At 75.0% G+C, this 56,272-nt stretch carries 50 protein-coding genes and 1 pseudogene (1 of these 51 running past the window's edge); 19 read left to right on the top strand and 32 right to left on the bottom strand.

Features of this window, described 5'->3' with window-relative positions; translation table 11 throughout:
- Positions 1–174: 174 nt before the first annotated feature.
- A complete protein-coding gene (locus ACFVVX_RS24500) occupies positions 175–939 on the top strand; it encodes an alpha/beta hydrolase (protein WP_387948739.1) in 765 nt (254 codons plus the stop codon).
- Here ACFVVX_RS24500 and ACFVVX_RS24505 read toward each other — a convergent pair.
- The 3 genes from ACFVVX_RS24505 to ACFVVX_RS24515 all read right to left on the bottom strand — a co-directional run bounded on the left by ACFVVX_RS24505 (position 903) and on the right by ACFVVX_RS24515 (position 2,949).
- Complete coding sequence (locus tag ACFVVX_RS24505; protein WP_387948740.1) at positions 903–1,148, bottom strand: hypothetical protein; 246 nt, start codon at positions 1,146–1,148, stop codon at positions 903–905. The genes ACFVVX_RS24500 and ACFVVX_RS24505 overlap by 37 nt on opposite strands.
- 14 nt (positions 1,149–1,162) lie before the next feature.
- Positions 1,163–1,702 (bottom strand): universal stress protein, encoded by a 540-nt coding sequence (locus tag ACFVVX_RS24510; protein WP_387948741.1) that lies wholly within the window; start codon positions 1,700–1,702, stop codon positions 1,163–1,165.
- A 248-nt stretch (positions 1,703–1,950) separates the two neighbouring features.
- Entirely contained in the window at positions 1,951–2,949 is a 999-nt protein-coding gene (locus ACFVVX_RS24515) for an asparaginase (RefSeq protein WP_387948742.1), read from the bottom strand.
- Positions 2,950–3,087: 138 nt separating this feature from the next.
- Between ACFVVX_RS24515 and ACFVVX_RS24520 the strand changes: the two genes are divergently transcribed.
- From ACFVVX_RS24520 to ACFVVX_RS24535, 4 genes are all read left to right on the top strand, one after another.
- Positions 3,088–3,561 (top strand): Lrp/AsnC family transcriptional regulator, encoded by a 474-nt coding sequence (locus ACFVVX_RS24520; RefSeq protein WP_387948743.1) that lies wholly within the window; start codon positions 3,088–3,090, stop codon positions 3,559–3,561.
- 273 nt (positions 3,562–3,834) lie between these two features.
- Positions 3,835–5,052 carry a thiopeptide maturation pyridine synthase gene (locus ACFVVX_RS24525; RefSeq protein ID WP_387948744.1) on the top strand — a complete coding sequence of 406 codons (1,218 nt, stop codon included), beginning with the start codon at positions 3,835–3,837 and terminating at the stop codon, positions 5,050–5,052.
- Positions 5,049–5,792: a TfuA-like protein gene (locus ACFVVX_RS24530; protein ID WP_387948745.1), complete on the top strand. Its 744-nt coding sequence runs from the start codon at positions 5,049–5,051 to the stop codon at positions 5,790–5,792. Before ACFVVX_RS24525 ends, ACFVVX_RS24530 begins: the two co-directional genes overlap by 4 nt.
- 271 nt (positions 5,793–6,063) lie before the next feature.
- Positions 6,064–9,156: a BTAD domain-containing putative transcriptional regulator gene (locus tag ACFVVX_RS24535; RefSeq protein ID WP_387948746.1), complete on the top strand. Its 3,093-nt coding sequence runs from the start codon at positions 6,064–6,066 to the stop codon at positions 9,154–9,156.
- 85 nt (positions 9,157–9,241) lie between these two features.
- Here the strand turns inward: ACFVVX_RS24535 and ACFVVX_RS24540 are convergent, their stop codons facing one another.
- The 11 genes from ACFVVX_RS24540 to ACFVVX_RS24590 form a co-directional block, all read right to left on the bottom strand.
- Positions 9,242–9,457, bottom strand: a complete 216-nt coding sequence (locus ACFVVX_RS24540) for a hypothetical protein (protein WP_387948747.1) — start codon at positions 9,455–9,457, stop codon at positions 9,242–9,244.
- A 182-nt stretch (positions 9,458–9,639) separates the two neighbouring features.
- A complete protein-coding gene (locus ACFVVX_RS24545; protein WP_387948748.1) occupies positions 9,640–10,266 on the bottom strand; it encodes a hypothetical protein in 627 nt (208 codons plus the stop codon).
- A gap of 111 nt (positions 10,267–10,377) precedes the next feature.
- The gene (locus ACFVVX_RS24550; protein WP_387948749.1) at positions 10,378–11,721 is read right to left on the bottom strand and encodes an aldehyde dehydrogenase family protein; all 1,344 of its coding nucleotides are present in this window, start codon (positions 11,719–11,721) and stop codon (positions 10,378–10,380) included.
- Complete coding sequence (locus tag ACFVVX_RS24555; RefSeq protein WP_387948750.1) at positions 11,718–12,302, bottom strand: TetR/AcrR family transcriptional regulator; 585 nt, start codon at positions 12,300–12,302, stop codon at positions 11,718–11,720. Before ACFVVX_RS24555 ends, ACFVVX_RS24550 begins: the two co-directional genes overlap by 4 nt.
- A gap of 3 nt (positions 12,303–12,305) precedes the next feature.
- Positions 12,306–13,004, bottom strand: coding sequence for a type 1 glutamine amidotransferase domain-containing protein (locus tag ACFVVX_RS24560; protein ID WP_387948751.1), 699 nt, complete (start codon positions 13,002–13,004; stop codon positions 12,306–12,308).
- Between the two features lie 248 nt (positions 13,005–13,252).
- Positions 13,253–15,547 carry a hypothetical protein gene (locus tag ACFVVX_RS24565; protein WP_387948752.1) on the bottom strand — a complete coding sequence of 765 codons (2,295 nt, stop codon included), beginning with the start codon at positions 15,545–15,547 and terminating at the stop codon, positions 13,253–13,255.
- Between the two features lie 128 nt (positions 15,548–15,675).
- Positions 15,676–16,623: a hypothetical protein gene (locus ACFVVX_RS24570; RefSeq protein WP_387948753.1), complete on the bottom strand. Its 948-nt coding sequence runs from the start codon at positions 16,621–16,623 to the stop codon at positions 15,676–15,678.
- A gap of 91 nt (positions 16,624–16,714) precedes the next feature.
- Positions 16,715–18,109: a nitrate/nitrite transporter gene (locus tag ACFVVX_RS24575; protein ID WP_387948754.1), complete on the bottom strand. Its 1,395-nt coding sequence runs from the start codon at positions 18,107–18,109 to the stop codon at positions 16,715–16,717.
- Entirely contained in the window at positions 18,106–18,525 is a 420-nt protein-coding gene (gene nirD, locus ACFVVX_RS24580; protein WP_387948755.1) for a nitrite reductase small subunit NirD, read from the bottom strand. The genes ACFVVX_RS24575 and nirD overlap by 4 nt, the downstream gene beginning before the upstream one ends.
- A complete protein-coding gene (nirB, locus tag ACFVVX_RS24585; RefSeq protein WP_387948756.1) occupies positions 18,522–21,191 on the bottom strand; it encodes a nitrite reductase large subunit NirB in 2,670 nt (889 codons plus the stop codon). Before nirB ends, nirD begins: the two co-directional genes overlap by 4 nt.
- A gap of 142 nt (positions 21,192–21,333) precedes the next feature.
- A complete protein-coding gene (locus tag ACFVVX_RS24590; protein WP_387948757.1) occupies positions 21,334–21,468 on the bottom strand; it encodes a hypothetical protein in 135 nt (44 codons plus the stop codon).
- A 138-nt stretch (positions 21,469–21,606) separates the two neighbouring features.
- Between ACFVVX_RS24590 and ACFVVX_RS24595 the strand changes: the two genes are divergently transcribed.
- Complete coding sequence (locus ACFVVX_RS24595) at positions 21,607–22,728, top strand: uroporphyrinogen-III synthase (RefSeq protein ID WP_387948758.1); 1,122 nt, start codon at positions 21,607–21,609, stop codon at positions 22,726–22,728.
- Positions 22,728–23,456: a sirohydrochlorin chelatase gene (locus ACFVVX_RS24600; protein WP_387948759.1), complete on the top strand. Its 729-nt coding sequence runs from the start codon at positions 22,728–22,730 to the stop codon at positions 23,454–23,456. Before ACFVVX_RS24595 ends, ACFVVX_RS24600 begins: the two co-directional genes overlap by 1 nt.
- Positions 23,457–23,563: 107 nt before the next feature.
- Here the strand turns inward: ACFVVX_RS24600 and ACFVVX_RS24605 are convergent, their stop codons facing one another.
- A complete protein-coding gene (locus ACFVVX_RS24605) occupies positions 23,564–24,511 on the bottom strand; it encodes a LysR family transcriptional regulator (protein WP_387948760.1) in 948 nt (315 codons plus the stop codon).
- A gap of 758 nt (positions 24,512–25,269) precedes the next feature.
- Here ACFVVX_RS24605 and ACFVVX_RS24610 point away from each other — a divergent pair.
- Complete coding sequence (locus ACFVVX_RS24610; RefSeq protein ID WP_387948761.1) at positions 25,270–26,547, top strand: family 16 glycosylhydrolase; 1,278 nt, start codon at positions 25,270–25,272, stop codon at positions 26,545–26,547.
- A gap of 279 nt (positions 26,548–26,826) precedes the next feature.
- Here the strand turns inward: ACFVVX_RS24610 and ACFVVX_RS24615 are convergent, their stop codons facing one another.
- The 5 genes from ACFVVX_RS24615 to ACFVVX_RS24635 form a co-directional block, all read right to left on the bottom strand.
- Complete coding sequence (locus ACFVVX_RS24615; protein ID WP_387948762.1) at positions 26,827–27,258, bottom strand: hypothetical protein; 432 nt, start codon at positions 27,256–27,258, stop codon at positions 26,827–26,829.
- Positions 27,255–28,025, bottom strand: a complete 771-nt coding sequence (locus tag ACFVVX_RS24620) for a class I SAM-dependent methyltransferase (protein ID WP_387948763.1) — start codon at positions 28,023–28,025, stop codon at positions 27,255–27,257. The genes ACFVVX_RS24615 and ACFVVX_RS24620 overlap by 4 nt, the downstream gene beginning before the upstream one ends.
- On the bottom strand, positions 28,022–28,801 hold the full coding sequence (locus tag ACFVVX_RS24625) for a DUF2071 domain-containing protein (RefSeq protein ID WP_387948764.1): 780 nt from the start codon (positions 28,799–28,801) through the stop codon (positions 28,022–28,024). Before ACFVVX_RS24625 ends, ACFVVX_RS24620 begins: the two co-directional genes overlap by 4 nt.
- On the bottom strand, positions 28,798–29,802 hold the full coding sequence (locus ACFVVX_RS24630; protein WP_387948765.1) for a DUF3419 family protein: 1,005 nt from the start codon (positions 29,800–29,802) through the stop codon (positions 28,798–28,800). Before ACFVVX_RS24630 ends, ACFVVX_RS24625 begins: the two co-directional genes overlap by 4 nt.
- Positions 29,803–29,918: 116 nt before the next feature.
- Entirely contained in the window at positions 29,919–30,323 is a 405-nt protein-coding gene (locus tag ACFVVX_RS24635) for a DoxX-like family protein (RefSeq protein WP_387948766.1), read from the bottom strand.
- A gap of 502 nt (positions 30,324–30,825) precedes the next feature.
- Between ACFVVX_RS24635 and ACFVVX_RS24640 the strand changes: the two are divergent.
- Both ACFVVX_RS24640 and ACFVVX_RS24645 read left to right on the top strand, forming a co-directional pair.
- Positions 30,826–31,181: pseudogene (locus tag ACFVVX_RS24640) on the top strand (site-specific integrase); the annotation flags it as partial.
- A 121-nt stretch (positions 31,182–31,302) separates the two neighbouring features.
- The gene (locus ACFVVX_RS24645) at positions 31,303–32,208 is read left to right on the top strand and encodes an alpha/beta fold hydrolase (RefSeq protein WP_387948767.1); all 906 of its coding nucleotides are present in this window, start codon (positions 31,303–31,305) and stop codon (positions 32,206–32,208) included.
- Positions 32,209–32,269: 61 nt separating this feature from the next.
- Here ACFVVX_RS24645 and ACFVVX_RS24650 read toward each other — a convergent pair whose 3' ends face one another.
- The 3 genes from ACFVVX_RS24650 to ACFVVX_RS24660 form a co-directional block, all read right to left on the bottom strand.
- Positions 32,270–32,425: a hypothetical protein gene (locus tag ACFVVX_RS24650; RefSeq protein ID WP_387948845.1), complete on the bottom strand. Its 156-nt coding sequence runs from the start codon at positions 32,423–32,425 to the stop codon at positions 32,270–32,272.
- 161 nt (positions 32,426–32,586) lie between these two features.
- Positions 32,587–33,300, bottom strand: a complete 714-nt coding sequence (locus ACFVVX_RS24655) for a carbon-nitrogen hydrolase family protein (RefSeq protein WP_387948768.1) — start codon at positions 33,298–33,300, stop codon at positions 32,587–32,589.
- Positions 33,301–33,451: 151 nt separating this feature from the next.
- Positions 33,452–34,465, bottom strand: a complete 1,014-nt coding sequence (locus tag ACFVVX_RS24660; protein ID WP_387948769.1) for a MerR family transcriptional regulator — start codon at positions 34,463–34,465, stop codon at positions 33,452–33,454.
- 64 nt (positions 34,466–34,529) lie between these two features.
- On the opposite strand from ACFVVX_RS24660, the gene ACFVVX_RS24665 reads away from it, so the two are divergent.
- The gene (locus tag ACFVVX_RS24665; protein ID WP_387948770.1) at positions 34,530–35,291 is read left to right on the top strand and encodes a maleylpyruvate isomerase family mycothiol-dependent enzyme; all 762 of its coding nucleotides are present in this window, start codon (positions 34,530–34,532) and stop codon (positions 35,289–35,291) included.
- Positions 35,292–35,343: 52 nt separating this feature from the next.
- Here ACFVVX_RS24665 and ACFVVX_RS24670 read toward each other — a convergent pair whose 3' ends face one another.
- Complete coding sequence (locus tag ACFVVX_RS24670; RefSeq protein ID WP_387948771.1) at positions 35,344–36,405, bottom strand: NAD(P)-dependent oxidoreductase; 1,062 nt, start codon at positions 36,403–36,405, stop codon at positions 35,344–35,346.
- A gap of 236 nt (positions 36,406–36,641) precedes the next feature.
- On the opposite strand from ACFVVX_RS24670, the gene ACFVVX_RS24675 reads away from it, so the two are divergent.
- From ACFVVX_RS24675 to ACFVVX_RS24695, 5 genes are all read left to right on the top strand, one after another.
- Positions 36,642–38,246, top strand: a complete 1,605-nt coding sequence (locus ACFVVX_RS24675; RefSeq protein ID WP_387948772.1) for a carboxyl transferase domain-containing protein — start codon at positions 36,642–36,644, stop codon at positions 38,244–38,246.
- A gap of 580 nt (positions 38,247–38,826) precedes the next feature.
- Complete coding sequence (locus ACFVVX_RS24680) at positions 38,827–39,201, top strand: transglycosylase SLT domain-containing protein (RefSeq protein ID WP_387948773.1); 375 nt, start codon at positions 38,827–38,829, stop codon at positions 39,199–39,201.
- 316 nt (positions 39,202–39,517) lie between these two features.
- Positions 39,518–40,759, top strand: a complete 1,242-nt coding sequence (locus ACFVVX_RS24685) for an ROK family protein (protein ID WP_387948774.1) — start codon at positions 39,518–39,520, stop codon at positions 40,757–40,759.
- Between the two features lie 137 nt (positions 40,760–40,896).
- On the top strand, positions 40,897–41,934 hold the full coding sequence (locus ACFVVX_RS24690) for a hydroxyacid dehydrogenase (protein ID WP_387948775.1): 1,038 nt from the start codon (positions 40,897–40,899) through the stop codon (positions 41,932–41,934).
- A gap of 2 nt (positions 41,935–41,936) precedes the next feature.
- Complete coding sequence (locus ACFVVX_RS24695; protein WP_387948776.1) at positions 41,937–43,298, top strand: sulfatase; 1,362 nt, start codon at positions 41,937–41,939, stop codon at positions 43,296–43,298.
- 65 nt (positions 43,299–43,363) lie between these two features.
- On the opposite strand, the gene ACFVVX_RS24700 is transcribed toward ACFVVX_RS24695, so the two are convergent.
- On the bottom strand, positions 43,364–43,813 hold the full coding sequence (locus tag ACFVVX_RS24700; protein WP_387948777.1) for an HD domain-containing protein: 450 nt from the start codon (positions 43,811–43,813) through the stop codon (positions 43,364–43,366).
- A gap of 92 nt (positions 43,814–43,905) precedes the next feature.
- On the opposite strand from ACFVVX_RS24700, the gene ACFVVX_RS24705 reads away from it, so the two are divergent.
- Positions 43,906–44,826 carry an AEC family transporter gene (locus tag ACFVVX_RS24705; protein WP_387948778.1) on the top strand — a complete coding sequence of 307 codons (921 nt, stop codon included), beginning with the start codon at positions 43,906–43,908 and terminating at the stop codon, positions 44,824–44,826.
- 101 nt (positions 44,827–44,927) lie between these two features.
- Positions 44,928–45,281 carry a hypothetical protein gene (locus tag ACFVVX_RS24710; RefSeq protein ID WP_387948779.1) on the top strand — a complete coding sequence of 118 codons (354 nt, stop codon included), beginning with the start codon at positions 44,928–44,930 and terminating at the stop codon, positions 45,279–45,281.
- A 104-nt stretch (positions 45,282–45,385) separates the two neighbouring features.
- Here ACFVVX_RS24710 and ACFVVX_RS24715 read toward each other — a convergent pair whose 3' ends face one another.
- From ACFVVX_RS24715 to ACFVVX_RS24745, 7 genes are all read right to left on the bottom strand, one after another.
- Entirely contained in the window at positions 45,386–47,491 is a 2,106-nt protein-coding gene (locus ACFVVX_RS24715; protein ID WP_387948780.1) for a PQQ-binding-like beta-propeller repeat protein, read from the bottom strand.
- A 166-nt stretch (positions 47,492–47,657) separates the two neighbouring features.
- Positions 47,658–49,598 carry a dipeptide ABC transporter ATP-binding protein gene (locus tag ACFVVX_RS24720; protein ID WP_387948781.1) on the bottom strand — a complete coding sequence of 647 codons (1,941 nt, stop codon included), beginning with the start codon at positions 49,596–49,598 and terminating at the stop codon, positions 47,658–47,660.
- Positions 49,595–50,440 (bottom strand): ABC transporter permease, encoded by an 846-nt coding sequence (locus ACFVVX_RS24725; RefSeq protein WP_387948782.1) that lies wholly within the window; start codon positions 50,438–50,440, stop codon positions 49,595–49,597. Before ACFVVX_RS24725 ends, ACFVVX_RS24720 begins: the two co-directional genes overlap by 4 nt.
- Positions 50,437–51,396 carry an ABC transporter permease gene (locus tag ACFVVX_RS24730; RefSeq protein WP_387948783.1) on the bottom strand — a complete coding sequence of 320 codons (960 nt, stop codon included), beginning with the start codon at positions 51,394–51,396 and terminating at the stop codon, positions 50,437–50,439. The genes ACFVVX_RS24725 and ACFVVX_RS24730 overlap by 4 nt, the downstream gene beginning before the upstream one ends.
- 117 nt (positions 51,397–51,513) lie before the next feature.
- Complete coding sequence (locus ACFVVX_RS24735; protein ID WP_387948784.1) at positions 51,514–53,082, bottom strand: ABC transporter substrate-binding protein; 1,569 nt, start codon at positions 53,080–53,082, stop codon at positions 51,514–51,516.
- Positions 53,083–53,130: 48 nt separating this feature from the next.
- Positions 53,131–54,078: a polysaccharide lyase gene (locus tag ACFVVX_RS24740; RefSeq protein WP_387948785.1), complete on the bottom strand. Its 948-nt coding sequence runs from the start codon at positions 54,076–54,078 to the stop codon at positions 53,131–53,133.
- Positions 54,079–54,139: 61 nt separating this feature from the next.
- Positions 54,140–55,708: a DUF3604 domain-containing protein gene (locus tag ACFVVX_RS24745; RefSeq protein WP_387948786.1), complete on the bottom strand. Its 1,569-nt coding sequence runs from the start codon at positions 55,706–55,708 to the stop codon at positions 54,140–54,142.
- 334 nt (positions 55,709–56,042) lie between these two features.
- Between ACFVVX_RS24745 and ACFVVX_RS24750 the strand changes: the two genes are divergently transcribed.
- Positions 56,043–56,272, top strand: partial view of a hypothetical protein gene (locus ACFVVX_RS24750; protein ID WP_387948787.1) — the 5' portion only. The gene runs 793 nt beyond the window's last position; only the first 230 of its 1,023 coding nucleotides appear in the window; its start codon is at positions 56,043–56,045; its stop codon lies off the right edge, out of view.

Raw genomic sequence — 56,272 nt, forward strand, 5'->3', positions numbered from 1 at the left:
CACCGGACCTCATCCGACCATGGAGCGCCAGGCCCGGATCGAACGGACTCTTCCTACTGAAAGTAGGACGTGCTCCAGTAGCACCTCTGACGCCTGTCCGAGAGATCATTGCCTCTCGACGGGAAGAACACTACCAGGCCGGAAACCCCCGCCCGAACCCGAGGAGAACAGCGCATGACGATCGCTCACCCCGCCCCGCCCGAGGCCGTCCCGTACACCGCGGACGGGCGGTTGATGGACGTGCACCGGCCGGACTCCGCCACCGGGCCGGTGCCGGTGGTGCTGCTCTGGCACGGCCGCGGGCCCGACGAGCGGGACGTGATGCGGCCGTTGGCGCGCGAGGTGGCCGCGGCGGGGCTGCTGGTGCTCGTGCCCGACTGGCGCTCCGACAGCGCGGACGGCGGCCGGGAGCACCTGCTGGCCTCGCTCGACCACGCCCGCCGCACGGCGGCCGCGTACGGCGGCGACGTGGAGCGGTTCGTGCTGGCCGGCTGGTCGATGGGCGGCCGGGAGGCCGTCGCGGTGGCCACCCACCCGACGACGGTGGACGGTTGGCGTCCGACGGCCGCGGTGGGGATCGCCTCCAGCTACCACTCCCCCGCCGTGACCACGGGCGCGGCCCCGCTGGAGGTGCTGGCCGCCGGGCCGTCCCCGGTGCCGGTGTGGCTGGTGCACGGCACGGCCGACGACGTGCTGGACGCCGACCGGACCAGGGAGTTGAGCGCCGCCCTGGTCGAGCAGGGGTCGTCGGTGGTCCTGGAGGAACCGGCGACGGACCACGCCGGGGTGGTGCTCACCGAGTACGACCCGGCGGCGAACCGGTGCCTGCCGGCGCGGGCGGAGCACGCGGTGCAGGGCGGGCTGGCCACCGCCCGGGTGCTGGCGGCGGCCGCCGGTGTCGCCTACCTGCCGTGCGGGGGTGGCAGCACCGGCGTGTGAACGAGGACCCGCCGCCGGCCCGGGTGGCTCGGCGGGCGGCGCAGGGCCGTGGCCAGGGCCGTCGCGAAGGCCGTCAGGAGGGCGGCCAGCAGGGCCACCTCGACGGGCATCGCGACGGGCATCCGGTCGCGGTCGCGCACGTGGTCGGGTGCCTGGTCGGGTGCCTGGTCGGGTGCCTGGTCGGGCAGGCGATCCGGGTGGGACGGCATGGCGTGACGCCTCCTCAGTGGCCGATCGGCAGCAGTCGGACGTGGTGGCGTTCCAGCGCTTCGAGCTCCCGCTGGAGCGGCGGCTTGGGCACGGCGAGGACCGGGCAGTCCGCGTGGCGGACGCAGTACGCGGTGACGGACGGGCGCAGCACCCGGGCGAGCGCGCCCCGGCGGCCGGCGCCGAGGACGAGCACGTCGCCGGGCCGGTCGGCGACCTGGACCAGCGCCTGGCCGGTCTCGCCGCGGACGGCCTGGCTGTGCAGCGGCACACCGGCGCGGGCACCGCCGAAGGCCTCGTCCAGCGCCTGGCGCAGCCGGGCGGCGGCCGCGTCGCGGCAGGCGCTGAGCAGGGGCGGGCACGGGGAGCGGCGGTAGCCGAACTCGCCGCCGACCGGGGTCCAGCAGTGCACGGCGAGGACCTCGGCGTCGATGCGGCGGGCCTCGGCGACGGCGTGGTGCAGGGCGGCGAGGCTGCCGAGCGAGCCGCTGACGCCGACGACGATGCGGGGCTGCCCCGGCTGGAAGGCTTGTTCGTCGGCGTGGATGTCTGCCATGGCCCGGTCCCGTCCCTCTGGCGTGCGGTGGAGTGCTGCTGGTTCCAGCAAACCCGGGGCGGGGAGGGCGGGAGCCCTCGTTGACGGGGCTCTGACGCGTTCGCCGCCGATCCGTACGCCGCTCTGACGCGCCCGAGCCGACGTGCCCGCCGCGGCGGGGCTGCTTCGTACACGGGAACGGGGGTCCGCCCGGGTGCGCGTCCGCCCCGCGCGGCGGGGCCGGCGGGGCGGATCGGGCGGGTCCGTGGTCAGTGGGCGGGCGTCGACTCCGGGGCGGCGAGGGCGTGCCGGAGGACGCGCCGGCGCTCCCGGGGGTCGGGGGTGGCGAGCGCCGCGGCCAGCACGGCCATCCGGGCCTGGCCCGCGCGCAGCGTGCCGGTGGGCAGGGCGCCGGCGGCGACCAGGTCGACCGCGCCGCCCTCGGTGTAGATCTCGGCCACCGGGCCGGACGGCACCCGGGTGGTCAGGGCGACCAGGACGCCCTGGCCGATCGCCTCGGTGACGGCCTCGACGAACTGCGGGGTCGCGTTGCCGGCCCCGGTGCCGACCAGCACGATGCCCTGCGCCCCGGCGGCGACGGCCGCGCGCATCAGCAGCGGATCGGCGTCGATGTGGTGCATCACCATGTCGACGCGGACCGGCGCCTGCGGCAGCGGGGGCAGCGGCAGGGCGGTCGGCCGGGCCGGTTCGGCGCGCCTGGTGACCTTGGTGAAGCCGATGTCCCCGACCGGCGTGCCGGAGAGGTCCCCGAAGGCGTCCAGGTCGAGGGTCTCGGTCTTGACGGTGCCGCGGGCGGCGTGCACCACGCCGTTGAAGACGATCAGGGTGCCGAGTCCGGAGACCGTCGACGCCGTCACCAGGGCGTCCCGCAGGTTGCCGGGCCCGTCGCCCTCGGCCGCGTCGTGGGGCAGCTGGGCGCCGGTGAACACCACCGGGCGCGGGTCGCCGTGGTGCAGGTCCACCAGGAACGCGGACTCCTCCAGGGTGTCCGTGCCGTGGGTGACGACCACGCCCGCGACCTCGGGGTCGGCGAGCTCCCGGTGCACCGCGTGCAGCAGGGTCAGCTGGTGCTCCGTGGTGAGCCGGGGGCTGTTGACGTTGAAGAGGTCGACCACCTTCACGTCCACGCCGTGCGGGACGGCGGCGGTGGCCAGGACCTCCTGGCCAGGGGTGTCGGCGGCGTAGCCGGTTCCCTGCCAGCGGCTGGCGATGGTGCCGCCGGTGGTGATCAGGACGACCCGTTTCACGGCGTGCCGTCTCCCTTCGGGATCGGTGGGGGCTTCAGGATGGTTCGGCAATATCCTCGCAAGGATAGGAAAATATGCGCGCACGGCGATCGCCAATTCCCGCTTGATCAGGCCTGCACCGTGGTGGATTCTTGCGCCATGGACGAGATTGACCGACAGATCTTGCGCGAGCTCCAGCAGGACGGCCGCCTGAGCAACCAGGAGCTGGCCCAGCGGGTGGGTCTGACCGCCTCGCCGTGCATGCGCCGGGTGCGGCAACTGGAGCAGGACGGGGTGATCGAGGGCTACCGGGCGGTGGTCAACCCCGAGGCCGTCGGGCGCGGCTTCGAGGTCCTGGTCTCGGTCGAGGTCCGGCGCGAACGGGAGGCGGTGGAGGCCTTCGAGGAGGCCCTGCAGGACATCCCCGACGTGGTCGAGGCGTACCGGCTGTTCGGCAGCCCCGGCTGCCTGCTGCGGATCGCGGTGGCGGACCTGCAGGCCTACGAGCGGCTCTGGATCGAGCGGCTGACCTCGCTGACCGGGGTGACCGAGGTGAACTCGCAGATCATCATGAAGCGGATCAAGGAGCCGCGCGGGCTCCCGGTGGGCCGGACGCCGGGCCGCCCCGGGTAGGCCCTGTCCGGCCTGGGGCTGCTCCGGCTGCGAAGCGGACGCGGGTGCGCGGATCCCGCCGGCGGAGGACCGCGGGAGCCGTAGAGCGGATGGTGATCGGCCGTAGATGTCGGCCGATGAAGCTTTCGGCAGGCGGCACACCACGGCGGTGCGCCCGACCCGAAGGAGTCGGACGACTCCGACCGGCCGCCCGCCGACCGCTGACGCACGGCACCGCCGGCGGGCGGGCCGTCGCCGTGCACCCGGCGGCCGGCCCAGCACCGAGGAGACCCCATGACCAGCACCACGGCGACGACGGCCGCCCGGTGGCGCAGCATCCAGGTCCGCTACTACGCCGAGGACAAGGACGACCTCGTCCTCGACGCCGTCCGCCCCCTCTTCCGCCGCTTCGCCGGGGAGATCGGCCGCCCGTACCTCACCCGGCACTGGCGGCGCGGGCCGCACCTGCGGCTCGACTTCACCGCCACCGAGGAGGACTGGCAGGGCACCGTGCTGCCCGGCGCGCAGCTCGGGCTCGCCGAGTACCTGCTCGGCTCCCCCTCCACCGCCGTCCTCGACCAGCGGGCGCACTTCGCCGCGCACCAGCGAATGGCGCGGGCGCAGGACGAGCAGGGGCCGCTGTTCCCCTGGCATCCGGACAACAGCCTGCAGACCGAGCCGCACGACGACCGGTCGCACGTCCTCGGCAGCCGGCAGCTCGCCGACCTGCTCGACGACGCGTACGCGGCGAGCTGCGAGCAGCTGTTCACCATGCTGGAGCGGGTGCGCGGCGGACACGACAGCCGCAGGGGCATCGCGCTGGACCTGATGTTCGCGTTCGCCCGGGTGAGCGGCCAGGTGAGCGGCCAGGCGAGAGCCCGGGCGGGCGCGCCGCCCGCCGGCCGCGGGTTCGGCTCCTACCGCGCCCACACCGAGCGCTTTCTGACCCACTGCCGGAACCCGTCCGCGGTCCGGGCCGCGCTGGACGTGGAGTACCGGGCCCGCCGGCCCGCGCTGGAACGCCGGCTGACCGCCGTCCTGGAGACCCTGGACGGCGACGGACAGGTGCCCTTCGTGCGGTGGTGGGCGCGACACACCGCCGAGGTCGAGGCCGCCGCCGAACCACTGCTGGAATCGGGGCGGATCTCCCTGGACCGCGGCGGGGCACCACCGGCGGAGCCGCCGCAGGGGCAGCCGCCGGCGGGCGGTCCGGCCGCCGCCGTGGACCTGCTGCTGCTCGACCCGGCCCACCCGCAGGAGGTGCTCGCCGGCGTCCGGCACCAGAGCCACCGGATCGCGGCCAACGTGCTCTGCTCCCACCTCGACCGGCTGGGCATCGGGCCGAGGCAGCGCTTCGTGCTCTGCCATCTGGCCGCCAGCACCGCCGAGGACCTCTTCGGGATCCCCGCGCCGGTGCGGGGCCGCGCCTGCGCCGCCCCGCACCCCGCCCCGCGTCCCGTCCGGGCCCGGTCCGCCCCGGCCGGGCCCCTTCCGGCGAAGGAGCTCCGATGACCACCTACGTCTTCGTCGGGCCCACCCTGCCCGCCGCGCGGGTCGCGGCCCTCGCCCCGGGCTCCGTCGTGCGCCCGCCCGTCGCCCACGGCGACCTCTTCCGGCTCGGCCTCGGGCCCGGGGACACCGCCATCGTCGTCGACGGCCACCACGACCACGCGACGGCCGTCCGGCACCGGGAGGTCCTCGCCGCGCTGGCCGCCGGGGTCCGGGTGGTGGGCTGCGCCGGCCTGGGTGCGCTGTGGGCCGCCGAGCTGCGCCCGTTCGGCATGATCGGACACGGCGAGGTCTTCCGGATGTACCGCGACGGCGTCATCCACGCGGACGACGAGGTCGCGGTCGCGCACGGCGACGGGCCCGACTACCGGCGGACCAGCGAGCCGCTGGTGAACATCCGGCACACGCTCGGCGCCGCCGTCGCGGCCGACGTGCTGACGGCCCCGCAGGCCGCCGCGCTGCTCGACGCCGCGCGCGCCCTGCCGTACCACCGCCGGAGCTGGCGCGCCGTCGAACGCACCTGTGGCGGCGCCGACTTGCGGGGGCTGCGGGAGTTCCTGACCGCCCGGCCGGAGCACGCCGACCGCAAGGCGGCGGACGCCTCCGACACGCTCGCCCGGCTCACCCTGCTGGACCGGATGGTGCCGCCCGCACCGCCCGTCGCCGCCGACCGCGCCACCGCCCACCGCGCCACCCCCGCCCCCGCCCCCACCCCCACCCGGCGGACGCCCTCGGAGTCCTGAGCGCGCCGCCCCACGACGTGGGGCGGGCCCACCCCCGGCCCGCCCCACTCCCGCCCTCCCCGTCTCCCCCGGCCCTTCGCGCCTCCCGCTCCGTCAGGCCGCCGCCGCGCGCCAGACGAGGCGCGCCACCGACGCCCCCGCCGTCACACCGGTCGTCCGTGTGCCCACCCCATACCGGGTATCCATGGCTAGGATGATCCACCTGTCACCATCGGGAGGGGATCGTGACCGCCGGACTACGGCCGGTCACGACGGGGAAAGGGAACGCGGCATGGAGGGGGTGGTGCGGTTCTCGGTGCTCGGCGCCATGCGGATCGACCTGGGCGGGAGCGACGTCCCGGCGGGACCGCCGCAGCAGCAGGCCATGATCGCCGCGCTGCTGCTGCGCTCGGGGCGCTCGGCATCACTGCACGAACTGGTCAGCACGGTCTGGGGCGACCACGCCCCCGACTCGGCCGTGACCAGTCTGCGCACCTACGTCTGGCGGCTGCGGCAGCGGCTGGAAGCCGAGTGCTCCACCCCCCGGATCCTGCTCTCCACCGGCTCCGGCTACCGCCTGGCGGTCGCCCCCGCCGACGTGGACGCCTACCGCGCCGAGGAGCTCGGGTCCGAGGCGGCCCGGGCCCGCGCGGCCGGCCGGCACGAGGACTGCACCCGGCTGCTCACCGAGGCCGTCGCCCTGTGGCGGGGCGAGCCGCTGGCCAACGTCCCCGGCCCGTTCGCCGCACAGCAGCGCGGGCGGCTCGCCGAACTGCGGCTGATGCTGCTGGAGGAGCGGTTCGACCACGACCTGCTGCTCGGCCGGCACGCCGCGACCGTCCCGGACCTGACGGCGTTCACCTGCGAGCACCCGCTGCGCGAACGCCCGTACGGCTTCCTGATGGAGGCGCTCTACCGGTGCGGGCGGCAGGCCGAGGCGCTCGCCGTCTTCGCCCGGGCCCGGCGGCTGCTCGCCGAGGAGCTCGGGGTCGAGCCGGGGCCGGAGCTGCGCGACCTGCACCAGCGCGTGCTGGCCAACGACCTTCCGGTCCGCGAGCTGCCACCGCCCAGCGCGCCGGACTCCCCTGCGCAACCGCCCGCCGCAGCTGCCACCGCCGCTGCCACTGCGGTCGCCGACCCGCCGCCGGCGCCCCCGACCGTCCCGGCCGCCACCCCGGCCGCCGCCCTTCCCGCGGCGCCGCGCCCGGCCCAGCTCCCGCCCGACACCTCCGACTTCAGCGGTCGCGACGAGGCGGTCGCCCGGCTCTGCCAGGCCCTGCCCGGCCAGGACGACGGCGCCCTGACCGTCGCCTCGGTCAGCGGTATGGGCGGGATCGGAAAGAGCACCCTGGCCCTGCGGGTGGCCCACCGGATCAAGGAGCGCTACCCGGGCGGCCAGCTCTACGCCGACCTGCGCGGCACCGGCGCCGACGCGGCCGACCCCGGCGCGGTGCTGGGGAGCTTCCTGGCGGCGCTGGGCGTGCCCGGCCAGGAGATCCCCCGGGCCCTGGAGGACCGGACCAGGCTCTTCCGCACCGTGCTCGACGGCCGCAGTGTCCTGCTGCTGCTCGACGACGCCCGGGACGACTCCCAGGTCAGGCCGCTGCTGCCGGGATCCGCCGCCTGTGCGGTGGTGGTCACCAGCCGGGGCCGACTGGCCGGACTTCCCGCCACCGCCCACGTCCACCTGGGCGTCTTCGAGACCGACGAGGCCCTGGGGCTGCTCCGGCGGGTGATCGGCGCGGAGCGCGTCGACGCCGAACCCGACGCCGCCCGCGAACTGGTCACCGCCTGCGCCAATCTGCCGCTCGCCGTACGGATCGTGGCCGCCCGGCTCGCGGCCCGGCCCGGCTGGACGGTGGCGAGCCTGGTCGACCGCCTCGGTGACGAACGGCGCCGGCTGGCCGAACTGCAGGCCGGCGAGCTCGCCGTGGCCGCCGTGTTCGAGCTGGGCTACCGACAGTTGACGATCCGTCAGGCCTGGGCCTTCCGGGCGCTCGCACCGGTCGCCGGGCCGGGCATCGGCCTCGGCGCGGCCGCCGCCGCGCTCGGCCTCGGCCAGGAGGAGGCCGAGCCGCTGCTGGAGTCCCTGGTGGACGCCGCGCTGCTGGAGTCACCCTCGGCCGGCCGCTACCGCTACCACCAGCTGGTGCGGTCCTTCGCCCGCCACCTGCCCGCGCCGACGGCCGACGGCCCGACACCCGACGGCCCGGCACAGAACGGCCCGATGCAGGACGGCCCCGCGCAGGAGGACCCGGAGCAGGTGCGCCGCCGGCTGCTCGACCACCTTCTCGGCGCGGCCGGTTCGGCCTTCCAGCAGATGGTCCCGGGCGACCCGGTGCACACCACGCTCGCCTCCGGCGACCCGCAGGGCCCGCGCTTCACCGATCTCGCCGCCGCCCGCGCCTGGGTGACCGAGGAGTTCGACGGCGCCGTCCACGTCATCCAACTCGCCGTCCAGGAAGGGACGGCCGCGCCGTCACTGCTCGACGGCGCGGCCGACCTGCTCATCGCGCTCAGCCCGTTCGGCCGCGACATCCCGTACGGCCAACTGGCCGCCTCCGCCGAGGCGGTGGCCGAACGGGCGGAGGGCCTCGGGGCCGACCGCGCGGCCGGACGCGCCCTGTTCGTCTGCGGCAACGCCGCCCTGCAGACCACCCGGCTGGCGGCCGCCGACGCCTACACCCGGCGCGCGGCCGAGGCCTGCCGCCGGGCCGGCGACACCGTCATCCTGCGCCAGACCTTCAACGACCTCGGCGTGATCGCCCAGTTCGAGCAGCGGTACGCGGACGCCGTGCACTGCTTCGACCAGGCCCTGGCACTCGCCCGCCGGACCGGCCACCGCTCCGGCGAACTCACCGCGATGCTGAACGCCGCGATGGCACGGTTGCGCAGCGGCCGCGCCGAGGAGGCGGTGGCCGCCTGCGACGAAGCCCTGGTGACGCTGCGTCAGGTCTCCGACCGGCACGGCACCGCGCACGCGCTCTGCGTGCGGGGCCTGGCGCTGCACGAGTCGGGGCGGTACCAGGAGGCGCTGGACGGCTACCGGGAGTGCCTCGCGCTCTGCGACACCTGGCACATCCCCGGCCAGGCGGCCCAGGCCCGCTACCGCGCCGCCGCCACCCTGCACGCGCTGGGCCGGCTCGGCCCGGCCCGGGAGGAGGCCCGGCGGGCCCTGGCCCACTACCGCGAAACCTCCGGCAGCGACCGGGACCACGGCCACGCCCTGCTGGTCCTCGCGCAGATCGAGCTCGACCTCGGCCGCACCGAGGAGGGCCGGGCCCACGCCTCGCAGGCCCAGGCCGTGTTCACCGGCATCGGGCTGCCGGACGCCGCCCGCGCCGAGGCGGTCGCCGCCCGCGCGGGGCGGGCCTCCGCGGGCTGAACCCGGCGGGCCGGGGCCGGACAGGACGCGTCAGGACTGGACGGGTCAGGGCTGGGCGGGTCAGGGCGGGGCGGGTCAGGGCGGATCAGGCCTTGGTGTTCCACTCGGACGTCCCGCTCGGCGGCTGCATCCCGTCGTGCTCGGCGGCGAGCGCGCCGACGGTCCCGTTCCCGTTCCGGCCTGCGCCGGTGTCGGCCCCCGGGGAGGTGGCGGCCGCTCCGAGGACGGCCAGCACCACGGCCGCGAAGGCCGGCAGCAGGATCGGTGTACGGCGGCGGAGGGACTGTGCAGGTCGCTTCATGAGATGACTCCCGGTCGTCCTTGGGCGGTCTGGAGGAGGTGCTCGGACGCCATCCTCACTCCCGGAGATCTACATCTCATCTACACGCCCTGTCCCACCCGTCCCCTGAGCCCCACGGGTGCGGGCAGCGTCCGGACGGGCGGGCGGAGTCGGGTCACCCGGGCGGCGGGGCGGCGCGCTCCCTACGCCAGCCCCGCGAACAGGCCGGCGTGCCGGGCGGCCGAGAGGGCGTGTCCGGCGCAGCGTTCGAAGTAGACGCTCAGCAGCGCCGCGTCCACGGCGTCCGTCCGCTCGACCGAGGACGTCCCGGCGAGCAGCTGCCCGTACAGCAGGCGCTGCCGGTGGCCGATCTCGTTGAGGCCGCCGTGCAGATCGGCGAGCACCCCGGGTTCGGGTTGCGCCAGTGCCTCGCCGGCCATGGCGACCATGGCGAGCGCGAGCGCGCTCATGCCCTGCAGGGGCAGCCGCACGGCGTCCGGCAGCGGCCCGTTCGCCTCGCGGGTCCGCGCCAGCTCGGCCACCCGTGCGGCGAGCTCGGCCAGTTGCCGGGCCTCGCAGCCGACGTGGACCTCGGAGACCACCTCCCTGAGGTAGACCGAGGTGTCGCGGCGCTCGGCGAGCAGGGTCGCGGAGTCCTTCTCGACCTCCCCGCGCAGCGGCCGGAGCGCGTCCTCGACGGCGGCCAGCTCCCGGGCGATGACGGTGGTGTCGGCGCCGAGCGCCGCCTCGGAGGCGTGGCCCAGCGCGTTGCGCGCCAGCCCGAGCAGTGCGACCAGCCGGCCGGCGATTGCGGAGTCGGTGTGCGCCATCGGTGGGCTCCCGTCTGCGGCGTGCCCCCTTCCATGGAAGCACCCCACCCCGCCCCACCGCCTCCGGCGGCGCCCGCCGCACGCGGGGCGGGCGCCGGGGCCGGGCTCCGGTCAGCCGAGCGGGACGTCCAGGAGCGCCTTGCGGTGGCTGAAGGTCGCGATCGAGTGGCGGCCGTGGTAGGCACCCACTCCGCTCTCGCCGACGCCGCCGAACGGCAGCTCGGGCACCCGCAGGTGGGCCATCGGCAGACCGAATCCGAGCCCGCCCGAGGAGGTCTCCTCGCGCAGCCGGCGCCGCGTGGTCTCGTTGCCGGTGAAGCCGTAGAGCGCCAGCGGCTTGTCCCGGTCGTTGATGAAGGCGATGGCCTCGTCCAGGTCGGCGACCTCCACGATCGGCAGGACCGGGCCGAAGATCTCCTCCCGCATGACCGGGGCGTCCGGCGCGACCTCGGCGAGGACGGTCGGCGCGATGTAGCGGTCGGCGCGGTCGTGGCCGCCGCCGGTGACGGTCCGGCCGGAGCCGAGCAGCGCGGCGAGCCGGTCGAAGTGCCGCTCGTTGACGATGCGCCCGTACCCCGGGGACCGCTGCGGGTCCGCGCCGAAGCGCCGCTCCACGGCCCGGGCGAGGGCGCCCTCCAGCCGCCGGGCGGTGGCCGGGTCGGTGAGCACGTAGTCGGGGGCGACGCAGGTCTGGCCGGCGTTGGCGAACTTGGTGGCGGCCAGGCGCTCGGCGGTGGCGTCGATGTCCGCGTCCCGGTCGACGAAGACCGGCGACTTGCCGCCCAGCTCCAGGGTGACGGGGGTCAGGTGCTCGGCCGCGGCCCGCATGACGATCCGGCCGACCGTGCCGTTGCCGGTGTAGAAGATGTGGTCCCAGCGCTCGGCCAGCAGGGCGGTGGTCTCCGGCACGCCGCCCTCGACGACGGCGACGGCCTCCTTGTCCAGGTACGCGGGGATGAGCCGGGCGAGCAGCGCCGAGGTGGCGGGCGCGAGCTCGCTGGGCTTGACGACGACGGTGTTGCCCGCGGCGAGCGCGCCGGCCAGCGGGACGAGCAGCAGCTGCGCCGGGTAGTTCCAGGGGGCGATCACCAGCACGGTGCCCAGCGGGTCGAAGCGCGTACCGGCGGTGGCGGCCGGGCCGAAGACCGCGGTGACGTCCACCTGCTCCGGGGTCAGCCACTCCTCCAGGTGGGCGAGGGTGTGGTCGATCTCCCGGATCGGCAGGTCGATCTCGGCCGCGGACGCCTCGGCCCGCGGCTTGCCCAGGTCCTGGTGGAGGGCGGCGGCGAGGCCCTCGCCGTTCTCGGCGATCAGGGCGCGCAGCCGGTTCAGCTGCTCGACGCGCCAGGCGAGCGGCTTGGTGCGGCCGCTGCGGAAGGCCGCCCGGAGCCGGGCGACGAGCTCGGTGGGCTGCTCCGCGGTGGCGGGCTGTTCGACGGTGGCGGGGGTGCTCAAGAGGTGCCTCGCAGGTGCGGTGGGTGGTGGTGGCGGGCGGCGCCGGACGGCAGCAGGCCGGTCAGCAGCGCGGCGACGGCGGGCTCGAAGAGCTCTGCCGCGTCGGGGCGGCCCTCCAGTCCGACGACCAGGGCGATGCAGATGTCGGCGGCCCGGGCCGGGTCCGGTGTGCCGGCGGCGGCGAACTGCCCGGCCAGCAGGGTGCGGAGGTCGGCGGTGAAGTCGCGGCAGATGTCGCCGAACAGCCGGGCCCGGGCGTCGAGGAGTTCGGCGGTGTGCGGCGAGTCGCCGCCCAGGTCCAGGACCAGCCGCAGCTTGGCGGCCAGCACGCCCCGGATCCGGTCGCCGGGAGGCGCCCCGGCCGCGGCCGCCTGCCGGGCCCGGTCGAGGGCCTGCGTGTGCAGGCGCTCGGCCAGGCGGCGGAAGGCGTCGTCCTTGTTGCGGACGTACAGGTACACGGCCGAGCGGGAGATGCCCGCCTCCGTGGCGATGTCGTCGACGGTGGTGCGCCGCACCCCGTACCTGGTCAGGCAGGTGTAGGCGGCGTCCAGGACGTCGGACAGCCGGTCGGCGGCGGGCACCTGTCAGCCCAGTCGGCCGAGGAGTTCGGCGGCCAGGGGGGTGGAGGAGGCGGGGTTCTGGCCGGTGACGAGGTTGCCGTCGGTGACGACGTGGGGGGCCCAGGGGGCGCCCTCCTGGAAGTCGGCGCCGAGCTGGACGAGGCGGTCCTGGAGGAGCCACTTGGCCTGGTCGGCGAGGCCGGCCTGGGTCTCCTCGGCGTTGGTGAAGCCGGTCAGGCGCCGGCCGGCGAAGGGGGAGGTGCCGTCGGGGCGGACGGCGGCGAGCAGGGCGGCGGGGCCGTGGCAGACCACGCCCAGCGGCTTGCCGGACTCCAGGGCGGCGATGAGCAGCCGTCCGGAGTCGGCGTCGACGGCCAGGTCCTCCATCGGTCCGTGCCCGCCGGGGTAGAACACCGCGTCGTAGTCGGCGAGGTCGACCTCCGCCAGCTTCAGCGGGGCGGCGAGTGCGCCGATGCCCGCCAGTTCCGTGCGGATCGCGTCGGCCTGCTCCTGGCCGCCGTTGACCCCGGCGGACAGGCTGCCCTGGTCCACGGTCGGCACCACGCCGCCCGGGGTCGCCACCACCACCTCGTGACCGGCCGCGGTGAACGCGCGGTGGGGGGCGACCAGCTCCTCCGCCCAGAAGCCGGTCGGGTGCCTGGTGCCGTCGGCCAGGGTCCAGTGGTCGGCACCGGTGACAACGAAAAGGACGGTCTTCGCCATGGCGGGGTTCCTCACGGTCGGTGGAATGGCGCTCTGACGTTCCGGGTGCAGATCGTCAGAGCGGCGATGTCTTCGACCGTACGACCAGATACTTCAGTGACTCAAATAAACCTGCCGATGGCTGCCATCGGATTTCCGATGGCAGCACACGGACCGCGGCCCCGGCCCGATGGCGGCCGGGAGTGCGGCCCGGAGCGGCGGGTCAGACGGGTCGGAACGGCCGGGCCGGACGGGTCGGGGCGGCCGGGTCAGAGCGCGGCCAGCCAGGCCGGCGGCCGGGCGAAGGCCGGCTGCCCGGCCAGGCCGGAGCGGTCGGCGCCGTGGGACAGCGTGGCGAGCAGCCGCTCCTGGTCCGCCTCCTTGCGGCGGAGCAGCTCGGCGCGGCCGGTGATCCCGGCGTCCAGGAAGACCCGGACGACCTCGGGGCGGCTGAGGTCCCCGTGCAACGCGGCCAGGTCGACCACCTCCACCAGGTGGGCGGTGACCATCGGCGAGCAGCCCAGGTGGGCGGTCAGCTCCAGCTGTTCGGCGGCGCCCGGGACCACCTGGCGGAACCGCTCGAAAGTGGTGACACCGATGGCCCGGAACTTCTCCGCGTAGGGCTCGAACGGAGCGAGGTCGAGCATGTCGACGGGTTGTTCCGGGAGCCCGACGGCGCACGCGATCTCCCGCCCGTACGCCTCCCCCCGCAGCAGCGCCGCGAAGGACGGGTCGCCCCACAGCTCGCGCCGGTCGGCGGCGGTGGCGACCGCCAGGGCGAGGTGGTCCTCCAGGTCGCCGAGGGACCCGGGCGGCAGGCCCACCTCCTTGACCAGTGCGGCCAGGCAGGCGTAGTCGTAGGCCAGGTCGGGCGAGGGGAAGGAACCGGGCTCGGGCGCGGTCCACCGCCACGGCTCGCCCTCGTCAGTCCGGCTCAGGTGCTCCCGCAGGAGCCGGATCGAGGTCATCAGATTCGCAGCCACCGGCTTCATGTCCGCAGCGAACGACCTGGCCTGGCGGTCATCAGCCCTTCTGGCGATCAGTCGGCTCTGGGTGAGGAGCATCCACACCGAGTCGAGGGCTGTCGTCAGGATCTCGGGCTCGGCCTGTCGCAGCGCGGCCACACGCGGGCCGCTCGCGGCCAGCTCCGTCAGGTAGCAGTTCACTCTCATCGCGGCGCTGCTGTAGAGGGTCCGGAGGTAGATCACCTCCCATCCCCGGTGAACCGGTTGCCCATGGGGCCTGGCCAGGGCCAGCTGTCCGTCCATCAGTTTGGCGAACCGCAGCCGGTTCGCGGCCGTCCCCGGGACGTGCTGGAAGCGCTCGCTCAGGTAGTCGACGCGGGCCAGGCCGTACTCCGGCTCGACCTTGACGGCGCGCCGCAGCAGTTCGACCCGCTTCTGCGCGGTGTCCGTGAGGGTCGGCTCCATCGCGATGACGTGCAGGGCCACGCTCTGCCACTGCTCCGCGCCGCACAGCCCGGGCCGCAGCTCCCGGTGGATGCGGCTGAGCCGGACCAGGATGCAGGCGGCTGCGCCGGTCAGCAGTTGGGCCCGGGCCCGGCCGCCGTCCTCCGCCGCGGCCGCCGGTTCGCCCCCGTCCTCCGCCCCGGCCGCCGGACCGCCCCCGTCCGGCACCTTCACCACAGGGGCGGGCCCCGGCGGTGCCAGGCCGAGGGCCGGCCCGCTGATGAGGACGCAGTCGGCCTGGTGGCTGTTGCGGGTGAGGGTGACCGTCACCCGGTCGGCGTCGACCAGCGTCACCAGCGCCCGCCAGGTCAGGCCCGGCCGGAGGACGTACATGATGCGGGCCGCCGCCGTCGCGATCGCGCCGCCGGGGACGGCCTTGAGGTCCTCGCTGGCCAGCCGGCTGAGCTCGGTGGGCCGGGCGATGCCCAGGCTCGCGGGCTGCCGCGAGCCCAGGGACTGCAGCCGGGCCATCACGTACTCCGACGCGGCGACGTCGCTCTTGCCGTCCGGTCCCTGGGCCTCGACCTGGAGCCGGCGGCTCTGGCCGAGGGCCGTCGCGGTGGCGGTGAGCCCGAGGAGGGCGAGCGCGATGTCCGCGACGATCAGCCGCTCGCGCTCCCCCCAGGAGAAGAAGCAGCTCGTCAGCACGGCCCACAGGAGCAGCAGGGTCCAGAAGGTCAGCGCGGAGATGCCGGGGCCGGGCCGGTGCGGCCACCGCCCCGGCGGCCAGCGCTTGGCCAGGACGGCCAGCAGGACCCCGGGCAGGACCAGGACGAGGGGAAAGGCCCAGGTCAGCCAGGGTCCGTCGCCGACCACCTGGTACATCGGCTGGAGCGGCAGGAAGACCGCCACCGCCAACAGGGAGAACCCGCCGACGGCCGTCCACGCGCGTCTGCCGGTCTGCCCCCAGGCCTCGGACTCGCACGGCACCAGGTAGCGGGTGAGCAGGGCGCTGAGGGCGACGAGGACGAGGAGGGCGATCGCCCCGGGGAGGACGAGCTGGGCGATCGGCTTCACCCAGTCCGCGTAGAACGCGTCCCACCTGGTCATTTCGATGGCCAGCACCGATGTGGGCCGGTCGGCTAAGCCCGTCATCGCACGTACCTCGGTCCGGCGCGGGACCCCTGCCTCCCACGCTAGGCCGTCCGCGAACGGCTGTACACCGCTCGCGCCGGTCCCTGCGGCCGGTGCCTGGGGTCGGTGCCGGCGGCCGGTGCCTGGGGTCAGTGCCGGCCGACCTCGCGGGTGAGTTCCAGGCCCAGGACGCGGTCCAGGGCCGCGAAGGTCTCGAACCGGGCGCCGTCCTCCAGCCCGTTGGCCGCCCGGACGCGGTGCAGCAGGGCGAGGGCGGCCGGGGTGTCCAGATCACCGGTGAAGGCGGCCGCGGCCTGCCGCCGGATGTCGTCCGGGACGGGCTTCGAGGGTGCCCAGGCCCAGTCGGTGACGTGGCGGCGCCAGTCCCGCAGGGTGGCGGCGGCCTCGTCCAGCGCGCGCGGCCCGGTGCCGGCCGGCTCGCGGTAGGGGTGGGAGAGCAGGGCCAGCCGCACCGCCGTCGGCTCGACGGCACCGGCGCCGAGGCCCTCCACCAGCGCGTTCCCGTCACCGAGCCCGTCCGCCGACGTGTCCCCGGGGCCCGTCCCGGCGGGGCCCACCGCGAGCCACACGCCCCCGACGGCGTCGGACCGGTCGGCGCCGGCCGCGATCAGCTGGGCGTCCGGCGGCCCGCCGAGCGCCTCTCCGGGGTCTGCCGAGGTCCCCGGATCCCCGGGGGCGACGACGGCGACGGGGGGATGGATGCCGAGGGCCGCGGCGGCGCGGTCGAAGGCGGCGGCCCGGCCCGGGTCGGGCACCGGCAGGACGAGGACGCGCAGGACCTGGAGGCCCTCGATCTCCGCGACGCGCTGCAGCACGTCGCCGACCAGCGCGGCCCGCAGGTCCCCCGGCCCGGCCCGGCCGCCGGGGGCCGCGAGCCGGACGCAGGCCCGGAGCAGCATCCGGCGGCCGGGCGGGATCCCGGTGCTCCGCCCGGTGCGCGCGTCGAGCACGCTCAGCGCGGGGCGCCGGCGGCCCCCGTCCTCCCGGCCGACCGGTTCCGGGCGCAGCGCCGGTCCGTCCTCGAACGCCGCCGGGCCGTTCACCGCACCCGGGGGGAAGCCCTGTTCGTCCGCCACTCGGCCACACCTCCTCGGCGAGGCCATCCTCCCCGCTCGGCTGCGGCCCCGCCACCGGCGGCCCCGCTGTGTGCGGGGCCGCCGGCGCGGTTCAGTCGCGCCCGCCGCGCTCCGCCCAGGCCGAGCCCGGCCGCAGGCACGCCACCCAGGTCAGCGCGGAGCAGAGCAGGTACGCCACCAGGAAGCCGAGGTAGGCGGCGTCGCCGTTGTGGCTGGCCAGGAACGACTGCCGGAACGCCAGGTTGACCAGCACCCCGCCGAACGCGCCCACCGCACCGGCCAGGCCGATCAGGGCCGTCGCCCGCCGGCGCGAGTCCGACTCGGCCGCCGCCGGATCGGCGCCGCCCTGCACGGCGGCCCGCGCCTTGGCCTGGAAGTGGGCCGGGATCATCTTGTACGTCGAGCCGTTCCCGATCCCGCTCAGCACGAACAGCACGACGAAGCCCGTGAGGAAGAGCGGCAGCGATCCGGCCCGGGAGGCGGCCAGGACGGCGCCCGTACCGGCGCCCATCGCGACGAAGGTGACCAGGGTGACCACGGCCCCGCCCCAGCGGTCGGCCAGCCGCCCGCCCAGCGGCCGGGCCAGCGAGCCCAGCAGCGGTCCGAGGAAGGTCAGCGCGGCGGCCTTCACCGGTGTGTCGAAGCGGTCGTGGAACTGCACCTGGAGCACCTGCCCGAAGGCGAAGCCGAACCCGATGAACGAGCCGAACGTCCCCACGTACAGGGTGGACATCACCCAGCTGTAGCGGTCCCGGACCACCTCGCCCAGCGCCCGGCCCGCGCCGCGCGGCGGGGCCGCCAGGTTGTCCATCCGCCACCACGCGCCGGCCGCGGCCGCCACGATCAGCGGCAGGTAGAGCAGCGGCAGCAGCCGGGGGTGCGCCGCGCCCGCGGTGGCGAGCACCAGCAGTCCGAGCAGTTGCACCGCCGGGACGCCGAGGTTGCCGCCGCCGGCGTTGACGCCGAGCGCCCAGCCCTTGAGGCGGTGCGGGTAGAAGGCGTTGATGTTGGCCATCGAGGAGGCGAAGTTGCCGCCGCCGACCCCGGCGACGCAGGCCACCGCGAGCAGGGTGCCGTACGAGACGCCCGGGGTGAGCACCAGCGCGGCCAGCGCGGTGGGGACGAGCAGCAGCAGGGCGCTGAACACCGTCCAGTTCCGCCCGCCGAACCTGGCCACCGCGAAGGTGTAGGGCAGGCGCAGCAGGGCGCCGAGCGCCGTGGGGAGCGCGGTCAGGGTGAACTTGCCGGCGGTGTCGATGTGGTACTGCGGCCCGAGGAAGAGCACCAGGACCGACCAGAGGCTCCAGACCGAGAAGCCGATGTGCTCGGAGAGCACCGAGAACACCAGGTTGCGCCGGGCGATCCGGGCGCCGGCCTCCTCCCAGAAGGCCTCGTCCTCCGGGTCCCAGGGGGTGAGCGGACCCGCTCCGGCTCTGCCGCCGGGCCGCCGGGTGTCGGATCCCTTCGTGTCGAGGACGGCGCTCATGCCCGCTCACCCGCCCGCACGCCCGCGGGGGTGGCGGCCGGCCGGCCCGCCGCGGCGGCTGCCCGCCCGCCCGTGGCCGGGGCGACCCGGACGGGCCACAGCCGCAGCACCGCCGGGCTGCCGTCGGGGGCGGTGTCCTCGTCGAGGCAGCGCCCGTCGCGCAGGTCGAAGGCCTGCTTGTACATCGGGGAGACCAGGGTGGGGCTCTCGCCGCGGCTGCCGAGCAGGCCGCGCGAGAGGACGTACGCGCCGCTGAACGGGTCGCGGTTGGCGACGGCGTGCAGGCCGCCGGTCCGGTCGCGGAAGACGGCCACCTGCTCGCCGTCCAGCAGCACGGCCACGCCGCGTCCCGGTTCGAGGTCTTCGAGGGGGCAGACGGGCTGCCAGCGCGCGCCGTCGTGGATCTGTACGTTCACGAGGTGACCACCTCCAGTCGGGGCCCGGCCACCATGACCGGGGTGGTTGCGGTGAGGATGCGCCCGTTCTCGCCGGGGCGGGCGGGCCGGATCTGGCCCCGTTCGGGGACGAAGGTCACGGCCGGGTCGGGGGTGCCGGGGGCGTTGACGAAGGACGCGAAGCGGCGCAGCCGGTCGGGGTCGGCCAGGGTGGCCGCCCATTCGTCCTGGTAGACGCCGACATGGCGCTCCATCAGGGCGTCCAGCTCGGCGGCGATGCCGAGCGAGTCGTCGAGCACCACGGCGCGCAGGTGGTCCAGACCGCCTTCGAGCCGGTCCAGCCAGACCGAGGTGCGCTCCAGCCGGTCGGCGGTGCGGATGTAGAACATCAGGTAGCGGTCGATGGTACGGATCAACGTCTCTCGGTCCAGGTCGGCGGCGAGCAGGTCGGCATGGCGGGGCGTCATTCCGCCGTTGCCGCCGACGTAGAGGTTCCAGCCCGCGGAGGTGGCGATCACCCCGAAGTCCTTGCTCTGCGCCTCGGCGCACTCGCGGGCGCAGCCGGAGACCGCCGACTTGAGCTTGTGCGGGGAGCGCAGGCCCCGGTAGCGCAGCTCGAGTTCGATCGCGAGGGCGACGGAGTCCTGCACACCGTAGCGGCACCAGGTCTCCCCGACACAGGACTTCACGGTGCGCAGCGCCTTTCCGTAGGCGTGCCCGGACTCGAACCCGGCGTCCACCAGCCGCTGCCAGATGACCGGGAGCTGGTCGACGCTGGCGCCGAACAGGTCGATCCGCTGGCCGCCGGTGATCTTCGTGTAGAGGCCGTGGTCGCGGGCGATCTCGCCGATCGTGATCAGCCCGTCGGGGGTGATCTCGCCGCCGGGGATCCGCGGCACCACCGAGTAGGAGCCGTTGCGCTGCAGGTTGGCGAGGAAGTGGTCGTTGGTGTCCTGGAGCGCGGCCTGTTCGCCGTCCAGGATGTGGCCGCCGCCCAGGCTCGCCAGGATCGAGGCGACGACCGGCTTGCAGACGTCGCAGCCCGCGCCGCGGCCGTGGCGGTCCAGCAGGTCGGAGAACCCGGTGATGCCGGTGACCCGGACGATCTCGTACAACTCGGCGCGGCCGTACGAGAAGTGCTCGCACAGGCCGGTGGGCGGGGCCGTGCCGCCGGCCGCCAGCTCCTCGGTGACCACGGTGGTCAGCTGCTTGAGGCAGCTGCCGCAGCCGGAGCCCGCCCGGGTGCACTTCTTGACCGCCGCGACGCCGTCGCAGCCCTGGTCGCGGACGGCGGCGCGGACGGCGCCCTGGGTGACGTTGTGGCAGGAGCAGAGCACCGCCTCGTCGGGCAGTGCCACCGCGGCCGCGCCGCCGAACCCGGCGGGCAGGACGAGGCGTTCGGGCGCCTCGGTCAGCGGCTTCCCGCTCGCGGCGAGCGGGCGCAGGGTGCCGTACGCGTCGGTGTCGCCGACCAGGACCCCGCCGAGCAGCGCACCGTCGGAGCCGATCACCAGCTTGCGGTACACGCCGCGCCGGCTGTCGCTGTACAGGACGTCGAGGGCGCCTTCGGCGGTGCCGTGCGGGTCGCCGAAGCTGGCCACGTCGACGCCGAGGAGCTTCAGCTTGGTGGAGGTGTCGGCGCCGGTGAACCCCCGGTCGCTCCGGCCGGCGAGCTCGCGGGCGGCGGTCTCGGCCATCTGGTAGCCGGGGCCGACCAGGCCGTACACCCGGCCGTCGGCGGCCTGGGCGCACTCGCCGATGGCCAGGACCGCCTCGTCGGCGGTGCGGCAGCGCTCGTCGACGACGATGCCGCCGCGGACGCCGACCGGCAGGCCGCAGTCCCGGGCGAGTTGGTCGCGCGGCCGGATGCCGGCGGAGAACACCACCAGGTCGGCCGGGAGTTCGGCGCCGCCGGCGAGGGCCAGGGCGCGGACCCGGCCGTCCTCGGTGGTCGCGACGGCCTGGGCGGCGGCGCCGGTGTGGACGCTCACGCCGAGGTCCTCGATCTTGCGGCGGAGCAGGGCGCCGCCGCCCTCGTCGACCTGGACGGCCATCAGCCGGGGGGCGAACTCGACCACGTGGGTGCGCAGGCCCATCGCGCGCAGCGCGCCGGCGGCCTCCAGGCCGAGCAGGCCGCCGCCGACCACCACGCCGGTCGCGGCCTGCGCCTCGGCGGCGGTCCCCGTCGCGTCGGCGGCGCTCCCCGTCGAGTCGGCGGCCTGCGCCGCGGCGGCGGCCCGGTCGGCGTCGGCCCGGATCGCGGCGAGGTCCTCGACGGTGCGGTAGACGTGGCAGCCGGCGGCGTCGTGCCCGGGGACGGGCGGCACGAACGGCGCCGAACCGGTGGCCAGCACCAGCGCGTCGTAGCGCAGCCGGTGCCCGGAGCGGGTGGTGACCGTGCGTGCGGCGCGGTCGACGGCGGTGACCGGGTCGCCGAGCCGCAGGTCGATGCCGTGCTCGGCGAGGAATCCGGGCGGGCAGAGCGAGAGGTCCTCGGCGGTGCGGCCGTCGAACAGCGAGCTCAGGTGGACCCGGTCGTAGGCGGGACGCGGCTCCTCGGCGAGGACGGTGACCCGCCAGGCCGTCGCGCCGGGCTGTTCCACCCACGCCTCCAGGAAGCGCTGTCCTACCATGCCGTGCCCGACGAGGACGAGGTCCCGGGGGCGGTCGTGCGTCCGCGGCGTCATCGCGTTGCTCCTCCAGTGCTGGGTGGTGCCGGTGATCGGGTGCCGGTGATCGGGTGCGGGGCACCGGGGTTCGGGTTCGAGGCCGGGTTCGGGTTCGAGGCCGGGTTCGGGGGCGCCGGGGTTCGGGCCGGGTGGCGGCGGGTCAGATGCGGTGGGTACCGGTGGTCGTCGTCGCGGTGGTCGTCGTGCTGGTCGTCGCGGTCGTCGTCACGGTCGCCGTCATGCCGAGGACCTTCCCCGGCCGCCGTTTCCACCCGGTGTCCCTCGTGTTGCGCACGCGGTACGCCTCGCTCACTCCCCCACCCGGACGGGGTGCGCCGCCCGACATCGGCCGTAACAGGGCAGGAGGTTTCGCTAACCGGCAGGTGACCGGCGGGCAACGCGGCCGTAACGCCGACCCCGCACGCTTCCGCCCATGGCAACAACCACCCAGCCCGGCCCGCTGACCGGCTTCACCATCGGCGTGACCGCCGCGCGTCGCCGCGACGAACTGACCGCGTTGCTCAGTCGGCGCGGCGCCCAGGTGGTCGAGGCCCCCGTGCTCCGCATCGTGCCGCTCTCCGACGACCTCGCCCTGCGCCAGGCCACCGAACGCTGCCTGGCCGCCCCGCTGGACTACGTGGTCGCCACCACGGGCGTCGGCTGGCGCGGCTGGATGAGCGCGGCGGACGGCTGGGGCCGGGGCGCCGCCCTCTCCGAGGCGTTCCGGCAGGCGGTGGTGCTCAGCCGCGGCCCCAAGGCGACCGGCGCGGTCCGGGCCAGCGGCCTCGGTGAGGGCTTCTCCCCCGGATCGGAGGCCACCGACGAACTGCTCACCTGGCTGCTGGCCCGCCCGCTGGTCGGCCGCCGGATCGCCGTCCAGGAGCACGGGGTGCGCCTGGAGGCCTTCGCGGCGGCGCTGCGCGAGCGCGGCGCGGAGGTCATCTCCGTCCCGGTCTACCGCTGGCTCCCGCCGGAGGACCTGGCCCCGGTCCGGCGGCTGGTCGAGCAGACCGTCCGGCGGCAGGTCCACGCGCTGACCTTCACCAGTGCACCGGCGATCACCGCCTTCCTGGCGACCGCCGAGGCCGAGGGCCTGCGCGAGGCGCTGCTCGACGCGCTGCGCGCCGACGTCCTGCCGGTCTGCGTCGGCACGCTGTGCGCACGCCCGCTCGCCGAGCTCGGCCTGCCCGCGGTGTTCCCCGAACGCGGCCGACTGGGCTCCCTGGTCCGGCTGCTCGCCGAGACCCTGCCCGGCCGCGGCCGGCGCGAACTCGCCCTGACCGGAACGGTCCTGACCCTGCAGGGCAACGCCGTCCTGGTCGACGGCGAGAGCCACTGGCTCAGCCCGCGCGGCGCCGCCGTGCTGCGCGCCCTCGCCGAACACCCGGGCCGGGTGCTCAGCCGGGCGGACCTGCTGCGCACGGTCTGGGTCGACGCGGAGGCGGACGAGCACGCCGTCGAGGCCGCGGTCGGCCGCCTGCGCGCCGCGCTCGGACCGCACGGCCGCCTGATCCGGACGGTGCCCAAGCGCGGCTACCGGCTGGCGGCGGGCTGATGGCCGCCGACACCGTGCTGCTCGCCGTGGCCCACGGCAGCCGGGACCGGCAGGGGGTGGCCGCGACCCGGGCGCTGCTGGCACGGGTGCGCGCACTGCGACCGGACCTTCAGGTGCGCTGCTGCTTCCTCGATCTGGCCCTGCCCTCGCTGCCGCAGGCCCTGGCCGATCAGGCCGACGCCGGGGAGGAGGTGGTGCTGGTACCGCTGCTGCTCGGCGCCGGGTACCACCTGCGGGTGGACATCCCGGCCGCGCTCGCCGATGTGCACGCCCCGGTCCGCCTCGCCCCCGCGCTGGGCCCCCATCCGCTGCTGGCCGCCGTGCTCGCGGACCGCCTCGCCGAGGCAGGCCGCCCGCCCGGCGCGGGACCGGTGGTCCTGGCCGCCGCCGGATCCTCCGACCCCGCCGCCAACGCGGACACCCGCCGGACGGCCCAACTCCTCGCCCGCCGCCTCGGCGACGGCCGGCCCGTCGTCCCCGCCTTCCTGTCCGCGGCCGGGCCGACTCCCGCCGAGGCCGTCGCGGCCCTGCACGCCGCCGGCCACCGGGACGTCGCCGTCGCCACCCACCTGCTGGGCCCCGGCTTCTTCGCCCGCCGCGCCGCCGACACCGGCGCCCGCTGGACCTCCGCGCCGCTCGGCACCCACGACGCCCTCGCCCGGCTGGTCGCCCTCCGCCACGACGCGGCTGTCGGCACCACGGCCCTTCGCACCGCGGCCCTTCGGTAGTCGCGCCCTTCGGTAGTCGCGCCCTTCGGTAGTCGCGCCCTTCGGTAGTCGCGCCCTTCGGTAGTCGCGCCTGCCGGGGGTGGCGGCCGCCGGGGTGGCGGCCCCGCTCACCAGGTGCGGGCCGTCGCCACCAGCCGGTCCCGGACCAGGCCCACGTGCGGATTGGCGGCGACGCCCGGCCGCTGGACGAGGTAGCCGGTGTTGATCGGCGGGTCCTCGGGTTCGTGCAGGGCCACGAGCGCGCCGGAGGCCAGCTCCTCCCCGCACAGGTACCGGGGCAGCACGCTGAACCCGGCGCCCGCCGTGAGCGCGGCCAGCACGCCGCGCAGGTCGGGGACGGTGACGGCGGCCCGGCAGGTGAGGCGCCGCCCGAAGACGTGCCGCCAGTACCGGCGGGCGATCGGCAGATCCTCCGCGTAGACGACCAGCGGGACGCCGTGCAGCGACTCCAGCAGCGCCGCGGGGCCGCGCCCGGGTGCGCCGATCCGCTCCGCCCAGCCGGGTGCGGCGACCAGCACGAACTCCTCGTCCATCAGCGGCACGGCGGACAGCGTCCGGCCGCGCGGCCGGGTGGTCGCGAGCACCAGGTCGTGCCGACCGGCCCGCAGCTCCTCCAGCAGCGCGTCGGTCAGGCCGGCCGTCACCCGCAGCCGCACCCCGTCCGCGACCAGTGGCGCGAGGGCGGGCAGCACCCGTAGGCAGAGCAGCTCCGCCGGCCCGGCCAGGTGCACGGGCCCAGCCGCGCCGCCGACCCCGTCGACCCCGCGCCCGGTGACGGCGGCGAGGGCGTCCAGCGGCGCCGTGACCCTGGCGGCGAGTTCGTCCGCGTACGCGACGGGGGCCACCCCGCGCGGCAGCCGCTCGAACAGCTCGCGGCCCAACTGGCGCTCCAGCGTCCTGATCTGCGCGGTGACCGTCGGCTGCGACAACCCGATCAGCTGGGCGGCGGCGGTGAAGGAGCCGGCCCGGTGGACGGCGAGGAAGGTGCGCAGCAGGTTCAGGTCCGGCGGGCCGGTGGGCACACCGCCCGGGGCCTCCTCCGGCTCGGACGCCATGACCTCACCCTCCCAGGGGACTGCTGCTGGCGGACACCGACCAGCCTAGTCCCGCCTCAGGCGACGTTCGCCCCGTTGTTGCCGGTCGAGTGCGGATCGCGCGGGGCACGTCGTCTCGCGGGATGCATTCCCACCTGGGCTTCGAGAACCCTCCCGCACTGCCTCATGAGGTCGTGGTCGAGACGTTGGAGCGGGCCCTGCGTGACCGCCCGGGCGAGGGTGACGCGGCGGACGCCCTGGCCGGAATCGCCTTGAGCGACGACGACCGGGAGTTCGTCGCGTTCCATCGGGGTCCCCCCGCAGGGGCGTCGGGAGCGCCCTGCGGCCGGCCGAGAGCCTCTCAGCAGCCACCGACAGGGGGGCGGCGCACCGGGCGGGCGTCGCGGTGCGACGGCGCCCGCCCCGGCGCCGGTGGGCACCGGTGGCGGGGCGGGCGACCGGGCTCGCTCCCCGGGCGCCCGAGCGGTCCGATGAACGGACAGGAGGGTCCGGCTGAGCGGACGAACCCTGTGCCCCCGGTCACTTGTGCCACACCTCACACCGGCCCCGGATCGCAGCCCCGACACCCGGGCTGACCTGCTGGTCTGTCTGCGTACGGACCGCCGTCTGACCGGCGGTAGGGGCTCAGGCTGACGGTGCGCAGGTTGCGAAGGACATGCCGGTTCGCACAGGCTCCCCCCTCGACGGGCTCTCCTCCGCTCCTGCCGCGGACGGAGTCCGTCGGTCTTGAGGGGGGGTAGGAAAGGTGCTCCCACGGCATGACAACCCTGCGCAACAACGCTCGACACCGCCGTACCAAGCCGGCGACCTGGAAGCTGCTCGCCGTCGCCGGACTCACGGCCACGGCCGTGACCGCCGGCGCCGCGACCTGGGCCGTGCAGTCCGAGGCGGCCACCAACCCGGTCACCGTCGACTCGCTCACCATCACGCCCGCCTCGCCCGCGCCGGGCTCGGCCGTGACCGCGACCGCCAAGGTGCACGCGAACAAGCGGCTCAAGCTGCAGAGCCTCACCGTCGCCGTGCGTTCGGCGAGCGGCGCCAACTTCGACTTCCCCGGGGCCGCCGCCACCACGTTGAGCACCCGGGCGACGACCTTCACGCCCCAGAGCCGGACCTTCCCGGCCGGCTCGTACACGTACTTCGTGGCGTACCAGGCCTCCGACGGCTGGCACAACCTGACGCCGGTCCGCGCGTTCACGTCGAGCGGTGGCACGGTGACCCCGACACCCACCCCGACGCCGACCGCCACGCCCACCCCGACCGCCACGCCCACCGCCACCCCGTCGCCGACGGCCACGCCGACTGCCACGCCCACCGCGAGCCCCACCGCCAGCCCCTCGGGCAGCGGCAGCGGCCCGCAGGGCATCGCGGGCAGCTGGCGCCAGGTCTTCGCGGACGAGTTCAACGGCAGCAGCGTCGACAGCGCCAAATGGACGCCCAACTGGTTCGGCTGCCAGACCTGCACCACGCAGCCGGTCAACCCGGACATCGAGCTGGCGGCCTACGCCCCGTCGCAGTCCACCGTCAGCGGCGGCTCGCTGCACCTCAACATCGCCCAGCAGCCGACCACCGTCAACGGCAAGACCTACCCGTACCGTTCCGGCATGGTCTCCTCCAACGGCAAGGCCGAGTTCACCTACGGTGCCTTCGAGGCACGGATCTACCTGCCCGCCGACGGCTCCCAGATCGCCAACTGGCCGGCGTTCTGGGCGGACGGCCACAACTGGCCGGCCGACGGCGAGATGGACATCATGGAGGGCCTGGGCGGCCAGGCCTGCTACCACTACCACTCGCCCTCGGGCGGGCCGGGCGGCTGCGCCACCGGCAACTACAGCGGCTGGCACACCTACGGCGCCGAGTGGAAGGCGGGCTCGGTGACGTACTACTACGACGGCAAGCAGGTCGGCCAGATCACGACGGGCGTGAGCTCCTCGCCGCAGTACCTGATCCTGAACAACGCCGTCTGGTCCGGCGGCGGCCCGTCGGCTACCCCGGCCGACATGCAGGTCGACTACGTGCGGGTCTGGCAGCACTGACCCCCTCGGCGGAGGCGGCCGCCCACCACCGCACCGCCTCCGCCGGGTGCACGTGCACTCTCCTCAGCCGTCGGCCCGCACGTCGGGCCGGCGGCCTCCGAGCGATCGGGCGCCCCGGTGCCCTCGGGGGGCGGCCGTCCATGCGGGTGCCGGGTCGACCGAAAACCGACGGTGTGGCGCCGGGCACGGCGGGAAGACGATGCCCGGGAGCCGGGGTGAGGGTCCATCGGATCCGTCCGGCGGCAGAGCCGGTGGCCCCGCGGTCGGGCCCGGTGGGCGTCAGCCCGTCCGCAGCACGTGCCACAGGCCCGCCGCGAAGACCGCGGTGACCCAGGTCCACAGCACGGAGAGGGCGATGTGGCCGGCGGTGCGCAGCGCGTCGCCGCGCCACAGCCCGGGTGAGAAGTAAGCGAACTCCAGGAGCCAGCGGATCCCCCAGAAGAGGACCTGCCCGGCGAGCAGCGCGGTGCCGAGCGGCGTGCCGGCGAGCAGGTCCGGCGCCAGGCAGAGCGGCAGCAGCCCGAGCAGGACGCAGGTCAGCGCGATGAAGAACAGGTGGGCGTAGGAGACCTGGCGGGTCAGCAGGGTCGTTCCGGCCAGGTCGGCGGGCCAGCCGATCACCCGCGGCAGCAGGGCGTGGAACAGTCCGACACCCACCAGGACGGCGCCGACCAGCCTCAACTGACCTTCCAGCGACAGCAGCTCGTTCACGAGGCCGCCTTCCGGAAGGCGAACGCGGTGACCAGGCCGGCGATCCGGCGCTCGCGGGCCGTGCGCAGCCCGGCCTCGGCGGCGTGGCCCAGCCAGGTGCCGCGCGACAGGAAGTGCCAGGCGCCGGGCCCGTACACGGCCGTGTTGGCGCCGTCGCGCAGGTGCTCGACCAGCAGCAGGGTGCCGCCGGGGCGCAGCACGCGCGCGCACTCGCCGAACAGGGCCGTCCGGTCGGCGGGGCGGCGTAGCTCGTGGGCGGCGAAGAGGCAGACCACGGTGTCCAGGGCCGCGCTCGCGGCGGGCAGCGCGTCCGGGCGGCCGGGCCGGGCGCCGGGGGCGGGCGGCGCGTGGCGGCGGGCGCGGCGGATCGAGCCCTCGGTCATCAGCTCGGGGTCGAAGAGGTCGGCGATCAGCTGCCGGCCGTCGGGCCAGCGGGCGGCGATCGGCCCGCTGGCCTCGTCGAGCCCGGTGGAGACGACCAGGTGGTCGCCCGGGCCGTCCGGCAGGAGGTCCGGCAGCCAGTCGAAGGAGCGCAGCTCGGAGCGGTCGTAGACGCTCCAGGTGGCGAGCGTGCTGGTGGCGAGCAGGCCGGCCGCGCCCAGCGTGCCGGTGCGCACGAGTGCGGCGGGCGCCCCCGTGAGCCGCCGGGAGAGCCCCCAGCCGGCGGCCGCGGCGGAAATCCCCGCGGCGTAGAGCGGCCAGTTGAACATGGCGACCTCGCGGACGCCGGAGAACCGCTGCTCCGGCCGGGCGGTCGTGCCGGTCACCGGGCCGCGCCCGTCAGCGCGCGGCGGCTGCCCGCCTCCCAGCCGTAGTCGACGTCCGCGACGTGGAAGGCGTTGGCCAGCTGCGGGGTGCTCCCGGCGAACGGGCCGTGGTCGAAGAACGTCAGCCGGGGCACCTCGACCGTCACCGGCACCGGCTCCCACCGGGTGCGGGCGGCCTTCACCACGATCATGGACCGGGTCTGCGGCTCGTACTCGAAGGTGTAGGGCAGTGGACCGGCGAAGCGGCGGGCGGCGCGCGCGTCGGCGAACGGGCTGCCGGCGGGCAGCGGCGCCGGGCCGCTCGCCAGGTCCGCCCGCACCTCCAGGTCGGCGCGGCCGTCGCAGCTGAGCACCTTGAACTCCAGGGTGTCGCCGACCACCCGGGTGCCGATCCGGGCGAGGCGGTAGTTGTAGCGGGAGAACAGGTTGCCGCCGGTCACCATCAGCCGGTGGTCGGTGTCGCTGCGGAGGATGCGCAGACCGCGCATGGTCCGCCCGCCGGGGGTCGGGAAGCGGGTGAAGACCCGGTAGCCGGTGAGCACGAAGTCGCCGCCGAACCGGGCCGGCAGCCCGGCCGGGCGCAGCCCGCGGGTGTCCACCAGGGCCGCGGCGACGAACCCGTGCGCGGTGCCGTCCGGGGCGGTGTAGGTGTCCAGGTCGAGCCCGGGCGGCACCAGGGGGGCGAGCAGCTCCGGCGGCAGCGCGTAGGTGAGGACCAGCGAGTGCGCGAAGCGGGTCCTCATCGGGAAGGGGTGGCGTTGCAGCAGGTGCCTCACGGCAGGCTCCTCCGGGTCGGGTGGTGCGGTGTCTGGTGGTGCGGTGTCTGGTGGTGCGGTGGGGAGGAGGGTTCGAGGGGCAGTCGGACCACCCGGACGACGCCCCAGAGCATGGATCGGTCCTCGGCGGCGGCGCCCGGACCGCCGGGCCCCGGCTCCCGGATGCTGCGCAGGACGGCGACGCCGCCCGGGCGCACGGCGTGCCGGACGGCCTCCCGCAGGCGGTGGGCGAAGGCGGCGCCCGGGCCGTCCAGGACGTTGGAGAGGGTGACGGCGTCGTACGCGCCGTTCGGCGAGCGCTCCAGGTGCTCGACGACGTCTCCGGCCAGCAGGCGGACCGCCGGGGTTCCGGCGCGGGCGGACGGTTCGCCATCGGGTCGGCCGCCGCCGACCGGTTCGCGGCCGAGCGGCGGGGCGAGGGCCGGTTCACCGCCGACCGGTTCGCGGCCGAGCAGCAGGCGCCAGGCCCAGGGGTTGGCCGCGTTGGGGTACCGGGTGAGCCCCCGTCGGAGACGGGTGCGCAGCACCGTGTCGGCGCGGCGCGGCAGGACGCCGCAGAAGGCCGGGCGCACCCCGCCGACCAGTGCGCCGGCCGGGCGCAGCACGCCGCCCAGCAGCAGTCGCAGGCCGGGGCCGTCGAGTTCCCGGTGCCAGTGCCGGGCCTGCTCGGCCGGATCGTCCAGCCGCAGGAACCGCTCCAGGGCCGCCGGGCGCCAGGCCGGCAGGACAGCGCCCGCGGCGGCCCGGCCGGCGGCCAGCAGCCGCTCGGCGGAGCCCGCCACGGCGGGCGCTCCGTCCTCCAGCCGGGCACGGGCGTAGGCGAGCTGCACGGGGTTGAGGTCAACGGCGGTCACCCGGTAGCCGGCCGCGGCGAGGACGCCGGCGGTGTCGCCCGCCGAGGCGATGCAGAGCACCCGGGCGCCGGGGGGCGGGAAGGCCGCCAGCTCGACAGCAGGGTCCTCGTACATCCGCCCGAACAGCACGCGGGGCCGGGTCTGCACGGTGAACAGCCGACCCTCGGCCCACGGGGTGTCGCTCGCACCCGCCCGGGTCCCGCCGTCCCGGCCCGCACCTACGCGGCCCGCACCCACCCGGCTCGCACCCCTCCGGTTCCCGCTCATGTGGCGAGGAGGGCTGTCGGACGGTGGACCCGGTGGCCCGCGGCCACCGTCCAGATCAGGGCGAGGAAGGCGAGGTCCTGGACCACCAGCCGACCGGGCTCCGGAATGCGGTCGGCGCCGAACAGCAGCCCGCCCGCGTTGAATCCGACCACCAGCAGGGTCTGCACCCCGGCGGCGAGCCGGGCCCGGCGCCCGCTGAGCACCCACACCCCGATCGCCAGCTCGGCGAGCCCGATCGCGATCAGCAGCGGCGTCACCGCCGCCTCGGGCAGCAGCGGCACCCCCTCGACGATGCCGCGTTGGTCGGCGCGGCCGGGAAAGATCTTGCACCAGAGGCCCTCGTAGCCCCACATCAGCGCGACCGCCACAGCGGCCAGCCGGTTTCGCCAGCTCTCGGGCACGACGGACGCCCCCCTCTCGATGCTCCGACACCCCGACGCCAGCCGCGCCGGGGCACCACAGGGCGGCCGAGACCTCCTCGGTCGGCGGCCCGTTCCCTGCCGGGATCATCATGGCGAACGATTTGAACATGTTCAACTCGCTCGCGGAGCTCACCTGCGGAGGCCACCCCGGGAACCATCCGGGGAGGTCCCCCAGGGAGCCGCCCGGGGAAGCGGAGCACCACCACCCGGACCTCCCGGACGGGCGCGCCCGTGCGACATCCCGCGAGTTCTCGTGAGCCCCGCTGAGCGACCGAGGCCGCGGCCAGGGCTCCCTCCTCCTGCGAGTGCCCCTCCCGGGCCGTGACGTAACTTCGGGATTCGGGGCTTGAGGAACCCATGCCAGATCGTGCGCCAAGGCCGGATCGCCGCCGTGGGCACCTGACGGAGCGCCGGCACCGGGGCGGTGGGGAAGTCGTCCCACACCTCCACCGAGGCGAACGGCCGACCCTCGCCCAGGCCCCTACTCAAGGGGTGCACCCGCGGACCCGTGTTTGCCACCCACCGCCACCCCGGTCCCGGCAAGGTCGTCGGCCCGCGCGACATCTGCCCCGGCACTGGGCTCGCCCGCCTCTCCTGCAGGCCCGCGCGCCGCTGGACGAGCACACTGCACTACGGGGACCCGGTACGGGCTGGGACCTGCACGAGTACCGCCACTCCGGCCCGGCCCACCTCGGCGACACCGGCGCGAGCCTGCTGATGCTGGCGGCCAAGTCCCGGCACAAGAAGCCGGAGAACGTCCGACGCTACTTCAAGCCTCCCCCGGACGCGATCGCCGAGGTCACCAGCCGGCTCGCCCCAGGCGACAGCAAGCGGTAAGTGCCCACTCGGTCCAGCCGGCACCTCCGGGAACTATTCAGTATTTTACCAGAATAGTAATGGAAAGTCATATCGACTGCCGTGATGGAAAATTGCCTACCTGTTCGCTATGTTGGCAGCCATGACTGCGCGTGCTGAATTAATTGTCGAATCCGGTGAATTGCGGCTGTGGACCGAACGGGTCGGCGCCTCCAACGACCCAGCGGTCCTGATGGTGATGGGTACCGCCTCACCGGGCATCGGATGGCCGGACGAGCTGGTGGATGTGCTGGTCGCGGGTGGTCGCCAGGTCATCCGCTACGACCATCGCGACACCGGCCGGTCCAGTTGCGTGGACTTCACCACGCACCCCTACGCGTTGGCGGACATGGCCGCCGATGCGACGGCGGTACTCGACGGCTACGGGGTAGCTGCCGCGCACATCGTTGGAGCGTCTCTGGGTGGCGCCATCGGCCAATGGCTGGCCGTGCACCGCCCTGAACGCGTGCTGACCCTGACCGCGACAATGACCGGCCCGATGGGCCACAGTGCGGGCCCAGCCTGGGCGCGCGCCATGGCCGGCCAGGCGCCCGACCCAAGCGACTTGCCACCGCCCGCAGCCCGCTTCCTGACGCACCTTGCACAGCGCGCCGCCCTCCCGCAGGGGACTCGCGACGAGTACGTCACGGCGAACCTGGAGACGTGGCGTGTGCTCAACGGCGACGTCCTTCCGTTCGACGAGCCTGCCGCTCGGCGCTTCGCGCAAGCCTCCTTCGACCGGACCAGTAACCACACTGCGGCCCTCAACCATGACCTGGCCGGCCGTCACATGACCGAAGACCGTCTGGTGCCGCTATCCTCGATCAAGGCCCCGACACTGGTCGTACACGGCACCGAAGACCCCCTCCGCCCGCTCCCGCACGGCCGCGCCCTCGCCGAGGAAGTCCCTCACTCCCGATTCCAGCAGATTCCGGGAATGGGGCACTCATTGTTCTCGCCCGGACTTCCTCGACAGATCGGCGAAATAATTCGCGAGCACATTGCATAGAGAGCGGAACGTCGAGCAGGACTTCCGTCAACGCGCCATCATAAATGCCGCCTGACGGAGCTCATCCCTCATCGGCGGCGAACGCCTGGTCGGCGCCGGTCCAGGAGAACACCTCCAGCAGCACCTCGGGCAGGTCCACCCGCGGGAGCATCGCGTTCACCGCCGCCCGCAGCTCCAGCAGCGAGGCCGGCTCCGGCTCCAGCCCAGCGAAGTGCAACCGACCGTCATCTGTCAGAAACCCGACCGCCACAACGGCCCTCTGAAGATCGACAACATCGACCCGCGAAGGTTCAACCGCACGATCAGCCCTGGTCAACGGCCTCCCGAGACCGACCGGGCCTTAGCGCACGATCTGGCATGGATGTTCCAAGCGCCGCATCAGCCGACCTCGGCGAGCACGTGGCCCGGTGCCTCGGTGCCAGCGTCGGCGGTCCGTTCGCCGTCCGGGCCCCAGGCACCGGCGGCGCCGCAGCCCACGCCGTCCTCGTTGTTGCCGAGGACGTTGCCGAGCACCACGTGGAGACCGAACTCCCGGGCCCGCACCGGATAGACCTTCTCGAACGAGTCGTTGTCGGCGGAGAGCACCGAGCTCGCCAGGTAGACGGTGCAGCCGTCGGCGGCGGCCCGCTCGGCGAGCTCCGGGAAGCGGTTGTCGTAGCACGTGGCCAGCGCGAACCGGATGCCCTCCAACTCGAAGCGGCCGTCCCGGCCACCCGCTGCGAAGACCTCCTGCTCGATGCCGTACAGGTGCTGCTTGTCGTACTGGGCGAGAAGTCCGCCGTCCGGACCGATGACGAGCGAGGTGACCGTGGGCCGACCCTCCGCCGTGTGCACGGGACCGTTGACGACCGCCGCCGCCGAGACGAGGCGGCACGCCTCCCGTACGGGTTCGAGGCGGGCGTCGTCCTCGGTGAGGACGAGGCCGGGGGTGTCGCGGATCAGCGTCGGCTCGTAGCCGGTCACTGCGAGCTCGGCGAAGACGACCATGCGGGCGCCGTCGGCCCCTGCGGCCCGGATCAGCCCGGCAATGGTACGGACGTTGGCGTCGATGTCCCCGGCGACCGGGGCAAACTGGGTGGCTGCGACGATCATGGCCTCCATCATCGCCGACGACCGGGCCGCGGAAGAACCCGGGCCCCACAGGACGAGAACGCGCTGGAGATCACGGAAAGTCACCGCCGCGCTCAGCAGCACCGACAACTCGCGACAGTTGAATACGCGAGCCCACCAGTATCAAGCCCCGTCAGCCGCTCGGCGCCGCACCTGCGATCGGCGGCCCGGCCGCCGATCGGGCCGTCCCCACCCCGGCGGGACCGGTGGGACCGCAGGCACCGCCCGCCCCGACGCCACCGACGGAGCGTTCCAGGGCGTCGGTCAGCCACAGGTGGGCCAGCCCGAGAGCGGACGCGTCGCCGCCGGCCTCGGCCACCAGCCGCCAGTAGCGGCGCATCCGCGGGTCGCGGTCGGCGGCCACGTGGGCCAGCAGCCGGCCCCTGAACCGCGGGGTGTCGCCGCCGCCGCGCACCGCGGCGTGTGCCGCGACGAACCGGTCCAGCTCGGGCCCCGCCCGGGGCGGCTCGCCCGCCCGCACCAGGGGCCGGGCCAGCGCACACGCCTCGCCGATCCCGTTCATCAGCGCGGTCCGGTCGGCGACCAGTTCGGCGTCGGCCCGCGCCATGGACAGCAGGATGCGGGTCAGCGCCCGGTCACCCGCCAGCGCGAACAGTTCGGCGAACGCGACCACCTGCGGCGGGGTCGGGTCGGCGGGCGGCTCGGGCACCGCCATGGCCACGAACGCCGTCAGCACCGCCCCGGGCACCGGGGCGGGAAGCGTCCGCCTCCAGAAGTCGATCAACGCGTCGCGGGCGGCGCCCCCGTTCTCCACCGCGGCCAGCAGCTCCAGCCGGCCGGCCCGGTCCGCCGGCCCGGCCTCCTCGACCGCGCGCAGCGAGGCCCGCCGCCAGGACAGGTCCGCGATCCGCACGTCGAGCGCGGCCCGCTCGACCGCCACCGCCTCGGCCACGGAGCGTTCGCCGTCGAGCACGTGCCTGATCGAGGGCAGTCCCAGCCCGAGCCCGCGCAGCCGTCTGACCAGGCCGAGCCGCTCCACGGCCGCCGGGTCGAACCTGCGGTGCCCGCCCGTGCTGCGCACCGAGTCGACGATGCCCTCGTCGCAGTAGAAGCGGATGGTCCGCACCGGCACACCGGTCAGCCGCGCCAGCTCGCCGATCCCGAACGTCTCATCGAGCAAAGGCACTTGAACCTCCACCGGACTGGAGGTCCTACCGTACCGGCGACACCCACCGAGAGGAGCGTTCGTGATGACGTCGACGCCGGACACCGCACGGCTCGTGGCGGGCCTGCGGGAGCAGACCGCAGGCTTCACCCGCGCGATCGCCGGAAGGGACCCGGACACCCCGGTGCCCACCTGCCCGGCATGGCCGCTGCGCACCCTCGTCGGGCACCTCGGCCAGGAGCACCGGTGGGCGGCCGAACTCGTCCGCAGGCGCGAGCAACTGCCCGTCCCCGACCCGCGGGAGGCCGACCCCGGCGCCCCGGAGGGGTGGGCCCGGTGGCTGCACGAGGGGGCGGAGGAGCTGATCGGCGCGATCCGGCGGACCGGCGCGGACACCCGGCTGCCCACCTTCATCGGGCCCCGGCCGGCGGCCTTCTGGCTGCGCAGGGCGCTGAGCGACACCTGCGTCCACCACTACGACGCGGCGTCCGCGACGGACACCGCGTTCGTGGTCGCCGAGGACCTCGCGGCCGATGTGATCAGCGAGAACCTGGACCTGCTGTCCACGCCCGGCTTCGCGGCGATCCGACCGGCGGTCGCCGAACTGCGCGGCCGGGGCGAGCGGATCGGGTTCCGGCCGCAGTCCGCGGAGGGCTGGGTGATCACCAGGGCGCCCGAGGCGCTGCGGTGGGAGCGCGGGCCGGTCGAGGCCGACGTGGTGGTGTCGGGGGCGGTGGTGGACCTCGTGCTGGTGTTCTCCCGCCGGGTCCCGCCGCAGGACGGCCGGGTGACGGTGACGGGCGACCGCGCGCTGCTGGACCACTGGCTGGCCCACACGGCGCTCTAGGTCCTGCCGGGCCGCCGGGTCCGCGCGGGAGCCGTAGCCACAGCCGCAGCCGTCAGGCGGTCACCACGGGTACGCCGGCCGGGCGTCCGGCGAGCAGCGCCGCGATGTGGTCGGCGCAGCGCAGGGCCGCCGTGGCCATCGCGGTCCGGGTCATCCCGGCGACGTGCGGGGTCAGCAGGGCGTTGGGCAGACCGAACAGCGGCGAGGCGAACGCGGCGTGCTCGTGCTCGAAGGTGTCGACGGCGGCCGCGGCGAGCGGATGCGCGGGGTCGCGCAGCGCGTCGGCCAGCGCCTGCTCGTCGACGATCCCACCGCGGGCGGTGTTCAGCAGGATCGCCCCCGGCCGCATCAGCGCCAGCTCCGCCCGGCCGATCAGGCCCCGGGTCTGCGCGGTGAGCGGCAGGTGCAGGGAGACCACGTCACTGGTCGCCAGCAGCCCGGTGAGGGAGGCGGCCCGCGGCACCCGGTCCGGCTCGGCGGGGCGGCGGGCGAGGCCCTGGACCGCCAGGCCCAGGGCTTTCGCCCGTTCGGCCAGCGCCCGGCCGATCCGGCCCAGGCCGACGATGCCCAGGGTCAGCTCCGACAGCTCCACCGCGGGCGTTTCCGATGGACACCAACTGCCGCGGTGCGCCGACTCGTTGTGGGCGACGAGGGATCTCGTCACGGCGAACAGCTGAGCCAGGGCGAACTCGGCGACCGCGTTCGCGTTGGAAGCCGGGGTGTGGGTGACGGCGACCCCGTGCCGGGCGGCGGCGGCCAGCTCGACATGGTCGGTCCCGGCCCCCGCCCGGCCGATCACCCGGAGCCGGTTGGCCAGCGCGGGATCGGTGGCCGCCGCCAGGAACGCGGCGCGAAGCGGCACCCCCGCCCGGGACTTGACCGCGTGGTAGCCGATCCCGCCCCGGACGGTCTCGGCGATCAGCGCGGCCTCGTCGAAGCCGTCGATGTCGGTGAAGTCCACCCGGCCGGCCCAGGCGGCCCGCACCCCGTCGTGGTCGGCCACCCGCCGCAGGTTCAGTGTGACGGCCAGTCCGTGGCCGAGCAGGCGTTCCAGCTCCCGGCCGAGCAACTCGCCGGGAGCCGCGTCCAACAGCAACACTCGGGCCCGTTCCATACCGGCGACCCCCTCTCCCCGCACGGACCCTACTGCGTACCCGGCGCCAGTCGTGCACGCACCGGTCACGCGACCCGAAGCCGGCGCCCTCCACCCGTCTGAAGGGCGCCCACGGACCGGTGGGCGCGGCGCTGTCAGGCTGCTCACACCCGCACGTCGCCCACCGCCCGGCGCGGCCGGGATGCGTAGGGTGGATCTTGTCCGGTGTGCGGCGGCGTCTGGGGGTGGGCAGGGCGATGGCTACGGGAAGTGCGACCGGCTTGACGGCACGGCAGTTGATCGGGTTGCTGGTGGATCCGGGGAGCTTCCGGAGCTGGGACGAGCCGACCGGCGCCGAGCCGGCCGACGACGGGTACCGGGCGGCGCTCGCCCGGGCCCGGGAGCGGACCGGGGCGGACGAGGCGGTCGTCACCGGGGCCGGGCTGCTCGACGGTCGGCCGGTGGCGCTGGTGGCCTCCGAGTTCGGGTTCCTCGGCGGATCGATCGGGGTCGCCACGGCCGAACGGATCACCCGGGCCGTGGAGCGGGCGACGGCCGAGCGCCTGCCGCTGGTCGCACTGCCGGTCTCCGGCGGCACACGGATGCAGGAGGGGTCGGCGGCGTTCCTGTGCATGCTGCGGATCACCTCCGCCGTCCAGGCGCACCGGGCCGCCGGACTGCCGTACCTCACCTATCTGCGCAACCCGACGATGGGCGGGGTGTTCGCCTCCTGGGGCACGCTCGGGCAGCTGGTGTTCGCCGAGCCGGGGGCGCGGCTCGGGTTCCTCGGACCGCGCGTCTACGAGGAGCTGCGCGGCGTGGAGCTGCCGGCGGACGTCCAGCGGGCCGAGACGCTCGCCGGGCGCGGGCTGGTCGACGCCGTGGTGGCCCCGGATGAGCTGCGGGAGGTGCTGCGGCGCTCACTGTCCGTACTGACCAGGGGGCCGGGGCCGACCCGGGCGGACCGGCCGGCGGAGAAGAGGACGACAGAGGAGAAGAGGACGGCGCAGGACAAGGGGACGGCGCAGGACAAGGGGACGGCCGAGGAGCAGGAAGCCTCGCAGGCCGCCCGCCCGGCGGGTCCGGACTCCCCCGACTCCTGGGACTCCGTGCAGCGCACCCGCCGCCCCGACCGGCCCGGCACCCGCGAGCTGCTGCGCCGCGGCACCGAGGAGCTGGTCCTGCTGGACGCGCCGGGCGGCCGGGACGGCGCACTGGTGCGGGCGCTCGCCGTGCTGCACGGGCACCCCGTCCTGGTGGTCGGGCAGGAGCGCGCGCCCGCCGGCCGGGAGCGCCCCTTCACCGCCGCCGACCTGCGCGCCGTCCGGCGGACCGCCCGCCTCGCCGAGCAGCTCGGGCTGTCGCTGGTGACGGTGGTGGACACGGCGGGCGCGGAGCTGTCCGCCCAGGCCGAGCTCGACGGGGTGGCGATCGAGATCGCGCACTGCCTGACCATCCTGCTCGCGCTGCGCACCCCGGTCCTGGCCGTCCTGCTCGGCCAGGGTTCGGGCGGCGGCGCGCTCGCCCTGCTGCCCGCCGACCGGGTACTCGCCGCCGAACACGCCTGGCTGGCGCCACTCCCGCCCGAGGGCGCCTCCGCGATCGTCCACCGGGACGGCGCGCACGCCGCCGAGCTCGCCCGGGCCCAGGGCATCGGGGCCTTCGACCTGGCGGAGGTCGGGCTGGTGGACACCGTCGTCCCCGAGCGGCCCGACGCCGCCGAGGAGCCCGCGGCCTTCTGCGACCGGCTCGGCCGGGCGGTCGGCGCGGCGCTCGACGGGCTCACCGGCGTACCGGAGGCGGAGCGGCTGGCCGCCCGGGCCCGGCGGCACCGGCGGCTGGGGGACGTACTCACCCGCTGACCCCTCCACCGGGGAGGCCACGCCGACCCGCCGCAGGAGCCGGGGGTGCACGGCGTGGGTCCCGGTCTCGGCGCGGAACCCGGCACTCGCCGGAGCGCGGTGTGGCCCCGGTCTCAGCAGAGCGCCTGGGATTCGTCGGTACCGGTGTGGCCCCGGTCTCAGCGCCGCACAGATCGTCTGTACCCGGTGTGGCGGCGCCGCATCGGCTGGTGATGGCCGGGGGCGGCCGCCCGGTGAGTGCGCTCACACGGAATTGCCCTCCACGACGCGCGGTAGTGGAGGGCAGCAGACACCGCCGACCCGGCGCCGCACGCCCGCTCGCAGCCCTTCGAATCCACGGCACGGCGGTCTCGTACGACGGTGGGTCGTAGCAAGGGGGCCTTGGCGACGGCCCCTGCCGTCTGCCAACAATGGCTCAGTCGTCAGCCGCACCGGCACCTGTCCCGCCGGGCTGCGGCTATTCGCCGAGTCACGCCCCGTGATCCGCATTGGCCCCTGTCCGGCCGCGGATCGAAATGGGGCGTGACACCGGCCCAACCTGATTGAGGTCTTCTTCTTCATGCCCGCTTTCAAGCTCCGTATGCGCACTTCCGCCGCTCTTCTTGCCGGCGCCGCCGGTCTGACCGCGCTGGGCGCCGGCCTGGTGCCCGCCACCGCCTCGGCCGCCACCGTGTCCCCGCAGGCCATCGCGGCGCAGATCGTGCCCGCCAACCAGCTCGCCTCGTTCAACCAGATCATCTCCCACGAGTCCAGCTGGAACGTGACCGCGACCAACCCCAGCTCGGGCGCGTACGGCCTGGCCCAGGCGCTGCCGGGCTCCAAGATGGCCTCGGCCGGCGCGGACTGGAAGACCAACCCGAAGACCCAGATCAAGTGGGCGCTGGACTACATGAACACCCGCTACGGCAGCCCGAACGCCGCCTGGTCGTTCTGGCAGAACCACCACTGGTACTAAGCCGACACGGCACCAAGACCCCACCCACGTCCAGACCACTCCCCGCCACCCCGGGGGTCGGACAGGGACCACCGGGGTGACCGAGGGGCCCGGCCCGCGCGCGATCCGCGCGGGCCGGGCCCCTCGTGTGTGCCCGCACGGCCACCGACGGCACGGACGTACCCGCACAGTCACCGGCGGTACGGATACACCGCACACCCCTCGACGGCACGGACGCACCGCGCACCCCTCGGCGGTACGCGCCGGTCGGATATATTCAGGCCGAGACAAAGTCCCGATGCTCGGGCCCCACCCGACCCGGCCCGAGGAGCACCCGGTGCCCCAGCCCCCGCGCAGTACCGCGTCCCCGCGACCGGCCGGCTCCGCCCGCCCCCCGGCGACCGCCACCACCCAGACCGTGGCGCAGGTCAACCAGACCGTGCTGCTGGAGGTGCTGCGCCGGCACGGCGCGCTCTCCCGGCAGCAGCTGGCCGTCGAGAGCGGGCTGAGCACCGCGACCGTGCACCGCCTCGTCGAGGTGCTCCGGGCGGAGGGCCTGGTGGTCGTGGAGGCCGAGCGGGCCCCCTCCAGCGGCGGCCGCCCGCCGCAGCTCGTCCGCTACAACGCCGGCGCGCAGACCGTGCTGGCCGTGGCGATGCGCCCGCGCCGGATCGTCGGCGTGGTCACCGACCTGCACGGCACGGTGCTGCACGAGATCGAGCACCACTGGGCCGAGCAGGAGCGCGAGCGGACCGCCGAGGACCTGTCCGGACCGCTGCTCGCCGTCGTCGACGGCCTGCGCGGCTGGGCCGCGCGGCAGGCCGGCGCCCCGCGCGCACTGGTGGTCGGCGTCCCCGGGGTGGTCCGGGACCCGACCGGACTGGTCGAGTTCGCCCCCGCCCTGGACTGGCCCGGGCTGCGGCTGCGCGCCCTGCTCCAGGAGCGGCTGGGCGTCCCGGTGGCCGTCGAGAGCAACGTCAACCTGGTCGCCCTCGCCGTCCAGCACAGCGAGGCGGGTGCCGGGGTGAGCGATCTGGCGGCCGTCGTGGTCGGCATCGAGGTCGGCGCCGGGATCGTCCTCGGCGGCCGGCTACACCGCGGCCGGCTGGGTTCGGCCGGCGCCCTCGGCCACCTGATGACCGACCGCCGCGCCCTGGACCGCCCGCTGGGGCGCACCGGCGACACCCAGTCCCGGATCGGCGACCACGCGGTGGACCGGCGGATCACTGCGGCAGGCCTGAGCCTCGGCGGCACCTCCGCCGAGCGGGTCGCCGAACTGTTCCGACTGGGCCGCGCCGGGGATCCGGCGGCCGTCCGGCTGATCGACGAGTTCACCGACGACCTGGCCCAGCTGGTGGCCAACCTCAGTACCGTCCTCGGTCCCGAACTCATCGCCCTCGGCGGGCGGTTGTTCTGGGAGAGCGGCGGCGAGCTGCTGTCCGCGGTGGAGTCCCGGCTGCAGGGGCGGGTGCCCGTGCTGCCGCGACTGGTGGTGGTGCACTCCACCACCACCGAGCTGGTCGGCGCGGCCGCCGCCGCCGTCCGCCTCGCCGACGGGGCGACCTTCATCACGCGCTGAGCACCGGGGCACCTGCCGGGGTACACACGGGGTGCGCACAGGGACACTCGCAGCGGTCCGTACAGGGACACACGTAGGGGCACCCACAGGGACACGCACAGGGCACCACTATTTCTCAATGTGATAGAAACTCATCCGTGGGCACTCGACCAAGGGAGACCCGGATGTTCGCGGCCGCCTTCGCGATGGACCCGGCGCGGTTCGCCGACGTGTACGGACCGGAGGCGCGCGCCCGGGTGGCCGCGCAGGCCGAGCTGGTCGCGGACCCGGCCGACCGGGCCGGGGTCTGGAGCGCCGAGCGGCTGGCCGCCGAACCGGACACGGCCGCATCGGCACTGCACGACGTCGAGGTCCTGCTCACCGGGTGGGGCGGGCCCGTGCTGGACGCCCGGATGCTGGACCGCCTCCCCCGGCTGCGCCTGGTCCTCTACGCCGCCGGGTCGGTCCGCCGGATCGCCACCGAGGAATTCTGGGCGGCCGGCATCCCGATCGTCAGCGCCGCGCACGCCAACGCCCTGCCGGTCGCCGAGTTCACCGTCGCCCAGATCGTCTACGCGCTCAAGGACGGCTGGCGGCACGTGCTCGCCGCGCGTGCCGCCCGGGCCCCCGTCCGGGTCGGCCGCGCCCCTGGCGCCTACGGCAGCGTGGTCGGCGTGCTCTCGCTCGGCGCCACCGGCCGCCTGGTCTGCGAACGGCTGCGCGGCTACGACGTCCAGGTCCTCGCCCACGACCCGTACGCCGAGGCGCCGCCGGGCGTCCGGTCCGTGGGCCTCGACGAACTCTTCGCCACCGCCGACGTGGTGAGCGTCCACGCGCCGCTGACCGCGGAGACCAGGGGCCTGGTCGGCCACCGGCTGCTCGCCTCGATGAAGCCCGGTGCCACCCTGCTCAACACCTCGCGCGGGGCCGTCCTGGACGAACCGGCCCTGCTCGACGTGCTCGCCCGGAGGCCGGACCTGTTCGCCGTGCTGGACGTCACCGACCCGGAGCCGCCGATCCCCGGCTCACCGCTCTTCACCCTGCCCAACGTGGTGGTCACCCCCCACCTGGCGGGCAGCCAGGCCCTGGAGCGGCGGCGCCTCGGCGACCTGGTGGTGAGCGAGTTCGAGCGCTGGACGGCCGGCGAGCCGCTGCACTGGGCGCTCGACCGGTCCGCCTACGAGCGGATGGCCTGAGCATGGCCGAGCAGAGCACCGACCCCGGGCCCCGGCACCCCCGGCAGCCCCAGCCCCAGCCCCAGCCGCAGCCGCAGCACCCCCGGCAGCCCGACATCCTGGTCGTCCTGACGGACCAGCAGACCGCCGACGCGATGAGCGCGAGCGGCAACCCGCACCTCGCCACCCCCCACATGGACTCCCTGGCCGCCGCCGGCACCCGCTACCGGCAGGCGTACTGCGCCCAGCCGCTCTGTGCCCCCTCCCGGGCCAGCCTGCTGACCGGCCGGCTGCCCAGCGCCCTGGGCGTCACCGGCAACACCGGCGGCCCGGAGCCGGTGCTCGGCCACCTCTTCACCGAGGCCGGCTACGACTGCGGCTACGGCGGCAAGTGGCACCTGCCGGAGCTCGACCTGCCCGACGGCCGGGGCTTCCGGAGCATCCACCCCGCCGGGGACGACGCCGGACTCGCCCGCGCCGCCGCCGACTTCGTCCGCGCGCCGCGCGAGCGGCCGTTCCTGCTGGTCGCCTCCTTCCTGGAGCCGCACGGCATCTGCGAGTGGGCCCGCGGCCAGGACCCGCGCACCGGCCCGCTCCCGGCACCGCCGCCCGCCGAGCAGTGCCCACCGCTGCCCGCCAACTTCCCGCCCGCACCCTACGAGGCCCGGCTGCCCCGCCTCGCCCAGCAGGCCTGGGCGCACACCCACCCCACCGCCGACTGGCGCGAGGACGACTGGCGGCGCTACCGCCACGCCTACTACGCCCTGGTCGAACGGGTCGACCGGCACCTCGGCCTGCTGCTGGACGCACTGCGCGAGCGGCGGTCCGGCCGCCCGACCGTCGTGGTGTTCAGCTCCGACCACGGCGACGGCGCGGGCGCCCACCGCTGGAACCAGAAGTGGGCGCTGTACGAGGAGTCCGTGCGCGTCCCCTTCCTCCTCGCCACCTCGGACGGCGAGGGCGTCCCGGCCGACGGCGGTGCGGTCAGCGACCGCCTGGTCTCCACCGGCCTGGACCTCATCCCCACCCTCTGCGACCTCGCGGGCCTCGCCCCGCCGCCCGGCCTCCCGGGCCGCAGCGTGCGCTCCCGCGAACCGCGCGAGAGCCTCGTCGTGGAGACCCGCTGGGAGCTTCCCGGCTTCAACAACGCCCTCGGCCGGATGATCCGCGACGACCGCCACAAGTACGTCTGCTACGCCTGGGGCGACCACCGCGAACAGCTCTTCGACCTCACCGCCGACCCCGGCGAAATGGTCAACCTCGCGGTGGACGCCCGGCACGCCCCCCTGCTCGCCCGCTTCCGCGCCCTGCTCGCCGACCACTGCACCCGCACCGCCGACCCCTTCACCCGCTTCCTCCCCGGAGCCCCTGCCGGGCTCGGGTAGGGGCCGACAGGCCCGCGGACGGTCGTGCCCGACAGCCGCCCGGCAGCGGCCCGGCAGCGGCCCGGTCAGGCCTCCGGCAGACCGAGCAGGGCGCGCATCCGGCGGTACTTGGCGGTGAGCCGGGCCGCGGTGGCCGCGTCCAGGTCGGCCAGGCGGGCCGGGTCGGAGTTGTGGGCCAGGTCGGCCTGCTTGACCAGCAGGGCGCCCGGGGTGGCCAGGATGCGGGCGGCGTACTGCTCCGGCGGCTCGCCGGGGCGCTTGGTGAGGGCGTCGACGATCGCCTTGGTGGTGTCCGGGAGGGCGGCGTCCGCGAGCCACTCCCTGGTCAGCGCGTCGTCCTCGATCGCGTCGTGCAGCCAGCCGGCCGCGATCTGCTCCTCGGCGCCGCCGCGCGCCGCGGTGCCGCGGGCGACCGCGGCGAGGTGCTCGGTGTACGGGTGGCCGCTCTTGTCGGTCTGCCCGGCATGGGCGCGCCGGGCGATCGTCTCCACCTCGGCCAGGCTCAGGTATTCCATCGGCCCATCGTAGGACCTGCCTGCGACCCGCGTCCGGCCGCCTGGTTGACTGCGGTGGTAACGGCGGAATCTGCCGGAAGGACCGTGGAACCATGCCCAGCCTGCACCCGCTGCTCTCGGGCTTCGCCCCCGTCTGGGCCCTCACCGGGGTCGGCTACCTGGTCGGCCGCGGCGGACTGCTCGGGCCTCAGGCGGAGGCGGTGCTCAGCCGGTTCGTCTTCCACGTGGCCATGCCCGCCGCCCTGTTCGTCATGATCGCGCGGACACCGCTGGACCGGTTCGCCAACCCGTCGATGCTGGCCTTCGCCGCCGGGACGGTGCTCGCCACCGTCCTCGGGTTCCTGGCCGCGCACCTGCTGTTCGGCCGGGGCGTCGCCGAGCGGGCGATCGGCGGCATGGCGGCCGGGTACGTCAACTCCGCCAACCTGGGCATCCCGGTGGCGATGCAGGTGCTCGGCGACGCCTCGTTCGTCGCCCCGGTGGTGCTGTTCCAGATCCTGCTGGTGACGCCCGCCGTCCTGACCGTCCTGGACACCGGCACCACGGGCCTGCGGGCCGCGCTCACCCTGCCGCTGCGCAACCCGATCCTGCTGGCCGTCGCCCTCGGCGCGCTGCTCTCCGCCTCCGGATGGCACCTGCCCGCCGAGCTGAACCGGTCCTGCGAACTGCTCGGCGGCGCGGGCGTGCCCACCGCCCTCATCGTGCTCGGCATGTCACTGCACAACCGCCCGCCCGCCACCGGGCCCGCCCGGTACGCGGAGGTCGGGTTGACCGTCGCGGTCAAGACCCTCGTCCAGCCGCTCGCCGCGTACGCGGTCGGCGCCTACCTGCTGCACCTGACCGCCCACCAGCTCCTCACCGTCGTGCTGTTCTCGGCCCTGCCCACCGCGCAGAACGTCTTCGTCTACGCCCGCGAGTACGGCCGGGGCACCGCACTCGCCCGGGACTCGGTGCTCTGCTCCACGCTGGTCTCGATGGTCACCCTCTCGGCGATCAGCTGGGCGCTGGCCTGACCGGTACCCGCCCCGACAGGCCGCGGGCCGACCGGTACACCGCGGGTACAAGATGACGGAAACCGCCTGCCGCCGTCACCCGGAGTGGAATGCTGACGGCCATGACCTCGTTCCTGCCGCCTTTCGACGAGAACCAGTGCCGGGCCCGCGTCACACTGCCCAAGGCCGATGTGGACCACTTCGACAGGATCCCGCAGGCCGCCTTCATGATGGAGCCCACCCTGCAGTGCGATCTCATGACCCGCCACGAGGGCGTCCACTCCGCGCTGTTGCAGGGCGTCGGATTCGACCTCTACTGGGTGTCCTGGCCGGAGTACCTGGTCGAGCAGGCGCCGCGCTGCCCCGCCGTCCTCGACCCGGGCGAGCAGGATCCGCCGCCGAAGGAGCCCGAGATCTGCCTGCTGCGCGACGGCCACCCCGGCGAGCACTGCGGCGGGGACCACTGGTTCGACTGACCCCGCCGCAGGGCCGGCCGGACCGGCGGCCGCCTTCCCGCCTTGTCCGCCCTGCGTGCCCGCCTTGCACGCCTTGCCCACCTTGCCCGCCTTCCGAGGAACCGTCAGCGGTCCCGGACGTCCCGGACCGCGATCAACTCCCGGCCGCGCAGCGTGTACAGCACCCCGCGGTCGTCGGCGGCCACCCGCGCACCGCTGTACCACTCGGCGTCGACCTGGACCAGCACGGTGGCCGCCAGCGTCTCCCGGTCCAGCCGGAACAGCGTCCGCTCGCTGATCCCGTACAGCCGGCCCCGGCTCACCAGCAACCGGGGGTTGGCCGAGGTGATCGCGCGCAGGTCGACGCGGGGCCCGATCACCGGCGCGGTCCAGCCGCCCCGGCCCCGGCGGGCCGTCCGCAGGTCGACGGCGAACGCCTGACCGTTCACCGTGATCCCGTACAGGGTGTGCCCCTGCACCACCAGGCTGCTGATACCCGAGCCGAAGTCCGTCCCGATCCGCCAGAGTTGGCGCCCGGCCTCCGGGTCCCAGGCCGCCAGGTCGCCGCGCGGGCCTGCGGTCCTGGCGTTGTCGCCGCCCAGGAAGGCCTGCCCGTGCCCGGCCGCCACCGCGCGGACCAACTGCTCGGCGCCCAGCGGGTCGACGTACACCCTCGGGCGCCCGCTGCCGGGCCGGTAGGTGACGAACGATCCGCCGCCGGTCGTGTCGGCCTGGACACCGAGCAGCAGCAGGCCGTGCTCCTCGTCCCAGCGGATCACCTGCGGACGGTTCTGCTCCTGCGGCAGCGCCGCCTCCTGGACCGGCGCCCCGTCCGCACCCGGGCGGTAGCGCCAGATGCCCTGCGAGGAGTAGACGCCCAGATAGAGCGTGCCGTCGTCGAGGATCACGGTGTCCTTGGCCTCGCCCGGCACCGGAAGCTTGTGCACGGTGCCGGAGTCCAGGTCGTGCAGCGCCACCGAGCCGTTGCCGCCCACGTAGACCCGGCCGTCGCGCGCCGCCACCGACATGCCCAGCTGCGCCTCGGCGGGGGCGCCCGCCTCGACCAGGTCACGGGTGGTGACGGCGCCCGTCGCGGTGGCCAGCGTCCAGACGGTGCCGCCCTCGGTGACGCCGACCAGCAGGGCGTCCTGCGGAGAACCGGTCGGCTGGGGGCCGACCAGTCGGCCGAAGCCCCAGGAGTTGCCGTCGGGGACGGGTGTGGCGAGCGGCTCCGGAGCGCCCGCGCCGAGCCGGTAGCGCCAGACGACGCCGTGCTCGGTGGAGGTGAACCAGACGGTGTCGCCCAGGCGTTGGAAGTTGGTGACGCTCTTCGTCCCGGGCACCGCGAAGGACGCCCGGACGGTGTGGTCAGCCGGGTCCAGGAAGGCGACGTGCGCGGGCCCGCCCTCGGTGGAGACGGCCAGCAGATCGTCCCCGAGCAGGGTGATCTGCCGGATGATGGTGTCCTTGACCAGCTCCGGCGGGGTGATGTCGACGGCCCGGCCGGTGGCCCGGTCGACCGCGTACAGGGTCGCGAGCGTGGCACCGCCGCCGCCCGCGAGGTTGCTGCCGACGCCGAGGTAGGCGTGGGTGGCCGTGGCCTCGACCGCCCGGCCCTGGGTGGCGTTCGGCGCCGGCGAGGCCACCTCGGTGAGCGAGCCGGTCGCGGGGTCGTAGGCGTAGAGTCCGGGGCCTGCCGCGCGGCCCTTCTGCCGCCCGGTCGCGTACACCACGCCGTCCGGGGCGACGGCCACGTCCCGGACGTCGGCGCCGGGGACGTTGGCCAGGCCGCGCACGCTGCCGTCGGCCGGGTCGAGGCGGTAGAGGTTGACGGCCTTCGGCGCGTCGGTGACGCCCAGGTACAGGGCGCCTCCCCAACCGGCCGAGCTCTGAACGAAGTTGCCGGTCGGCAGGACGGCCGTGGCGGTGACCCGACCGGTCGGCACGTGGTAGCCGACCACCTTCGCCGGGGCGAGGTTGCGCGAGCCGATCCAGAGCGTCTCGCCGAGCAGCGTGCCGCTCATCAGCGGAAAGTCGGCGTTGCCGGGCCCGAGTCCGGTGACGGCCGGCACCCCGGCCGGCGCCCCACCCGGGGACAGGGCCGGGGACAGGTCCGGGAACTGGTCCGGAGACGGGGCGGCCGGCGCGGGCGTGGCGGCGAGGGCGGTCAGCGCGACCGCGGAGCCGGCGCCGAGCAGCAGTTGGCGGCGGGAGGGGCGAGCGACGGGCATGGCGAGTCCAACCATCGGTAGGGGCGTCGGTGCGGAGCAGGGCGCTCGGTTGCGGACCAGGGCGCGCCGGTTCAGGGCAGGGCGCTCGGTTGCGGAGCAGGGCGCACCGGTTCAGGGCAGGGCGCTCGGTTGCGGAGCGGGAGACGTCGGTGCGGGGCGAGCGGCGTCAGCGTGGAGCGGCGGCAGCGAGCAGCTGCCGGGTGTACGGATGCCCGGGCCGCGCGAACAGCTGGGCGGCGGGGGCGTGTTCGACCACCCGGCCGTCGCGCATCACCAGCACCTCGTCACAGAGGTGGCGGACCAGTGCGAGATCGTGCGAGATGAACACCAGTCCGACGCCGGTCCGTCGGCGCAACTCGGCGAGGAGGTTGAGGATCTGCGCCTGGACGGAGACGTCCAGGGCGGAGGTCGGCTCGTCCGCGACCAGCACCTCCGGGCCGACGGCCAGCGCCCGGGCGATCGCCACCCGCTGCCGCTGCCCGCCGGAGAGCCGGTGCGGGCGGGAGTCGAGCAACGCTGTCGGCAGGCCGACCAGTTCGCACAGCTCGGCCACCCGCACCGCCACCTCCCCGCCCGTCGCGAGGCCGTGGGTCACCAGCGGCTCGGCGAGCACCTCGGCGATGGTCATCCGCGGGCTGAGCGAGGCGTACGGGTCCTGGAAGACGAACTGCACGCGGCGGCGCAGCACGCGCTCCTCGGCCGGGGACACCTCCGACCAGGAGCGGCCCCCGACCCGGACCGTGCCGCTCTGCGGCCGCAGCAGCCCGAGCAGGGCACGGGCCAGGGTGGACTTGCCGGAGCCGGACTCGCCGATCACCCCGACCGCCCGGCCGGGCGCGGCCGTCAGGCTGACCCCGTCCAGCGCGGGCGCGGTGGACGCCCGGCGGCCGTAGCGGACGGTGAGTCCCTCGGCCACCAGGACGGGTTCGGCGGCATGTCCGGCGGGGTGCTCGACGGGGTGTTCGATTGGGTCCGTCACCGTGGGGCCAGCCGTGTCTGTCGCGCCGGCCCAGCGGTCCACGTCCGCCGCCGCGCCCTCCGCCGCGCCCTCCGGCACCGGCTCGTGGCAGGCGAAGCCCGCGCCCGCGGTGCCCGACCACGGCGGGCGCTCCACCGCGCACCGCTCGGTCGCGGCGGTGCACCGCGGGGCGAACGCGCAGCCGGGCGCCGGCTCCCCGGCGGCGGGCGGACTGCCGCCGATCACGGTGAGCGGGTGGCCCACCGGACCGTCCAGGCGGGGTACGCCGGCCAGCAGTCCGGCGCTGTAGCGGTGCCGGGCCCCGGCCAACAGCGCCGCAGTGGGAGCGCGTTCGGCGATCCGCCCGGCGTACATCACCTGGACGGTGTCGCAGGTGCGGGCCACCACGCCGAGGTCGTGGGTGATCAGCAGGACGGCGGTACGGGTCTCGTCCCGCAGCCGGACCAGGAGGTCGAGGATGCCCGCCTGGGTGGTCGGGTCGAGGGCGGTGGTGGGCTCGTCGGCGATCAGCAGCTCGGGGCGGTTGGTCATCGCCATCGCGATCAGCACCCGCTGGCGCATCCCGCCGGAGAACTCGTGCGGCCGGTCCCGGTAGCGCCGCGCGGGCTCGGGAATGCCGACCAGGTCGAGGAGTTCGAGTGCCCGGGACCGGGCCTCCGCGCGGCTCGCGCCGTGCACGCGGGCGGCCTCGGCGAGCTGCCGGCCGATCGGCATCCGGGGGTTGAGGTAGGCGAGCGGGTCCTGGAACACCATGCCGATCCGCCGCCCGCGCACCGCGCGCATGCCCGGTTCGGACAGGGTCAGCAGGTCGGTGCCGTCGAAGCGGACCCGGCCCGCCGTGGTCCGGCAGCCGGGTGGCAGCATCCGGTTGGCGGCGAGCGCGGTGAGCGTCTTGCCGGAGCCCGACTCCCCCACCAGGCCGAGGATCTCCCCGGGCCGGATGGCGAAGTCGACGCCTCGGACCACCTCGGCGCCGCCCGCGGTGACGCACAGGCCGTCCACCTCCAGCAGGGCGTGCCCCCGGTCGGCACCCGGGCCGGCGGCGGTCCAGCCCTTGGCGATCGCGGCCCCAGCCCTCGCAGTCTCGGTCGTCGCAGTATCGGTCGTCGCAGTCTCGGTCGCGGTCACCGCAGCTTCTCCCGGTTGAACGAGTCGGCGAGCAGGGTCAGCCCGAACACCAGGAGGCCGAGCAGGACCACCGGTGCGAGGGCGTAACCCGGGTGCAGGAAGAGGTACTTGCTACCGGTGTTGATCATCGTGCCGAGCGAGGGCGTGGGCGGCTGGATGCCGAATCCGAGCACGCTCAGCCCGCCCTCGATCTTCGCGGCGTGCGCCATCGCGACGGCCAGCAGCGCCGTGGCGGCGTCGGTCACGTTCGGCAGCACGTACCGCCGGAGGGTCCGCCCGCGCGGCACGCCCAGCACCCGGGCGGCCACCACGTAGTCCCGGGACAGCTGGGCGAGCAGCGCGGCCCGGGCCTGCCGCCCGAAGGAGGGCAGCACGCTCAGCACGATCGTCGCCACCACACTGCCCAGTCCCGGCCGGACGATCAGGGCGATCGCCAGGCCGAGCAGCAGCCCGTGGAACCCGAGCAGCAGGTCGAAGAGCCGTTGGACGGCCTCGCCGAGCAGGCGGTCGAGTCCGCCGAGCAGCCCCAGCAGCGTGCCGAGCACGGCTGCGGCCGGTACCGCGAGCAGGCAGACCAGCAGCTCGATCCGCACCCCGTACAGCACCCGTACCAGCAGGTCGCGGCCGACCTCGTCGGTGCCGAGCGGGTGTGCCCAGGACGGCCCGGCGAGCGCGTCCCGGCCCTGCTCGTACGGGTCGGCCGCCAGCAGCAGCGGCCCGAGCAGGCCGAGCAGGACCACCAGGGCGACCAGCAGGGCGCCGGTCTGCCCCTTGCGGCTGCGCAGCGCGGCGGGCAGTGCCCGCCGGGCTCGCCGCCGCACCTCCGCGACCAGGCCGGTCATCGGCCCTCCCCCGTCCCGGCGCGGGCGATCCGCGGGTCCAGTCGGCCGACCAGCAGTTCGGAGCCCAGCTGGACGGTGACGGCCACCGCGACCGCGAGCATGATCAGGGTCTGGGCCACCGGGTAGTCCCGCTGGTTGATGGCGTCCAGCAGCAGCTGGCCCAGCCCGTGCCGGGCGAAGAGCTGCTCGGCGACCACCGCTCCACCCAGCAACTCGCCGAGGTTCAGGCCGAATTCGACGCAGAACGGGCCGAGGCTGTTGGGCAGCACGTGGCGTAGCAGGATCCGCCGCGGCGAGGCGCCCTTGGCGATCGCGGTCAGCACGAACTCCTCCTGCCGGGTCCGCCGGAGCTCGGTGGCGAGCAGCCGGGCGAGGACCACCGAGCCGGGCAGGGCGAGTGCGGTGGCGGGCAGGGCGAGGTACTGCACGGCGAGGTCGGGCGCGGTGAACAGGTCCTTCTCGCCTCCGGCGGGCAGTGCCCGCAGCAGCACCGCGAACACGAAGACGAAGAGCACGGCGGTGACGTAGACGGGCAGCGCCAGCACCGCGGTGGTGACCGGGTCGAGCGCCCGGGCGAGCCGCCCGCGCCGCTCGGCGGCCAGCGCGGCGCCCAGCAACAGGCCCAGCACGAGCATCAGCAGACTTGCGGCCAGGGCGAGTTGAACGGTGCTCCCGAGGCTCTGTCCGATCATCCGGGTGACCGGTTCGCGGTAGTGGAAGGAGAGGCCCGGATCGCCGGTGAGCAGCCCGCGGACCCAGGTGAGGTACTGCACGGGCAGCAGCCGGTCGACGCCGAGCTGTCGGCCGAGCTGCTCGCGCTGCTCCTGGTCGGCCTCGGCGCCGAGGGCGGCGGAGACGGGGTCTCCGGGGGCCAGGTGCAGCAGCAGGAAGACGGCCACCGAGGCGAGCCAGAGCGTGGCCAGCGCTCCGGCCGCCTTTCTGGTCCAGTACGGCACGTGGGCTCTCCAGGTCGTGCGAAGGGGGCGAAGGGGTGGGTCACCGGCCCCGGGCGGTGGGGGTCGCCCGGGGCCGGCGCTCTGCGGGGTGCGGGGTGCGGCCGGTTTCGCGGCCGCTCAGGCGTCCCGGCGGGTGTCGGTCAGCCGCAGGTAGCCGAGCGCGCTCGTCCCCACCTCGCGCACCGAGGAGGCCAGGGCGTACGTCTCCCAGGCGTGCGCGAGGGTGATGTGGAAGGACTGCGCGAGGAGGTACTCGGACAGCTCGTGGTTGACGTCCGCACGGGCCTTCTCGTCGGCCGCCGCGAAGGCCCGCTCCTGCAGTTCGGCGTAGGCGGGGTCGGTGACGTGCGAGGTGTTGCGGCCGACCTGGAGCGGGCCGGAGACGGTGATGCCGCTCAGCGGCGAGACGCTCACCATCCCGTGGTTGGCCACGAACAGCCCGTCCAGCGTGCCCTGTTGGATCTTCGGCTGGAGCGCCGCGTTGTCCAGCAACTGAACGTCGACGCCGAAGCCGGCCTGCTCCAGGTCGTACTTCACCAGTTCGACGAGCGAGGTGAAGATCGGCGAGTTGGCCGCGGTGAGCGGTACCCGGACGCCCTCCGCCCCTGCCTCCCGCAGCAGACCGCGGGCCTTCTCCGGGTCGTGGGTGTACCGCTTGACCTGGTCCGGCGTGACACCGGGCGTGTTGGAGGGCCAGGGCAGGCTGCTGGCCTCGGCGTGGCCGCCGTAGACCTGGGCGACGATCCGCTCGCGGTCCACCGCGTACTGCAGCGCCCGGCGGACCCGTACGTCGTCGAAGGGCCGGCCGGCCACGTTCACCCCGAGGAAGGCCTGCTGGTAGGAGGCCTTGGCGGACTGCACCACGAAGCCCGGGTTTCCGGCCAGCACCTTGAGGTCCCGGCCGGGCACCGCGCCGATCAGGTGGGCCTGGCCGGACTGCAGGGCGGAGAGCGCGGCCTGACTGCTCGTCACCGAGCGGACGGTGATCCGCTCGAAGCGCGGCCGGCCGCTCTGCCAGTACCGGTCGTAGCGGGCCAGGTCGAGCTGGTTGCCGCCCTTGAAGGACTGCCAGGTGAACGGACCGGTGCCGTTCACCTTGTCGGCGGCCTTGCCGTCGACGTAACTCGTCGCGTCCACCACGGGATTGAAGGCCAACGCGTCGAACAGGTTGCTGGTGGGCCGGGCCAGGGTGAGCGTGACCTCGTTCCTCGCGCTGGCCCTGATGTCCGCCAGCCGCTCCAGCAGCGGTTTGACCTGGGAGGTCTTGGCGGCGCCGACGAGCGAGAACACCACGTCGTCGGCGCTCAGCGCGCGGCCGTCATGGAAGGTGACGTCCTCGCGCAGCTTCAGGACCAGCTTGAGCCGGTCGGCGCTCCACTCCCAGGAGGTGGCGAGCCACGGCACCGGCTGGAGGGTCTGCGGGTCGAGGTCGACCAGCCGGTCCAGCACCAGGTTGACGAAGGCCGGGGTGTCCGGGCCCCGGTGGAGGAGCTGGGTCGGGTCGGGGGCGCTGCCGTACACGATCTGCAGGTCGGGTGCCGAGGCCGTGGCGGAGGCCCCGCCACCGGCCCCGTCGGCGGCGGGGTCGGTGGCCGAGCGGCAGCCCGCCGCCAGCAGGACCGCTCCGGCGCTCAGGCCGAGAAAGCCTCTTCGGGGCAGGCCGGGGTGACGGGCCGCATCGCTCATGGTGCTACTACCTCTTGGTGGTTGGGTGTTCGGCGGGCTGGGCCCGGCTCAGTACTTGGTGACGACCACGCTGTCGCTGTAGAGCACCACGTCGGGTCCGCCCGTCGGGTACGGGATGCCCTTGGCCGGGTTCCAGTTGGCGCGGTAGATCCCGGTCTTGAAGTAGGGCGACTGGTTCTGGTGGTAGTTGTTCAGGCCGTTGTACGCGCCGACCTGCACGCCGTCGCGCAGGACGGTGATCGCACCCGGGGTGGTGTCGGTGGACCAGGTGATGTCGAAGGCCCACTGGTTCCAGTGTCCGAACTGCACCGCGCCGAGCGGGATCACGGCCTCCTGGACGGTGCTCGGGTCGCTCAGCCAGTGCACCTTGAGCCGCCAGCTGCCGTCCTTGACGGTGAGCGCGATCGGCGGCTTGGTGTCGCTGCCGTCGGCGAGCGGGTAGCCGTGCCACTGGGCGACGATGGTCTCGGTGGAGGTCTGGACCCAGTCGGCGGGCAGGTAGTCGGCGAGGGCGAAGCGGTAGCTGCCCCAGCCCAGCGAGTTGACGGCGACCTCGGAGCGGTAGGACTGGCCGTCGTCGGGCACGCTGAACCGGGCGGCCAGGCCGGCGCCCTGACCGGGCGCGGGGGTCACGGTGATGCTGCCGTTCCCGTCGACCCGCTGGCGGGTCCAGCGGGCGGCCGTGCCGGACTCGAAGTCGTCGGCGAAGGCCACGGTGGCGGCGGTCCCGGCAGGAGCGTCGGGAGCGAGGGGAACGGCGGGAGCGGCGACCGAGGCGCTTGTGGCCGGAGCCGCGGCGGCGGTCCAGGCGGGCGCGGCCGTGGCGCCGAGGGCCAGGGCGGCGGTGAGCGCCGCGCCGGCCGCCCGGCGAGCGGAGTGGCTCCCGGTCCGGTGCCCGGACGGGCTCGCGGACGGGCGCCCGGACAGGTTCTCGGGCAGGGACTCGGGCCGGATGTTGGACCGGGTGTTGGACCGGGTGTTGGGCAGGCGGGACATGGGTCGGTTCTCCTCGGGTCGTGCGGGACGGTGACCGGGGTACGGCCGGCCGACTGGGGTGTCAGCCGGCCCGGCGACAGGAGCCCGCCGCCGGCCCGACCCAGGTCGGGCTCGACCAGGCCCACTGGTCGTTCACCTGCTTGACCCGCACGTGGTAGAAGTCGCCCTCGCCGGCCGGGCGTTCGTCCACCAGGTCGATCTCCGCCGCGAGCTCCCGGGCGGGCACGGCCCGGTCGAAGCGGTAGGCGCCGGACACGAACCCGCCGGTGAAGCCGGTCCGCGGACCGTCCAGCAGCTCGCCGACCGAGTACGCGGTCTCGGCGCCGTTGACCAGCGCGACGAGCCGGGTGCGGGCGTCCCCGGCGATCCGCAGGGAGAAGCCCTGGGTGCTGTCGGTGGCGGTGTTGGGGTTGCCGTGGGTGACGGTCCGCAGTCGCAGCTCCCCCGGTCCGGTGCGCTCCCAGTCGGACGGGCGGTAGCCGGCCGGCTCGGCGTCCGCCGGGGCCACCGTCTCGGTGCCGCGCAACCTCGGCTGCACGTCGAGCAGTTCGCCACCCTCGACCCGCAGGGTGACGTCCCAGCGCACCGGAACGTCCCGCCGGCCCCAGCCGACGGCGAACCCGAGCGTGCCGTCGAACGCGGATCCGTCGGTGGAGCCGAGCAGTTCGGGCCGGCTGACCCGGTGGATCGGGACGCCGTTGCGCACCACCTCGACGTGGTCGAGGGCGTCCCGGCCGAGGACGGTGGCGCGGATCCGGCGACGGTCGGCAGGGGCGGTCTCGGCGCCCATCGGCGTGCCGTTGACCGAGGTGGCGAGCAGGATCCGGTCCCCGGTCAGCGCGTAGGTACGGCGCTGCTCGATCGCGTCCCAGATCCCTCCCCTGGTCAACTCCGGCGCCCAGACCGCGAGTCGGCCGTGCCCGTGGCTGCCGGGGAAGGCGCTGTGGTGGTCGGTGGAGCCGATCAGGCCGAACCGGTGGCCCAGTCGCAGCCCGTGGACGGCGGTCCCGGAGGTGTCGCGCGGGCCCATGGTGTGCAGGTAGTCGCGCGGCGCCTGGTCGGACTCGGCGCAGCCGTGCATCGACATCATCTCCACCACCGGCGCGAACTCCTCGGTGTAGGCGTCCCAGTTGATCCCGCGCCGTCCGGTGCCGTAGCCGATGTGATGCGGGATCGCCCAGGTGCGGACACCCTCCGCGGCCAGTCGGCGCAGCCGGGTGCGCAGCTCCGCCAGGTCGGCGGCCCGGATGATCTCGCCGCGCGGGCCGTCGAAGTACACGCAGTGGTCGCCGTAGGCGAGGCTGTGCCACTCGAAGGACTGGAAGGTGACGAAGCGGCCGTCCTGGTGGGCGGCGGCGGTGACCTCCTGGACGTGCTCCCACTGCTGCGCGAGCCGGGCGAAGCCCTCGGTGTGGTAGTCGACCAGGGCGGCGAGTTCGGGGGTGCGCTCGGGCAGGTCGTGCCACCAGCCGTGGCCGGTGACGCTGGCGAAGTCGAGCTGGAGCCGGGCGTTCGCGTAGGCGTCCTCGATCGGGCCGTGGCCGTAGCTGATGCCGCAGTGGTTGTGGATGTCTCCGACGTACAGGCCGAGACCGCCGTAGCCGGGCGCGTCGGTGGTGGGGGCTGTCATCGGTTCGGTCCTTGATCACGAGGTGTTTGATTGACTCTGAGAAGAAGTCTGTCCCGATCTTCGGAGGGTGGTCAAGACCAGGGCGCCGCCTGTTGCCCAATCGCCACACGGGGAAACACGGGATTCACAGGAGAAATCGCGCAGCGAGGGGAGATGCGCTGGCCAGCGGGCGGCGGCGCGCAGCGGTATGGCATGCTCGACTTTCTCTCTAGGTGAAAGGAAGCCAGTCATGCCGGCGCCCACCCCGCTTCCCGTTCCGCTGCCTGTTCCGCCGTCTGCCCCACTGCCTGCGCCACCGCCTGCCCCACCGCTTGCCACATCGGCGTCGCCCGGGATGCTGCCCGCGCCACCCGACCTCGCCGGCTCGACCACGGTCCGCGCCCCCGAGCGCCCCGAACCCGGCTACTGGGCCGGTTGCCCGGGCATCCACTACGAGGCCGACCGGGACCGCTTCCTGCTCACCTACCGCGAGCGCCGCCCGCGCGGGGTCGGCGGCGGCGCCGACGGCGGGCAGGACCGGGGCTGGCGCTGCGCGGTGGCGGAGAGCACCGACGGGGTGGAGTT

The sequence above is a fragment of the Kitasatospora sp. NPDC058170 genome (assembly GCF_042883905.1).
Lineage (GTDB): Bacteria > Actinomycetota > Actinomycetes > Streptomycetales > Streptomycetaceae > Kitasatospora.

Coding starts and splice junctions, on each gene's coding strand:
- ACFVVX_RS24505 (WP_387948740.1), bottom strand. CDS start 1,148: ATGCCGTCCCACCCGGATCGCCTGCCCGACCAGGCACCCGACCAGGCA.
- ACFVVX_RS24665 (WP_387948770.1), top strand. CDS start 34,530: ATGACGTCGACGCCGGACACCGCACGGCTCGTGGCGGGCCTGCGGGAG.
- ACFVVX_RS24695 (WP_387948776.1), top strand. CDS start 41,937: ATGGCCGAGCAGAGCACCGACCCCGGGCCCCGGCACCCCCGGCAGCCC.
- ACFVVX_RS24670 (WP_387948771.1), bottom strand. CDS start 36,405: ATGGAACGGGCCCGAGTGTTGCTGTTGGACGCGGCTCCCGGCGAGTTG.
- ACFVVX_RS24520 (WP_387948743.1), top strand. CDS start 3,088: ATGGACGAGATTGACCGACAGATCTTGCGCGAGCTCCAGCAGGACGGC.
- ACFVVX_RS24655 (WP_387948768.1), bottom strand. CDS start 33,300: ATGATCGTCGCAGCCACCCAGTTTGCCCCGGTCGCCGGGGACATCGAC.
- ACFVVX_RS24605 (WP_387948760.1), bottom strand. CDS start 24,511: ATGGCGTCCGAGCCGGAGGAGGCCCCGGGCGGTGTGCCCACCGGCCCG.
- ACFVVX_RS24735 (WP_387948784.1), bottom strand. CDS start 53,082: ATGAGCGATGCGGCCCGTCACCCCGGCCTGCCCCGAAGAGGCTTTCTC.
- ACFVVX_RS24700 (WP_387948777.1), bottom strand. CDS start 43,813: ATGGAATACCTGAGCCTGGCCGAGGTGGAGACGATCGCCCGGCGCGCC.
- ACFVVX_RS24595 (WP_387948758.1), top strand. CDS start 21,607: ATGGCAACAACCACCCAGCCCGGCCCGCTGACCGGCTTCACCATCGGC.
- ACFVVX_RS24745 (WP_387948786.1), bottom strand. CDS start 55,708: ATGACAGCCCCCACCACCGACGCGCCCGGCTACGGCGGTCTCGGCCTG.
- ACFVVX_RS24740 (WP_387948785.1), bottom strand. CDS start 54,078: ATGTCCCGCCTGCCCAACACCCGGTCCAACACCCGGTCCAACATCCGG.
- ACFVVX_RS24565 (WP_387948752.1), bottom strand. CDS start 15,547: ATGACGGGCTTAGCCGACCGGCCCACATCGGTGCTGGCCATCGAAATG.
- nirB (WP_387948756.1), bottom strand. CDS start 21,191: ATGACGCCGCGGACGCACGACCGCCCCCGGGACCTCGTCCTCGTCGGG.
- ACFVVX_RS24535 (WP_387948746.1), top strand. CDS start 6,064: ATGGAGGGGGTGGTGCGGTTCTCGGTGCTCGGCGCCATGCGGATCGAC.
- ACFVVX_RS24525 (WP_387948744.1), top strand. CDS start 3,835: ATGACCAGCACCACGGCGACGACGGCCGCCCGGTGGCGCAGCATCCAG.
- ACFVVX_RS24560 (WP_387948751.1), bottom strand. CDS start 13,004: ATGGCGAAGACCGTCCTTTTCGTTGTCACCGGTGCCGACCACTGGACC.
- ACFVVX_RS24545 (WP_387948748.1), bottom strand. CDS start 10,266: ATGGCGCACACCGACTCCGCAATCGCCGGCCGGCTGGTCGCACTGCTC.
- ACFVVX_RS24675 (WP_387948772.1), top strand. CDS start 36,642: ATGGCTACGGGAAGTGCGACCGGCTTGACGGCACGGCAGTTGATCGGG.
- ACFVVX_RS24715 (WP_387948780.1), bottom strand. CDS start 47,491: ATGCCCGTCGCTCGCCCCTCCCGCCGCCAACTGCTGCTCGGCGCCGGC.
- ACFVVX_RS24725 (WP_387948782.1), bottom strand. CDS start 50,440: ATGACCGGCCTGGTCGCGGAGGTGCGGCGGCGAGCCCGGCGGGCACTG.
- ACFVVX_RS24710 (WP_387948779.1), top strand. CDS start 44,928: ATGACCTCGTTCCTGCCGCCTTTCGACGAGAACCAGTGCCGGGCCCGC.
- ACFVVX_RS24645 (WP_387948767.1), top strand. CDS start 31,303: ATGACTGCGCGTGCTGAATTAATTGTCGAATCCGGTGAATTGCGGCTG.
- ACFVVX_RS24575 (WP_387948754.1), bottom strand. CDS start 18,109: ATGAGCGCCGTCCTCGACACGAAGGGATCCGACACCCGGCGGCCCGGC.
- ACFVVX_RS24610 (WP_387948761.1), top strand. CDS start 25,270: ATGACAACCCTGCGCAACAACGCTCGACACCGCCGTACCAAGCCGGCG.
- ACFVVX_RS24540 (WP_387948747.1), bottom strand. CDS start 9,457: ATGAAGCGACCTGCACAGTCCCTCCGCCGCCGTACACCGATCCTGCTG.
- ACFVVX_RS24530 (WP_387948745.1), top strand. CDS start 5,049: ATGACCACCTACGTCTTCGTCGGGCCCACCCTGCCCGCCGCGCGGGTC.
- ACFVVX_RS24600 (WP_387948759.1), top strand. CDS start 22,728: ATGGCCGCCGACACCGTGCTGCTCGCCGTGGCCCACGGCAGCCGGGAC.
- ACFVVX_RS24705 (WP_387948778.1), top strand. CDS start 43,906: ATGCCCAGCCTGCACCCGCTGCTCTCGGGCTTCGCCCCCGTCTGGGCC.
- ACFVVX_RS24510 (WP_387948741.1), bottom strand. CDS start 1,702: ATGGCAGACATCCACGCCGACGAACAAGCCTTCCAGCCGGGGCAGCCC.
- ACFVVX_RS24680 (WP_387948773.1), top strand. CDS start 38,827: ATGCGCACTTCCGCCGCTCTTCTTGCCGGCGCCGCCGGTCTGACCGCG.
- ACFVVX_RS24500 (WP_387948739.1), top strand. CDS start 175: ATGACGATCGCTCACCCCGCCCCGCCCGAGGCCGTCCCGTACACCGCG.